The sequence below is a fragment of the Halosimplex amylolyticum genome, from assembly GCF_051414035.1.
Lineage (GTDB): Archaea > Halobacteriota > Halobacteria > Halobacteriales > Haloarculaceae > Halosimplex > Halosimplex amylolyticum.
The window spans coordinates 445,182-501,940 of record NZ_JBLKNW010000002.1 but is presented as its reverse complement, the minus strand read 5'-3'; the positions used below and the strand labels follow the sequence as shown (position 1 = coordinate 501,940).

Genomic DNA, 56,759 nt, shown 5'->3' with positions numbered 1-56,759 from the left:
GGATCCGCTCGAACGTCCTCTGTCCGGGGACCATCGAGACGGACCGCCGGAACCGGAACATGGAGGAGATCGGCGAGACGCGGGCGGACGCCGAGCACGGCGAGGAGTGGTCCCAGCGCGACCAGTGGATCGACCAGTACCCGGCTGGTCGGTTCGGCCGACCGAGAGAGGTCGCCGACGCGACCCTCTTCCTCGCGTCCGACATGGCGTCGTTCGTGAACGGAACGAACCTGGTCGTCGACGGGGGGCTCACCGCCGGGCTCGACTGGAGCTTCCAGCGGCAGATCTTCGAGAGCGAGGAGACGCCGACGCGCCCGAGCAAGCGGTGAGATCGAGGCCGCCACCGGAGACCGGACCCGAGCCGGTCAGACGTGTTCGCTGGGCCAGAGATAGAACCGGAGCGGCAGGACGGTTTCGAGGAACCGATCGCCCTCGCGGAGCCGTGCGGACCGCGCGGGCATCCCGAACAACAGCGACGCGAGCGCGGTCCGGTCGAGTTCGACGTTCGGGTCGTCTGCGGCCCCTTCGACGGACACCGACCCGGGGCCGTACTCGATCCGCACGGACTCGTCGCCGTCACTGCCCGCGACGCCGAGGCCGATCGACCCCCGTTCCGTCCGGTCGCTCTCTCGCCAGCGCGTTTCCAGCTGGGGGGCGAAGGCGGTCAGGAGCGCCGGGAGATCGCAGATGCGGAACTTCCGGTGCGGGCGGGCGGTCCAGAACCGGCTGTGGCGGGCGAAGACGGGTTCGAGCGGATGCCAGGGAGGGGCGCGCGCGGTCAGGTCGTTCAGGTCGTACAGCGCGAGGACGTGCGAGAGGAGCGCTTCGAGTCCGGCCGCGGAGCCGCCGAACTCCTCGATCGTCCGGCTGCGGCTCGCTCGCGTGAGGCAGAGGTACGCCGGGTCGTCGTCGCCGTCCCAGAGGAGGGTCTCCAGCCCGCGCTGGCCGAACACCGTCCGGCTCGCTTCCCGGTCGCGGACGACGCGATAGGGCTCGGCCTCGTGAATGTCGCGGAGCGTCTCGCCCTGCGCGCTCGCGCCGTCGTAGACCGCGACCGCGTCCGAGGCGGTCGGCTCGCCGGCGAACGAGCGCTCGCTGAACGTGTAGCGGTACTCGTTCCCGACGAGTTCGTAGCCGAAGTGTGCGTAGCGCTGCCGGTTGCCGCTGAGGTCCGACAGCGCCACTCCCTCGTCGTCCATCCGGTCGAACCAGAACGCGAGGAGCCGGCTCATGTAGCCGTTACCCCGGTACCGGCGATCGGTGGCGACGCCCCCGATCCCCCAGCACTCGATCGTACCGGGTCCGATCGAGAGGGTCTGTGGGATCGCTGCCACGTGGCTGACGATACGACCGTCCTCGACGATCACCGCGTGGCGATCGCTCCGGTCCGGGTCGTAGGCGAACGGGAGGCGTGCGGCCATCCCGCCGCGTTCGTAGGCGAAGTAGCGGTCGAGGAGCGCCATCATCTCCGGGAACTCCTCCGGCGTGACGAGCCGGGGGCCGTCCGTGCCTGTCATCGACGACCCTCCCGGAACAGCCACAGTGCACCGCGATCGTCGCCGCTGGTCGGTCCGCTGGATGTCATGGTTGCTGAGTCACCGTCGGTGTAGACGTATCGGCCAGCCGGGTTAAATATCACGTGGGTGGGGCGGGTCGCGCGACGACGCGGCCGCGGTTCGACCCGCCGCTCGCGGCACCAACCGTTAAGACGGACGGCGGCGTCGCCACCCGGTATGGAGTCGACAGAGCCCCGCGTCCTCCCCAGGCCGCGAACGCTCGACAGCCGCGACGGCAGCATCACCATCGACACGCCGCTGGCCATCGGGGCGAGCGACGACGAGGCGAACGCGGTCCGCTCCCGCCTGGAGACGCTGTTCGAGCGCGAGACGAACGAATCGGTCGTCGCCGACGACGATCCGACCGTCCGACTCGTGGTCGACGCGGACCGCTCCGCCGACGCGGTCGACGACCCCGAGGGGTACGTCCTCGACGCCGACGGCGACGCCGAGACCGTCACGATCCGCGCACCGACCGCCGACGGACTCCGTCACGGGTGCCAGACGTTTGTCACCGGGCTCGACCGCCGTGACGGCGGCTGGGCGTTCCCCGCGTGCGAGATCCGGGACTGGCCGGAGACGCGGTGGCGCGGGTTCATGCTCGACCCGGCGCGCGGCTTCCTCCCGGTCGACCGCGTGAAACGGCGGATCGACCAGGCCGCCAGGGCGAAGATGAACCGGCTGCACCTCCACCTGCTCGACGACGAGGGGTACGCGCTGGAGTCGGCGGCGTTCCCGGAACTGAACGAGGGCGCGGACGGCGAACCGCTGCCGGCGTACTCGGCCGGCGACGTCGCCGAAATCGTCGACTACGCCGCCGAGCGCGGTATCGAAGTGGTCCCCGAGATCGACCTGCCGAGCCACGCCGAGCACGTCCTCGCGCGGTTCCCCGAACTCCGCTGCACCGTCCCGAACGGGGAGGCCAGCGAGCGGACCCTGTGCATCGGCTCGGACGAGACGTTCGCGTTCGTCGAGACACTGCTCGACGAGGTAATCGAGCTGTTCCCGTTCGAGACCGTCCACGTCGGCGGCGACGAATGGGAGATGCACGGCCACTCGTGGGACGACTGTGTCGACTGTGAGGCGAGGATGGACGCCATCGACGCCGAGACGGTGACCGAGCACTTCTACGGGTTCGTCCGCCACGTCCACGGGTTCCTCGACGAGCGCGACCGCCGGACGACGCTCTGGAACGACCAGATCGACGTCTCGGAGTCCCCGGACCTGCCGCGGGACGTGCGGATCCAGTTCTGGCGGGTGGCAGCGCCCGGTCGCGGTCCGATCGAGGGCTGCAGCATGGAGCGGTTCCTCGAAGCGGGGTTCGACGTCGTCAACTCCTACGTCCACGCGGCCTACGTCAACGGCTGGATCAGCGAGGAGTACATGCAGGGGTGGGCGCCGCGGCGGCGGCCCTCAGTGCCCGACGAGCACACCGGGCAGGTCCGTGGCGGTGAACTCCTCGCCTGGGAGCCGTCCGACGACGTGGCCCGCGAGTACTTCGAGCGGGCGCTCCCGTCGGCGATCCCGCTGTTCGGCGACCGACTCTGGAATCCGGAGCCGATCGACGGCGGTGGGGCGCTCCGTCGCGCGCTGACGCGTCACGCGCTCGGTCCCTACGTGCCGGACGGGTTCGACGTCTACCGCGAACTGGGCGGGACGATCGTGCCGACGGACTGGCGGCGCGATTCGCCGTCGCCGCCAGCACACGCGAACCGGTCACTCGGTGACCGCTCGCCGGCAGACGCCGAGGCCGACTACCGGTCGGCCATCGAGACGCTCGATTCCCTCCGCGACGCCGGGGAAGCAGTGTTCCCCGAGACGGCCGACGCGTACCGCCGGTGCCTGGAGTGGCTCGTCGAGGTGGCCGACCGCGAGCGCCGCGGCGTGCTCGACCGTCCCGGAGAGTGGTAGGTCCGCCCGGCGACTGCGGCTGGGCGACACCCGTCACCACTCGATGACGACGCCCATGGCTTCGCTCCGGTCCGCCAGCAGTTCCGCGTACGTCTCCGGCGCGTCGGCGACGGCCACGCGGTGGCTCACCAGGTCGGAGACCGAGAGGGTCCCGTCGGCGAGACACGAGAAGAACAGCTCGCAGTGGCGCTTGTTCGTCCACGGGTTCGCGGGGGTCGCGACGGACGGGTGCGAACTGTTGTGGGCGCCGACGATGGTGTGGCTCGGCGCGTTGCAGCGGTCGTGGAAGTTGAACTCGGTCGTCCCGCGAGGACTCGACAGCAACACCAGGCGCCCCTGCGTCCGGAGGGCGTCGAACTCGCCGGGGATCGCGTCCGGGTTCCCGGTCACCTCGAAGGCCACGTCCGCCATGCGGTCCCCGGTCAGCCGAGCCACCGCCGCTTCGAGCGAGTCCGTCGTCGGGTCGACGCCGGTAACGGACGGCCGGTCGGGCAGGTAGCCGACCCGCGGCGCGCTCGGGTCGACGCCGACGACTGGCCGGGCGCCCGCGAGCTCGCAGACCCGGACGGCGAGCTGGCCGAGCAGTCCGAGACCGAACACGACCGTCGACTCGCCGAAGGCGACCTCGCCCCGCCGGACTCCGTTCATCACGATCTCGGCGATGGTGAAAAACGCCGCCTCCTCGTCGGAGACGCCGTCTGGAAGCGGGCGGCAGGCGTCCGCGGAGACGGTCACGTAGCGAGCGTGCGAGCCGAGGGTCGCGACTCGCTGTCCCTCGTCGATCGCTTCGACGTCGTCACCGACCTCGACGACGGTGCCGACGTTGTTGTAGCCGGGCACGAAGGGGTAGTCGTAGTGGTCCCACCGCGAGTCCGCCGGGTACTCCCCGGACAGGATCGTGAGTTCGGTTCCCGTGCTGACGAGCGTTCGCCGACTCTCGACGAGTACTTCGTCGGCGTCGGGCACGGGGACGTCGCGCCGTTCGACGGTTACCGTCTCCGGCGACTCGAAGACGACAGTATCGTTGTCTGACATTCGCGGTCGGTCCGTTTCTCCCGCGCCGGCATAAATCCCCGTCCGGATCCGCCCGGCACGGCGGGCCGGGCCGTCGACCGAGCCGTCTACCGGCTCGCCGCGAGCAAAAACGATTTGACCGCTCCCGGAGGACTCCCGGCATGCGGATCCTGTACGTCGACTGTGACTCGCTGCGACCGGACCATCTCGGGTGTTACGGCTATCACCGGGAGACGTCGCCGAACGTCGACGCCCTCGCCGCCGACGGGCGGACGTTCACGAACGTCTACACCTCGGACGCGCCCTGTCTCCCCTCGCGGACGGCGTTCTACACCGGGCGGTTCGGGTTTCACACGGGCGTCGTCAACCACGGCGGCCGCAACGCGGATCCCCGCCGGTACGGCGCCCGCCGCGGCGAGCGCTATCCCCGGCGGTTCCGGACGCTCGCGACGGTCCTCTCGGAGGCGGGCCTCGACACCGCGATGGTCAGTCCGTTCCCCGCCCGTCACGACGCCTGGCAGGTCGTCGAGGGGTTCGACGAACTGCGCGACACGGGCGGCGGCGGCGACGAACGAGCGGACGAGGTGTACCCGCACGCCCGCGACTGGCTCGCCGACAACGGCGCGGACGACGACTGGTTCCTGCACGTGAACTTCTGGGACCCGCACACCGACTACACCACGCCGCTCGACTACGGCCGCCCGTTCGCGGGCGAGCCGGGGCCCGACTGGGTGACCGACGACCTGATCGCCGAGCACTACCAGGGGAGCGGCGCCCACACCGCGCAGGACCTGCGCGGCTGGGGCGGCAAACGGGACGCGCCGCGGATGCCCGCTGACGTCTCCTCGCGCGAGGACTTCGAGACGTTGGTCGACGGCTACGACGCGGGGGTTCACTTCATGGACCACCACATCGGGAAGCTGTTCGAACTGCTGCGGGAGCAGGGCGTGTTCGAGGAGACGCTCGTGATCGTCAGCGGCGACCACGGCGAGAACCTCGGCGAACTCAACGTGTACGGCGACCACCAGACGGCCGACGACAAGACCTGCAACGTCCCGCTGATCGTCCGCGGGCCCGGTATCGAACCGGGGACCGACGACGAGTTACGTTACCAGCTCGACCTCACGCCGACCGTCGTCGACCTCGCCGGTGGCGAGGTCCCCGGGGGCTGGGACGGCCGGTCGTTCGCCGGCGCGGCCACCGACGGGGAGCCAGGAGGCCGGGACAGCCTCGTGCTCGGCCAGGCGGCCTGGACCTGCCAGCGGGGCGTCCGCTGGGGCGACTGGCTGCTGCTCAGGACCTACCACGACGCGTTCAAGAGCGACCTGGCGGACGTCATGCTGTTCGACCTCGCCGCGGACCCCCACGAGACGACGAACCTCGCGGACGACCGCCCCGAAATCGTCCGGGAGGGGCGTAGCATCCTGCAGCGCTGGATCGACGCGCGGCTGTCCGAGGCCGCGAGCGGTGAGCGCGGCGGGAATCCCGACGCCGAGAACGCCGTCACCGACCCGATGTGGGAGGTCCTCCGCGAGAAGGGGCCGTACTACACCTGGGACGCGCTCGACGGGTACGTCGACCACCTCCGCGAGACGGGGCGGGAGGTGCACGCGGAAGCCCTGCTCGACCGACACGGCTGATCCGGGGCCGAGCGGGGCGTCGCCGGTCGACGCGACGGCCGTCCTGCGACACCTCACGTGGTCTGCACCCGGCCGCTCAGAACGAGAAGAGGTCCTCGGCCAGTTCGTCGGTGAGCTCGCCGCCGTACTCGGAGACCTCGAACGCTTCGAGGTAGTCGATCTCGGTGCCGCGCTGTTCGCCGTAGCGGTCCACGAGACGGTCGCGGAACCGATCCGCCGCGTCGCGCATCTGCTGGAGCCCCGGGAGCGGGTCGGTCGCCAGCCACTCGCGGCGGTCGTCGGGATCGGACGGGACCGCGTCGAGCGACCCCTTGTTGTACGGGAGCCACTCGTACATCTGGGACTCGTGGCAGTCGAGGGCGTCGTACTTGCGTTCGAGCGCCGCGTCGCCGACCGGCACGAAGACGTCCGGGGTGAACGGGTAGGGCCGCTCGAACGTGTCCAGCAGGTACGCGAACACCGGGTTCGAACGAAGCGCTGGAGCGTCCGGGCACACGTTCGGGACGGTGACCATGTACGCCGCGTCGCGGACCAGTTGCGAGGTGTAGCGGTGGTCGGGGTGGTAGTCGTTCGGCCGGTGAGTGAGGACCACGTCGGGCGCGACCTCGCGGATCAGTTCGATGACCCGATCACGGTTCTCGAGCGTCGGCCTGAGCCGCCCGTCGGGGACGTCTAGAACCCGGTACTCGGTGAGGCCGGCCGTCTCTGCGGCCGCGGCCGCTTCGCGACGGCGGCGGCCGACGAGCGCCTCGCCGCGTTGCTCGTGGTGGCCGCCGCGGCCGTCGGTCATCGAGACGAATCGGACGTCGTGGCCGGCGTCGGCGGACTGTACGGCGAATCCGCCGGCCCGGATGTCGGCGTCGTCGGGATGGGCACCGACGACTAGCACTGTGCGGGACACGAGCGGTTCGTCGACGCCGGCGGTCGAAAGCCTTGCGGTGGCCCGGCTCCGGCGTCGCCGCGGGCGGCAAGCCGACCGCCCCGCGACCGGGTCGGTCGGCACGGCGGCGGGGTCGCCGGTCCCGTTGCGGACTCACTCCGTCACTGCGACCGGCTCGCACCGCTCGGCAGACGCCAGGGCGGCCTCGACGACGGCGACGGCCCTGAGTCCGTCGTCGGGCGTGATCGCCGGATCGGTCCCCTCGCGCACGCTCGCCAGGAAGTCGTCGATCAGGGCCGCGTTGGCGTCCGTCCCGTAGAACGCCGTCTCGACGCCCGCGTCAGGCCCGGCGTCGACGGTGTAGGTGAGCGACTGGTCGGTGTAGTCCAGCGCGACGGTGCCGTCGGTCCCGGTCAGTTCCAGGGTGGCGTCCCCCCAGGTGTGCCAGGCGTCGGGCCGGCTCCAGGAGCCGTCCAGCAGCAAGGGCGTCCCGTCGGCCAGTTCCATCGAGAGGACGTTGACGTCGTCGACGGGGACGTCGTGGAAGCGCGTGCCGAGTTCGGCGTACACCTCGACCACTGGCTCGCCCGTGAGGGCGAGGACGAGATCGACGATGTGGACCGTATGGTCCATCACGGCGCCGGCGCCCGCGGCGTCGGGGTCCGCGAACCAGCCGCCGGGCATCTGGCCGCGATTCGTCCCCGAGATCGACCGGATATCGCCGACGTCGCCGGCCTCCAGCGCGTCCTTCACCCGCCGCGCGGGCTCACAGAACCGGAGGGGCATCGCGACGCCCGCGGTGATGTCACTCTCCCGCCAGCGCTCGACCATCGCCCGTGCGTCGTCGACGGTCGTCGCGAGCGGCTTCTCGCAGAGGACGTCGACGTCAGCGGCGGCCGCGCGGTCGAACCACGCCCGGTGGTCGGCATTGGGAGCGCAGATCACCGCGGCGTCGACCGCCGCCAGGAGGGCGTCCGCGTCGTCGACGTACTCGGTGCCGTGGCGGTCGGCGAACGCACGGGCTCGGTCGGCGTCCGGATCGGCGACGCCGGCCAGGTCGACGTCGTCGCGGTCGGCGAGGACGTCGGCGTAGGCGTCGCTGTGAGGGTGGGCGGCCGACAGGACGCCGACGGCGAGCGTCACGCGATCACCTCCTCCGGGGCGACGGGTTCACCGCGGTCGGCCGACCGCTCGGCGGCGAGCGCCAGCCGGAGCGAGGCGATCGCCGCTGCGGGCCCGACGTCCGGATCGGTCCCGGACTCGACGCAAGACGCGAAGTGTTCGAGCTCGCGCCGATAGCCCGACTTCGCCAGCGGGCTCTCGACGGTCACGCCATCGTCCGTCCACTCGCAGTAGGCCGCCTCGTCGTCGCTGTCGAACTCGACGAGGCCGTCGTCGCCCGCGAGTTCGAGTTCGGACGTGAGCGGCCGCGACTCCGGCTGGGCCCACGAGGCCTCGACGTAGCCGACGGCGCCGTTCTCGAAGCGGAGCGTGGCGAACCCGTGCTCGGCCTCGGACTCCCGCCGGCGACGGGCGAACACCCGTTCGACCGGACCCCAGCACCACCGCAGGTAGTCGAGGTCGTGAATCGCGAGGTCGACGAAGACGCCCCCGCTCCTGTCACGGTCGGCGAACCAGTCGCCCGAACCCCAGTCCGGGAACGGTGAGAGCCGTCGCGCCCGCGCGACTCCGGGGTCGCCGATCGAGAGGTCACGCGCCTCCCGGTAGCTCGGGACGTACCGCACGACGTGGCCGACCATACACCGCACGCCGGCGTCGTCGACGATCCGCGAGATCTCGTTCGCTTCCTCCAGCGTGCCCGCGATAGGCTTCTCCAGGAAGACGTCGAGCCCGTTCTCCGCCACCGCACGGACCACGTCGACGTGGGTGTGCGTCGGCGTGCAGACGTCGACGGCGTCGAGGGCGGCGTCCTCGCACATCCTCGCGACGTCGGTGTACGCGTCGGCCCCGAAGTCGAACGACCGCAGGAACTCGTCGGGGCCGCTCGGCGAACACACGGCGACGACGTCGACGTCCATCTCGGCGTACTCGGCGGCGTGCATCTCCGCCATGAATCCAGTGCCAGCGATACCGATTCGCATACTGGAAAGCGAGACGCCACGACGACAATAAGGTTTCCCGGGAGGCGACCAGCGTACCACCGATCGGCCGTCCGTCCCACCGGCGGGGAGCGAGAGGGGGCACGTGAACGACCAAAAACTATTCGTCGGTCATCGGAGTACGCTCGGACGACGACGGATGATACCAGACGACAGCCCGACGATAGAGTCTCGACTCTCAGAGCACCGGGAAGCGCTGGGCGACGCGACAGCCCCGTGCGATCGCTTCGCCCCCGGGGAGAACCGCGACTGGGTCCACGGTGGCAGATGACCGAGATACTGCTCGCAGGGGAGTCCTGGCAGACCCTGACCTTCGAGATCAAGGGCCAGGACGTGCTGACGTCCGCGGCCTACGACGAGGTGGCCGACCACCTGATCGCGGCGCTCGAAGTGGCCGGCGCCTCCGTCGAGTTCCAGCCCTGTCACGTCGCCACCCGCGAGTTCCCGACGACGCGAGCGGAACTCGACCGCTACGACCTGGTGATCCTGAGCGACGTCGGCGCCGACACACTCCAGCTCACGGAGACGGTCCGCAACGGAGCGGCGGACGTCGACCGGTGCGAACTCCTGGCGTCGTACGTCGCGGACGGTGGCGCGCTCGGGATGATCGGCGGCTACATGAGCTTCTCTGGCGCCGGCGGCCAGGCGCGCTACGGTCGGACGGCGCTCGCGGACGTCCTCCCCGTCTCGATGGAACCGGCCGACGACCGCGTCGAGCGACCCGCCGGCGTCACCCCGACCAACGAGGGCGTCCCCGGGGCCTCGCTCCCCGCGGAGTGGCCCGCCGTGCTCGGCTACAACCGCGTCGCTGCCGACGACGACGCCGACGTCTGGGCGACCGTCGGCGACGATCCGCTGCTCGCCGTCGGCCCCCACGGCGACGGCCGGGCGTTCGCGTTTACGACCGACTGTGCGCCCCACTGGGCCCCGCCCGCCTTCCTCGAATGGGAGGGTCTCCCGGAGCTCTGGAGCGCGATCCTGGACGACGTGACGGGTCGGTAAGTGGGCGTCCGCTCGGCCGCGACTCAGGGTCGGAGCACGGCCTTGATGACGCCGTCGCGGCGCTCCTGGACGCTCTCGATCGCCTCGTCGTAGTCCGCGAGGTCGAACTCGTGGGTGACGATGCCGTCGATCGTCAGGTCCGCACGCTCGAACAGTTCGATCACGTCGTCACCGGCGTGGGAGGCGGTGACGCCGCCGACGACGGTGAGCTCCTTCGCGACGATGTCGTTCGGGTCGATCTCGCGGTTCCCGTCGAAGACGCCCGTGAGCGCGATCTGTCCCTGTTTGGCCGCGATCTGCAGGCAGGTGTTCACCACGTCGCCGGCGCCCGCCGCCTCGACGCACACGTCGACGCCGTCGCCGCCGGTGTACTCGTCGATCGCCTCCACCGGGTCTTCCTCGCGGACGTTGACCGTCTTCGTCGCGCCGAGGTCTCGGCCGACGGCGAGCCGTTCCTCCCGGGTACCGGTGAGGATCACGTCCTCGACGCCCCAGGCGCGCAGTAACTGCACGCCGAACAGGCCGAGCGAGCCTGGCCCGAGGACCGCCGCGGTGTCCGACACAGACGTCTCGACGCGCTTCATCGCGTGGAGCGTACACGCCGCGGAGTCGATCTGGCAGGCCTCGAGGTCGGAGATGCCGTCCGGGATCGGCGCCAGCGTGTACGCGGGGAACGCGGCGTACTCGCGGTACCCGCCGGCGACGGTAAAGCCGATCTCGCGGAGGTCCGCACACTGGTAGTACCGGCCCTCGCGACAGGCCGTGCAGGTCCCGCAGTAGATGAACCCGTGGAGAGCGACGCGGTCGCCGACGGAGAGCGAGTCGACGCCCTCGCCGAGCCCGACGACCTCCGCGCAAACCTCGTGCCCCGGGACCAGCGGGTACTCCGTCCACGGCGGCCCCTCCCCGTCGATCAGCCCGACGTCGCTGCCGCAGATCCCGACCGCCCGGACCTTCACGAGAACCTCGCCGGGGTCCGGTTCGGGGCGGTCGTGCGTCTCTTCCCAGATGTCGCCAGTGCCGTCGGTGACTATAGCTCTCACGTGTGACTCACTCCAGTGGTTCGAGTAGGCGATATCGCGCGGCTCGTATGAAACCATCGGTGCGACCGGGTCGATCGACCGGCCCGGCGCGCTGTATCCGCTCAGTTCACCTGTTCGACGACGTACCCCTCCTCCTCGATGGCCTCGACGATCGTCGTCGCGTGCTCGTTCCCGCTCGTCTCGACGAGGAAGACCAGGAACGCCTCGCCCACCGAGAGCGCGCGGTCCGCGCGGTAGTGGTGGATCGTGCGGATGTTGGCGCCGAGGTCGGCGATCAGGTCGGAGAGCGCCGCCATCTTCCCGGGGCCATCGTCGATCCGGACCTGCAACCGGATCAGCTGCTCGCGGGCCGTGAGCTCGTGTGTGAGGACCGTCTGCAGCATCGACATGTCGAGGTTGCCACCGGAGAGCACCGGCACTACCGTCTCGCCGGCGACGTCGAGCCGGCCGCTGGTGAGGGCGGCGATCGACGCCGCGCCGGCCCCCTCGACGAGCTGTTTCGCCCGTTCGAGCAGGAGGACGATCCCGCTCGCGATCTCCTCGTCCGAGACGGTGAGGACCTCGTCGACGTGCGCTTCGATGAGCGACAGGGTCAGTTCCGCGGTGTTGCCGGTCGCGATGCCGTCGGCGATGGTGTCGACCTCTTCGGCGGGCAGGGGCGCTCCCTTGTCCAGGCTGTCCGGGACCGTCGCCGCGTCGTCGGCCTGGACGCCGACGATCCGGACGTCCGGGCGCTCGTCGGCGAGGGCGGCGCCGATCCCGCCGACGAGCCCGCCGCCGCCGACCGGGACGACGATAGTGTCCACGTCGGGGACTGCCTCGACGATTTCCAGCCCGACCGTCCCCTGCCCGGCGACGATCGCCGGGTCGTCGAAGGCGTGGACGAACTCCGCCCCGTCGCGGGCGGCCAGTAGCTCCGCGTGGTCGACGGCGCCCCCGAAGTCCACGCCGTCGAGGACCACCTCGGCGCCGTAGCCGCGCGTGGCGTCGATCTTCGTCTGCGGCGCGGTCGTCGGCATGACGATCGTCGCCGGGACGCCGGTCTCGCGCGCCGCGAGCGCGACGCCCTGGGCGTGGTTTCCGGCGCTCGCCGCGACGACCTCGTCGACGTCGTCGCGGGCGGCCACGTCGAGCAGTTTGTTGTACGCACCCCGCGTCTTGAACGAGCCCGTGCGCTGGAGGTGTTCCATCTTCAGGAACACGTCCGCGCCGGTCCGAGCGCTGAGCGTTCGACTGGAGTCGATGGGCGTCCGCTGAACGATGTCGGGGTCCTCGAACCGCGACCGAGCAGTGGCGACGTCGTCGCCAGTAACCACTGGCATGTCTGAGAGAACGTTACCCAGGAGCGACTTAATGGTACGTGTTCGTCCGACCGATCCGGACTGTACGCGTTCTTCCAACCGATCCGGACTGTACGCGTTCGTCCGACCAGTCCGATCTGCTCGCCCTCGGGTAATCCATGTCACCGTCGGGAGGTCGAGCGAGACCCTGTTCCCACGACGGTGACGTCTGTCGCTGTGGCAGTGACAGGCGCTCTCGCCCGAGAACCAGCCGCTGGATCCGCACGGACGACGACTCGATCGTCCGGATTCGTTTTACATGGCCAAACTTTTATCTGGTATGTGTTCCCATATCCAGCCAGAGTATGACAGAGGCGAAAAACCCAGTCCAGGCCGTCCAGCGGTCCCTCGGGATCGTGGACATCCTGCGGGACGGTGACGGCGCGACTGTCACGGAGATCGCGGACGAGATCGGCGTCACGAAGGGGACAGCCCACTGCCACCTGGCGACGCTCGAGGAGAACGGCTACGTCATCAAGGAGGACGGGGAGTACGTGCTCGGACTGCGCTTTCTCGACCTGGCTCACTACGCGAAAGACCGGATCGACGTCTCCGACCTGGCGACGACGGAAGTCGACAAGCTCGCGGAGGAGACGGGCGAACTGGCGCTGTTCACCGTCGAGGAGGACGGCCAGGGGGTCTGCCTCCACACGGCCGATGGCGAAGAGGCGGTCCAGACCGAGATATACGTGGGCTACCGCAACGAACTGTACCACACCGCCGTCGGGAAGGCGATGCTCGCGTTCATGCCCCCGGAGAAACGCGACAGAATCATCGAAGAGACGGAGTTCGAGGCCAAGACCTCGCGGACGATCACCGACGAGGCGACACTTCGCGAGGAACTGGAGCAGATCCGGGAGGACGGCGCCGCGTACAACCACGGCGAGACGATCCAGGGCCTCGTCGGCGCCGGCGCCCCGATCCGGGACCAGGACGGGACGCTCTACGGTGCGATCAGCATCATCGGTCCCGAGCGACGTCTCGACGAGGAACGACTGAAAAACGAGATCCCCGAGATGATCCAGCAGGCCGTGAACATCATCGAGATCAACCTCACGTCGCTCTGATCACCCTGCCCGTCAGGCGAGAATCTCGTTTTGTAATTTCAAACCCCGCTTCGGTCTCTGGGCCGTCCACTCGATTCGACGGAGCTCCGCAGATGATGTCGGGATACCTCGATAGAAGCGCAGAACTGTCGGTTCTGCCCGGAAAAACCCTCGACGTCGATCGAACGGTGCGAGTTCAGATTACGCTATTATGGGCGTAATCCTGGCCGGCGCCGAACGCCGTGATCGCGTGACAGTACCCAGCAACGGCACAGAACACGCCGACGAACGCCACTTCCGAGACGGTGTTTGGAACTGTAAAACGTCGATTCGCAGCGACGGGCGACGTCGCGGCGATTCGCGTCGCTCGGCCCCGGCAAACATATACTTCGGCCGGGAGAAGCCGAGGTCGTTCGATGCTGGATATCCGACTCCTCACCGGGGGCGACGTGGAGGACGCGCTGGCGCTGTCGACGCAAGCGGGGTGGAACCAGGTCGCAGCGGACTGGAAGCGGTTCCTCGATCGGAGTCCGGACGGCTGTTTCGCGGGCACGGTGGACGGTGAACTCGTCGCGACGGCCGCGGTGGTCACCTACGGCGAATCGGTCAGCTGGATCGGCATGGTCCTCGTCGACGAAGACCATCGGGGCCGGGGCCACGGCACGCAGATCTTCGAGCACGCTCTCGAATTCGCCCGCGACCGCGATGGCGAAGTCGTCGGGCTGGACGCGACCGACGAGGGAGCCCGTATCTACCGTACCTACGGATTCGAGCGGGTCGAGTCAGTCCACCGGTGGCAGGGGAAACTTGACGCGCCAGTCGGCGAGACGGGCGACTATCCTGCCGGTGCGATGGCTCCGATCGCACCGGAGAACCGCGATTCGATCTTCGCGTTCGACCGGGCGCAGGTCGGCACCGATAGGACGGGGCTGCTCCGTACCCTCCTCGCAGAGCCCGAGACCGTCGGCGTCTGTTCGCGGGGGGCTGGCGGTGTCGACGGGTACGCGATCGCACGCCCCGGTAGGACCCACTGGCAAGTCGGGCCCGTGGTAGGGACGGACGCGAGCGCAGTCACGCCGCTGGTCCGGGGAGTCAGCGATCTCGCGGGCGTCCGGGACGTGATCGTCGACGCGCCGAACCGGAGAGCGATCGCCCGCCAACTGGAACAGGCAGGGCTCGCCAAGCGGCGGAAACTCGCGCGGATGACCGTCCCCGAAGCGAGGCCCGCGTTGCTCGACGACTCGGTAGTCGGCTTCGTCGATTTCGCGTTCGGCTAAAACGGCCGCCGCCCCGTCAGCACGACGCGACGACTTCGATCTCGACGCCGATGTCGATCGGCAGATCCGACACCTCGACCGCGCACCGCGCCGGGAACGGATCCGACATGTACTCCGCGTACACCTCGTTTACCGCGTCGTAGTCGTCCATGTCCGTGACGTAGACGTTCGCCTTCAGAACGTCGTCGAGTGACGTCCCCGCGGCCTCGAGGATCGCGCTGACGTTCTCGAGCGTCTGGGCGGTTTGATCCTGGATGTCCTCGACCTCGACTTCACGGGACTCGGGATCCGCCGGCCCCTGGCCGGAGACGTACACCGTGTCGCCGTCTTTGATCGCCTGCGAGTACGGACCGATGCTACTGGGCGCATCGCTAGTGCTGATCTCTTCCATACGAACGCCCGGACTCACACACAATATATAAGCTCTTTGCCAGCGCGACGAGTTCGGTGAGGCCGAACCCGGGCGAAACTGAGCAAACGGAACCGCCACTCTCCCGTGTTCACGGTGCCGGTCTAGAAATATATGATTGCCTACTTTTTCTCCTAGCTACCATATATAGTATATTATCGCCTGCATCCCTTTCTCCGCGCCGTCCGACTCCGCGTCGTCCGACTCCGCGTTCGAGGGCGGATCGACGACGGGCAATGCGTATCGACTGGAAGGCATCTACCGGGAGTGCCCCATAGATACAGGTCGGTGGACGATTCCGCGGAAAACGAACGTGAGATTCCGTTCGATGCGGTCAGTTCGCCGCGTGTTCGTTCGCGAGGAAGGAGATACGGACGGACAGCTGCAGTACCTCGCCCTCGCAACCCACCGCCTCACCGGACGTTGCGACCGAACCGGGCAGGATATCGTGGATTGCGAACGGTGATCCGGTCGACGACAAGCAGTTCTGCCCGTACGCCTGCGCCGATTTCAGGTCGAACCGGCCGCCACAGATCCGGGCCAATCGATGCCGAACGACGGCGATCTCGGGCCCGGACTTCGGTGGGCGCAAGAGCGGCGCGTCGTCGGAGACGCTGCGTTTCTCGTGGACGAAGCGCCGCAACGTCAAACGGGATCGGAACGCCACTGAGCCAGATGTCGACGCGTGACTCGTGAACGCCATCGGCAATTATACCAGTACCCTATCTATTACTGGAATTTTATGCTATTCCGGACGAAGCAGCAAATCGAACTTCGTCAGTCGTCGCGGTCCCGGTTCCCCAGCGGCATCTCGTCGGATTCCGTTCGAGGTTCTCGAAGGTGCCCGGGAAGGCTCGCACGCTTCAGAGCGGGTCGTGACCATCAGTGGCGAAACCCTGACGCCCATTCGGCCTTCCCGCCGTGTCGAGCGAGCGGCGCTCCGTACGTGCAGCAGCCACGACGTGGATCGCTTCGGGACGCTATCGGCGGATCAGGAGTGTGTTCTGACGAAGTGGAGAGCGAAGTAAGGTGCGACCGCAGGGAGCGGTGCCGCCGTCGGTCGCCTACACCCGCAGGCGGACCGCGTTCTCCCGAATGTTCGAGACGTACCGGTCGTTCAGCGTGTGTTCCTCCTGGTTCGTCCCTGTGTCCCAGCCCATGTGGTCGACGACGTCGTTGTTGTTCCCGACCGTGACGCGGACGACCAGCGAGCCGTCGTCGATGGCGGTCACTTCGCCGATCTCCTCGCCCTCCTGGGAGACGACGCGCTTGCCGACCTGTTCGTCGGAGTACTCGGCCATACCGATTCCAGGGTCCGACGCGTCGTATGGGTTCTGTCGGGGTTGTTGCCCACCGGTAGCGGGTCGCCTTCGGGCGGTCGCCGGCCGTCGGATTGGGCGCCCGACCGGGCCGGTCAGATCTCGTTGGCGGCGGCGAGGACGGCGTCGTGGACCCCGCCGTTGGAGGCGACGAGGCCGACGGAGTCGTGACGCCAGCGGTCGCCGTCGAGGTCGGTCACGCGCCCGCCGGCCCGTCGGACGAGGTGGACGCCGCCCACCGTGTCCCAGGGGTGGGCGTCGACGTTCGTGAACACGCCGTCGAGTTCGCCGGCGGCGAGTCGCGCGAGCGCGGTCTGGACCGAGCCCGGGCGCCGGAAGTCGCCGAACCGGGTGACTGCGGCCCGGGCGGCGGCGGCGAACTCGTCGCGGCGGTCAAACGGCCACCAGACGGTCGGGGCGACCATGCACCGCTGGGGGTCGGTCCGGTCGCTGACGGTGACGGGTTCGCCGTTGCGCTCGACCCGCCCGTCGGCCGCGACGACGGTGTCGCCGAGCATCGGGCAGGCGGTCGCCGCGGCCACCGGTTCGCCGCCGTCGACGGCGCAGACGCTCGTCGCCCACGTCCGCCCGCCGCGGACGAAGTTGTGGCTCCCGTCGATCGGGTCGACGATCCACGCGGGGCCCGCGTCGGGCACCGCCTTCGCCGCGTCGTCCTCCTCGGCGACGACCGGCTCGTCGGGGTAGTGCTCGCGGATCGTCGCGAGCGTCTCCTCCTGGGCCTCTCTGTCCGCGCGGGTCACGTAGTCCGTCTCGTTTTCCTTCGTCTCGACGGCGACGTCGCTGCGGAACAGCGACTCGGCGACCGACCCGCCGGCGCGGGCCGCGCGCTCGGCGACGGCCGCCCGTTCCCGCGGGTCCGTCATCGCTCGCCCCCGCGCTCGCGGGCGGCGATGGTCTCGCGGACACCGCGATAGTCGCTCTCGCCGCGGAAACAGCGGCTCTCGACGTCGCCGACCGCGACGGCGTCGGGCGCCTCGCGGTCGCAGCGCGAGCCGAACGCCGCGCGGAGCCTGTCGGCCGCCTCGCGGTCGTCGCCGGCCGTCGCGAGGGCGACCGCCTCGTCGACGGCCGTTTGCGCACCCGGGGGGAGCGAGTGCTCGCCGAGCAGTTCGTCGACCGCTTCGTCGACGGCGTCGGCGTCCACCGGGAGTCCGAGCGCGGCCTTCGTGCGGTCGAGCGCCGAGTCGTCGCCGCGAGCGCGCGTCCGGAACACCACCCGGAGCTCGTCGAGCGCCCGCCAGGTCGCCTCCGGCAGGTCGAACTCGTCGGAGCGGATCTTCGCTGGGCAGCGCGTGGCGAACGAACAGCCCTCGGGCGGGTCGCGCGGGCTCGGCGGCGTCCCGCGCAGGGTCACCCGCTCGCCGTCCCACGGCGACCCGCTCCCGGGGATCGCCGACAGCAGCGACAGCGTGTACGGATGCGAGGGGTCGCGGAACACGGACTCGGTCGGCCCGATCTCGACAACGTTGCCGAGATACATCACGGCGACGCGGTCGGCGATGTGCCGGACGACGGACAGATCGTGGGCGATGAACAGGTAGGTGAGGCCGAACTCGGCCTGCAACTGTTCGAGGAGGTTGATGATCCGCGCCTGGACGCTCACGTCCAGCGCGCTCACGGGCTCGTCGAGGACGAGGAAGTCCGGTTCGAGCGCGAGCGCCCGGGCGATGCCGACGCGCTGGCGCTGGCCCCCGGAGAACTGGTGGGGGTAGCGCCTGACGTGTTCCTCGTTCAGGCCGACCCGCGTGATCAGGTCCTCGGCGCGGTCGCGGCGCAACTCGGCGACCGACTTCTCGACGGTCACCGAGACGGTCGGCCGACCGCCCCGGTCGACCGAGACGGTCACGTCCGACGGGTCGAGCGGGAGCCGTTCGCGGACGGTCAGGTCCGGGCCGCTTCCACCGAGCGCGACCGTGATGTCGACGCTCTCGGGGGACGCCACCGAGTCGCCGGCCGTCCGGTCATCTACCGGCCCGTTCCCCGAGACGGTCGCCTCGTCGACGCCCGTGACCGCGACGGTCAGCGTCGGCCAGTCGTGCGCTTCGAGCGGTTCGCGGACGATCTGGCCGACCGTCTGGCGGTCGTTGAGGCTCTCCTGGGGGTCCTGGAACACCATGCCGACGCGCTGTTGCCACTCGCGGGCCTCGCTGCCGTCGAGGTCGGTCAAGTCTCGACCCTCGGCGGTGATGGTGCCGCTCGTCGGCTCCTCCAGCCCGAGGAGCGTCCGCCCGAGCGTCGTCTTGCCGCAGCCGGACTCGCCGACCAGGCCGATGGTCTCGCCCTCGAACACGTCGAAGGAGACCCCGTCGACGGCCTTGACCGGCGGCGACCGCGAGAAGATCGAGCGCTCGTCGTAGTAGGTCCGCAGGTCCCGAACCGACAGCAGGGGTTCGCCGCGGCTGTCGGGGTCGCTCGTCCGGTGGCCGGTCGCCGCGCCGGTCGCGGGGTCGGTCATACCTCACCACCTCCGCCGCCCGCGTCGTCGACGTCCCCACCGACACCGCCTCCGACCCCGGCGCTCCCCGACGAGTCGCCGATCCGCGTACCGCTTTGGCCGGTGGACCCCTGACGGGTGTTCGCGTTGGTTCGCCCGTCAGGGCCGACGCCGTCGTCGTCCGGACGGTCCCGCCGGACCGGGTCGCCGTCGAGATCCGTCTCGTCAGGGTAGCGGTCGTCGTGGAGCAGACAGGCCGCGGTCCGGTCGACGCCGGCCTCGCCCACGTCCTCGTGTTCGGGGTGGACCTCCCAGCAGGCGCCGAATGCGGCCGGACAGCGGGGCGCGAACCGGCAGTCGCTCGCCGGGCCGGTCGGCGTCGGTACTTCGCCCTCGATGGTCGGCAACTGCTCGTCGGGCGGCGTCCGCCCGGGGATCGACCGCAGGAGGGCCTCCGTGTAGGGGTGCTGGGGGTCGTCGAACAGCGCCTCCGTCGGCGCGCGCTCGACCACCTCGCCGGCGTAGATGACGTTCACGCGGTCGCTGGCGTCCTCGATGACGCCCATGTCGTGGGTGATGAGCAGGATAGCGAGCTCCTCCTCGCGCTGGAGGTCGGCGAGCAGGTCGAGGATCTGCGCCTGGATGGTCACGTCGAGTGCCGTCGTCGGCTCGTCGCAGACCAGGAGATCCGGGTCGCAGGCGAGCGCCATCGCGATGACGGCGCGCTGTTGCATCCCGCCGGAGAGCTGGTGGGGGTACTCGTCCACCCGGCTGGCGGCGTCTGGGATGCCCACGTCCTCCAGCAGTTCGATCGCGCGCTCGCGGGCCGCGCTCCCGCGCAGGTTCTGGTGGATCTTCAGCGCCTCGCGGACCTGGTTGCCGACGGTGTAGACGGGATTGAGGGCGCTCCCCGGGTCCTGGAAGACGATGGCGACGTCGCCGCGGTGGTCCTCCCAGTTGTCGTCGGTGAGGTCCTCGCCGCGGAAGCGGATCGACCCCTCCTCGATGGCCCCGGGGCTGTCGATCAGCCCGAGGATCGACCGGGCGGTGACGGACTTGCCCGACCCGGACTCGCCGACGAGACCGACCGTCTCGCCCGCGTCGATCTCGAAGGAGACGCCGTCGACGGCGTGGATCTCCTCGCGCTCGGTGTGGAAGACGGTGCGGAGGTCCTCGACGGCCAGCAGGGGCTCGGCGTCGCTCACGCGCCACCACCTCGCCCGGCCGCGTCGCCGCCCTCGGCGTCCGACTGCGGGTCGATGGCGTCGCGGATGCCGTCGCCCAGCGCGTTGAACCCGGTGACGACGACGGTGATCAGCAGTCCGGGGATGAGCGAGATGTGCCACGAGCCCGTCGTCACGTAGTCCTGCCCGAGGTTGATCGCCCGCCCCCACTCGGGGGTCGGCGGCGAGACGCCGAGCCCGAGGAACGAGAGACCGGCGATGGCGATGATCGCGCCACCGAGCGTCATCGACCCGTAGATGAGCAGGTAGCCGGTGATGTACGGCAGCATGTGCCTGCGCATGATGACGCGGGGTTTCTGGCCGAAGCTCCGCGCGGCGTCGACCCACTGGCGTTCGGACACCTGCAGGGCGGGTCCGCGCACCGACCGCCACATGTAGGTCCAGCCGGTGCCCGCGAGGATGAGCGCCAGGACGAACGCGCCGCTGTAGATCCCGCCGACCCAGGTGTCCGCCAGCACCGTCGTGAGCATGATGAGCAGCAGCAACTGCGGCATCGCCATCACCGCGTCGGAGACGAGCACCAATCCGAGGTCCACCCGACCCTTGTAGTAGGCCGCGGTCAGCGCGAGCGACCCGGCGAGCAGGACGCTCAGGCCGACCGAGAGCACGCCGATCACCAGCGAGATGCGCGATCCCGCGGCGATGAAGGTGAACAGGTCGCGGCCGGTCGGGAGCGTCCCGAACGGGTGATAGCGGTCGTAGTCGTCGTAGCTGAACGGCAGGACGCGCGACTGGGTCCCGGTCGACTGGGAGTCGAGGTTCGCGTCGCCGACCAGCGCCGTCTCGACGCTGCCGGTCTCGGCGTTCCAGTAGGTTATCTCGTGGGAGTAGGAGTTTCGCATGTTCTTGTCGACGGTCGTCGGCCCGAGCGCGGGCGCGAACACCGCCATCACGACGAACATGAAGACGACGGCGAGTCCGAACAGGCCCCACGTGTGCGAGCGGAAACGGTCGACCATGTCGTCGCGCGGCGTCCACGCGATGTCGCGGATCTCCCGGCGGTAGAGGCGGTAGCCGAGCACCGCCCACCCCGCCCACGCGAACGCGTAGACGTAGACGAGGATCACGCGGATGGTCCACGCGAAGGCGGGTTCCAGGCCGAGGAACGTCCCCACGTAGCGCTGGCCGTTCCAGTAGCCCTCGTTGGGGATGGTCTCCCGTGAGAGCAGCGTCGGGACCGACTCGGCGACCGAGCGGGCGCCCTCCAGCGCGTCGACGACCGGTGCCGCCGCGGAGGCGACGCCGGCGAGTTCCACCGCCGTGGCCAGGAAGTCCGCGAGGATTCCGACGACGAAGGCGGCGAGCGCGCCGGCTTCGAGCGCGAGCAGGACGGCGCCCGCGGCCAGCCAGACGAGCAGCGGCGAACCGGTCGGGAGGACCGTCGATTCGCGCGCGGCGGTCGCGTCGGCGTCGTGTGCGCCCGCCATCTCAGGCGCCCTCCAGCCCGACGCGCGGGTCGATCACCGTGTACAGCAGGTCTTGCAGCAGGTTGATACCGACGATCATGAGGATGAAGATGTACATCAGTGTGCCCACCAGCGGCAGGTCGCCCTGGATGGCCGCCTGGAAGAACAGCCAGCCGATGCCGTGGATGCCGAAGACCGTCTCGACGAGCACGGACCCGCCAATGAGCAGGAACGCCTCGCTCGTGATGATCGGCACCAGCGGCACGAGCGCGTTCCGGAAGATGTGCTTCCAGACGAGCGCCCGGTCGGAGACGCCCTTGGCCTTCGCCATGTCGACGAAGTCCTCGTTGCGCACTTCCAGCACCGCGGTCCGCCCGATCCGCATCTCGTTGCCCATCGAGGCCGACCCCAGCACGAGCGCGGCGGGCAGGACCTTCTTCGTCGCCGCGAGGAAGCCGTCGACGGTGCCGATGCGGGACATGTCGGGGCTGCCGGAGATGGCGTCGATCGGGACGAGCAGTTCCTCCCAGCCGATGCCGAAGATGGCCTGCGCGCTCCCCAGCAGCGCCAGCAGCATGATCGCGAGCCAGAAGTTCGGCATGGCGCGCCAGACGATCCCGCCGAACGAGGCGAAGTAATCGGAGACCGTGTTCGAACGCAGGCCGGCGAAAAAGCCCAGCGGCACGCCGATCAGCACCGCGATGAGCACCGACCAGAAGCCGAGCCACAGCGTCCGGGGCAGGAAGTCGAGGATGAGCGCGTTGACGCTGGAGCCCTGGTAGAGCAGGAACGTCTGGCCCAGGTCGAACGTGTAGAGGTCGATCAGGTAGTCGGCGTAGTGTTCCAGCGGCGGCTGGTTGAGGCCGAGGCGCTCCTGGGCGGCGGTGTAGGCGTCGGTGTTGCGCGTCTGGCCCTCGCTGAGCAGCCGCGCGGCCGGGTCGATGGGACCCATGAAGATGACGAACCACGTCATCGACGTGCCGAGCCAGACCACCGGGATCGACAGCAGGAGCCGCTTCCCGAGGTACTTCAGCCGGCTCACGGACGGACCCCTCCGTCCGCCGGCGGTCGCTGCCGCTCGCCGTGGCGCCTGCACCCGCAACGAGCCCACGCGCAGTCGTTCGCGTACATCGTGATCAGATGAGGCGGCGTCCTCGGCCGACCAGCCGTCACCGGCACGGCCGAGGGCGCCAGAGACCGCATCGCTACCGGTCGAGCGTGACGTCGTCGAACGTCTGGTTCTCCATCACGCCGTACATCTCGACGTCGACCTCGTCGTGCCAGAAGCGCTGGCTGGTGGGATGGAGGAAGGGGAGTTCCTGCACCGAGGCCCAGTTCATCTCCTCGACGGTCTGGAACGCTTCGGCGTGGTCCTCCTCGGTCGTCCCCTCCGCGGCGTAGTTCTCTTCCCACGCGTCGATGGCCGTCTGGCGGTACTCCTCGGTGAAGTAGCCGCCCTCGGCACCCCAGCGGGTGAACTGCGTGCTCGGGCTGTCGCCCCAGAGGAACCGGAGGAAGTTCTGCGGCCCGGGGTACTCCATCCCGTCGCCGAGCCCGAACACCTGCATGTCGCCGGAGATGGCCTGGCTGATGATCGTCCCGAACTCCGCCTCGGTGATCTCCATGTCGATGTACGCCGACTGCAGCTTCGGCTGGAGACGCGAGAACACCTGCCGGTAGAGGTCGCTCCCGGAGATCGTCGTCGCGGTCACCTCGAAGCGGTTGTTCTCGCCGTAGCCGGCCTCCTCCATGACCGAACGGGCCTCGTCGAGCATCCGCTCGCCGTAGCCGTACGGGTAGCCGTCGGCCGCGAACTCCGTGTTGGCGTTGGCGCCGCTCTCGGCGTGGGCGTCGTAGGACTCCTCGCCGGACTGGCCGTCCTCGAAGGTCGGGTACGGCGCCGGCGGCGTGATGTGGTAGGCGGGCTTGCCCGTGCCCTTGGCGACGCTCTCGGCGATCTCGTGCTGGTTCATCGCGTACGCGAACGCCCGCCGCACCGCCAGCGGCACTTCGAGCGTGTTGAAGACGATGTACTCCGTCGTCAGCGCCGGGATCTCGCCGTAGTTGACGGTCCCGCCGTTCTGGAACTCGTAGGTACCGATCTCGCGGTTGCCCTGCCGCTCCTCGATGGAGACGTTGTCCGGGTTGAACGAGGAGGTCGGCATCCCTTCGAGGATGTCGGCGTTGCCGTTGCGGAAGCGGCTGAGCCGCGTGTTACCGTCGCCGACGACCGTGAAGGTGACCCCGTCGAGTTCGGGACCCTCGCCGTAGTAGTCGTCGAAGGCGGTGAGTTTGATGTCGCTGCCCTTCGTCCAGGAGTCGACTTCGAAGGGGCCGACGCCGGCGAAGGTGGGCCCGTCGCCCTCCGTGCTGAAGAACTCGTTGTAGCTGTACTCGCCGTCGTAGCCCTCGATGTCGCCGACCGCGCCCTCCGGGAGGATCGCGAACGTGCCGCCCGCGATCTGGAAGAGCGTGTACTGGAACGGCGAGGCGAGGGTCATCTCGAACGTGTAGTCGTCGACGGCCTCGACCGCCAGCGAGTCCGGGACGACATCGCTGAGCGTCTCCTCGTCCGTCGGTTCGCTCAGACTCGCGTCCTTCTCGTGGTCGATGGTCATCGTCTCGCCGATGATGTCGTCCCGGTTGCGGGAGTTCTCGGACTCGGCGAGCCGCCGGTACGTGTACACCACGTCGTCGGCCGTGAGCTCCGTCCCGTCGTGGAACTTCACGCCCTCGCGGAGCGTGAACGTGTAGGTCAGGCCGTCGTCGGAGAGCTCGTAGCCCTCCGCGATGGCCGGTTCCGGCGGGTACTGCCCGTTCGGGAACTCCATCAGCGACTTGTTGTACTGGTTGTACCCCGCGCCCGAACCCTTCGCGTTGATCGGGTCGAGCGTCTGGATCGACCCGGTCGCCATCATCTGGAGCGTTCCACCGGCGCTCCCGTCGCTTCCCGTGCCGTCGCTCGAACCGTCTCCTCCGTCTCCACTGCCGTCTCCGTCGCCGCCGTCGCTCCCGTCGCTCCCGTCGCTGCCGTCGCTGCCGTCGCCGCCGTCGGCCGGCGTCGAGGTGTCGTTGCCCGAACAGCCCGCGAGCACTGTCGCCGCGCCCACTCCCGCGGCGGTGAGGAAGCGCCGTCGGCTCTGTTTCTCTGGCATCGGTGGAACCGTTCGATGGAACGCAAATATAGGTTTTGAATCAGATTATAGATAGTTATACAGGAGTAATTTAGGTATATAGTGGGATACTCGGGAAAGAAGTGGGCATCCGGAACTGACATGTGGCGGTAGAGTGAGGGTGAGATATGGTCGCCGAGACGGACGACGAGCCCTCGCCGTGGCGTCGAACGTTACGGGAAGCCAACGAGATGGCCGACGACCTCCGGGCGGACGGCTGGGAGGCGGTGACCGTCCGCGCGGGCCACCTCGCGCCGGTCACGCCCGAGCGCGGCGACACCGACCGCTTCGGACTGGTGTACGTCGCGCCCGACGGCGTCGCCGAGTCGCTATCCGACGCCGTCGCCGACGCCGAGTTCGACCGCTCGACGGCGTTCCGCCGACGCGTCGGGACCGACCTGTTCCTCCTGACGCGCGTGGACGACCCCGACGCGCGGGTCGCCGTGCTACTCGTCGGTGCGCTCGATCTGAGCCGACCGGAAGCGAGCGACCTCGCCAGCGTCGCCCGCGAGCGCGGGCACCTCTACTCCCACGTCGAACTGCTCGACGGGACCCACCTCGCAACCGTCCGCCACGACCACCCCGAGGACTTCCTGCCGGAGGGACGATGAGCCCCGACGACTCCCGCGACGGCCCCGCAGGCGTCGCGGAAGGGCCGGGCTCGGTCCTCGCCCACCTCGACCGACCGGCCGGCGAGCGCGCGCGGATCGCCGTCGTCGCCGACCCGCACGTCGCGACTCGCGCCGAGGGTACGTCGAAGCTGTTCGAACGCACGCTGGAACACTTCGAAGCCGCCATCGCGGACATCGGCGCGCGCGACGTCGACGCGGTCCTGTCGCCGGGCGACCTCACCAAGGACGGCGAGCCGTGGAACTACGAGGCCGTCGACGAGGCGCTGGCCGACCTCGACGCACCGTTTTTCGCCGTCCCCGGCAACCACGACGTGCCCAAGGAGCGCGACGAACACGAGACGCCGGAACTCGATCGGTTTACCGAGCGGTACACGCCCGACGACCCGCTCTCGCGCGGCCCGGACGGCCTGTCCTTCCGGACGCGCGTGGGCGGGCTGGACGTGTTCGGCCTGAACAGCGCCGGAACGGCCGAGCGACTGTTCGACTCCCACGAGGGCCACGTCGAAGCGAACCAGCGCGAGTGGCTGGCCGACGAACTCGAGACCGCCGAGACGCCCGTCGTGCTCGTCCACCACAACCTCCCCGCGATCACCGGACAGCTGGACGCCCACCGCGAGGCCGTCGAGCCCGAGTTCGCCGACATCCCCGCGATGGCCGACCCCGAGCCGTTCGTCGAGACGCTCGCCGACGGCGACGTCGAACTCGTGCTGGCCGGCCACTACCACATCCCGGCGGCCGGCGTCTCGGAGGGGGTCCGCGAGGTGACGGTGCCGACGACCTGCTCGTTCCCGCAGTCGTACCTGCTTCTGGACGTGACGCCTGAGGGCACGACGGTCCGACTGGTCCCGGTCGCCGACGACACGGGACTGGAGTCGGCCCACGCTCGGCGGGTCGGCGACTCGCCGACCGCTCGGGGGCTGACCTCCGTCGCCGCCGCCCGACTGGCCAGGTTCCCGCTGGTCGACGAGCGCTGAGGACCTGGACACTCTCGCGCCCGCGTGTCCGGTCCCGGTTCCGGATCCCGGCCAGCGGACTATATAGTGATATGTACCGGAATGTGCAATCCATCCACATCGGCGACCGACAGTAGCGGATCGGGAGGGGGCGTACCCGCCAATACCCCTATTATAAACCCGTTTAGTTAGCTCCCATCTTCGTTCAGGTGATGACGCACGATTCGGAGCGTCCGGCAGACGGGGTAACGCGGCGAAAGTTCCTGCTGACGTCCGGTGCGGTCGGGGCGGCGGGACTGGCCGGATGTACGGGCGGCGACGAGGCGACCGACACGCCCGAACCCGCAGACGACTCCACCGAAGACGGAGGGTCGTCGGGTGACGGTGGCGACGGGAGCGACGGGAGCGACAGCTCGTCGGGTGACGGCTCCGCCTCGACCGGGAGGAGCACGTCCCTGCTGACCGCCGAGGGGTCCTCGACGGTGTACCCCATCTCGAACACCGGCGCCTCCTACTGGGTGTCCAACGCGCCGCCGAGCGACGGCGAGTACTGGGGGTCCAACGAGGAGAGCACCGTCCCCGGCTGGGAGGACCTGGGCGAGCCAGACATGAAGATCGCGGACTACTTCGCGAGCCTCTACGGCTTCGAACCGACCGACCAGCGCTCGAAGCCGCCGTTCGTCGTGAACGTCGGCCTGAGCCACTCCGGGACCGGCTGTAAGGCGGTCGTGGACGAACTAGTCGACATCGGCAACTCCTCCGGCCCGATCACGGCCGAGCTCGACTGGAGCGACGAGAAGGCCAGCGAGGAAGTCGTCGACCACGTCGTCGGCCGCGACGGCCAGCCCGTCGTCGTCAGCAAACAGATCTACGACAACGGCGTCGACACGCTCACCGGCGAGCAGATCCGCGGCATCTACCAGGGAGAGATCACCAACTGGAGCGAAGTCGGCGGCCCCGACAAGGAGATCTTCGTCGTCGGTCGCGCCGAGGGCTCGGGGACGGACACCTCGTTCCGACTCAACATGCTCGGCGACGCCGAGGCGGAGATGGACGTCGACACCCGGAAGGGCCAGAACCAGCAGGTCAGGACGGTCATCGGGCAGAACGACAACGCCATCGGCTACATGGCGCTCGCGTTCACGAACGACAGCGTCGTCCCGATCGCCATCGACTTCGACGGCACCGTATACAAGCCCGACAAGGATGCCGAACACACGATCTTCGACTCCGAGTACCCGCTCAACCGCGACCTCCACATGTACACGAAGATCTCGGAGGACACGCCGGATGGGACGGACATGCGCGAGGCCGCGTTCATCAACATGTTCCTGACGACGTTCGGGCAGAAGGTGTTCGTCGAGGGCGTCAACTACATTCCGCTGCCGACGAAGGACATCAAGGCCGAGAAGGACAAGCTGCCGGACCAGGTCTGAGGCGGTCCCGATTCCCTCGTATCGCTCGCTGACTACGTCTAACAGTTATCTTTCAGTACATGACAAACAAACCGATATCGGTGGCACGGTGGCAAGCGACCGTCGGGAGACGGGTCGCACGAGCGCGGCGCTTCTTCGAGGAGACGGAACCGGAAGCGGTCGTCGTGATAGGCCTCGTCCTGGGGTCGATACTGCTCGGATTCGTGGGCTTCCTGCTCACGGCCTCCTGGACTGCGGTGCCGCTGGCTGTGGCCCTCCTCGCGTCGACGTACGGCTGGTTCAGACATCAGGGGTTGCTCGTCCGGGCCCTCACGTTCGGAATGACGACCGTGACTATCGTCACGCTCGGGCTCATCGTCGTGTTCATCTTCGTCGAGTCGATCCCGGCGTTCCGCTACGAGTCGGTGACCGTGTTCGGCGTCACCGTTCCCGGCCTCCGCATGTTCACGCAGACGCGCTGGGACGCCGTCACGGACCCCGTCCAGTTCTCGCTCCTGCCGATGATCCACGGCACGGTCCTCGTGACCGTCATCGCGACCGCCGTCGCGGGCCCGCTCGGCGTCGCGGCCGCGCTCTTCATTAGCGAGATCGCACCCCCGACAGTCAGGGAACTCGTGAAGCCGGCCGTCGAGATCCTGGCCGGGATCCCGTCGATCGTCTACGGATTCATCGGGTTTACCATCGTGAACCCGTGGGCGGGCGACGCGTTCGCCCTCAACGGCGGAGCGACGTACCTCTTCGTCGGCGCGATGGTCGGCCTCATGGCGCTGCCGACGGTCGTCTCCGTCGCCGAAGACGCGCTCACGAGTGTGCCCGACTCGATGAAGAACGGGTCGCTCGCGCTCGGCGCGACGGACTGGCAGTCGATGACGTCGATCACCATCCCCGCGGCGTTCTCCGGCGTGTCGGCCGCCGTGCTCCTCGGCGTGGGTCGCGCCATCGGCGAGACGATGGCAGCGACGGTCATGCTCCGGAACGTCCCCCGCATCAGCGAACCGCTGTACAACGTGTTCTACGGGTACGAGACGTTGACCTCGGTCATCGCGTCGGACTACGGCAGCGCGAACGGCATCCACGAGCACGCCCTCTTCGCGGCCGGGGTCATCCTGTTCATCACGGTCATGTTCCTGAGTCTCGGCTCCCAGTACATCCAGGTACGCATGGACCGGAAGCTCGGGGGTGAGAGCTAATGGCGGCGGAACCGGGGAACGTCCTCGTCAGGGACTCGACGACGGGATACGAGCGGCTGGCCGCCGCGACGGTCGGTCTCTCGGGCGTCCTCTTCGCCATGGGGCTCGCCGCCCTGCTCGAGATCGTCCGCATAACCGACCCCGTCGCCGGGCTCCCGATGGTAGCGGTCCTCGGCGGCCTGGTCACCCTCACCGGAGTGGCGGTGGTCGGGTTCGGTTTCGCCTCCCGACGGGACCTCATCGCTACGTCACCACAGGAGAGCGCCGGTATCGTCGCGGCGGTCGCGTTCACCGGTATCTGGTTCTGCGGTGGCGGGCTCGTCGCCTCCCAAACTCTCGGCCTGTCGTGGCCGCTCTGGCTCGTCCCCGCGGTCGCGGCCGGCGCCGTCGCGTTCGCCGGGACGGCGCTCCCGCGGGAGGACATCGGATCGACCGCCCCGGCGGGCGCCGTCGCGGTGCTCGTCGGCGTGTCGCTGCTCACGGGGTTCATCGGGTCGGGCTGGTCGTGGCCGCTCGATGGGTTCAACGCGACGCTGTTCGCGGACGTCGTCGTTCCGTTCCTCGTCATGGCGTCCGCGCTCGTGACCGGCTGGGCGGCGGCGAAGACGTACGGCGGCTACGGCGCCCGTGGGCGCCACGTCGGCGCCTACGTCCTCATCTACCTCGTCGTCCTGGCTATCCTCGCGGTGCTCGTCGGACTCATCCTGTTCGTCGTGCTGAAGGGGGCCCCCGGTCTCTTCCGCGGCTTCGGCCTGCTCACCGACGGCGCCCTCGTCAGGTGGCCGTTTCTGACGAACGGGGCCGGCCTGCTCGCCGAGGTGAAGGGGATCTTCCCGGCCATCGTCGGCACCGTCTGGCTCGTCGTCGGCGCGGTTCTCGTCGCCGTCCCGACGGGCGTCGGAGCGGCCGTCTTCCTCGCCGAGTACGCCGAGGAGGGCCGGTTCACGCAGGTCGTCGAGGTGGCGACTAACGGCCTCTGGAGCACGCCGAGCATCGTGTTCGGCCTCTTCGGGGCGGCCTTCCTCATTCCCCGGTTCGGGAATCAGAAGTCGATCATCGCCGGCCAGCTGACGCTCGGGTTCATGCTCCTGCCGCTCGTGCTCATCACGAGCCGCGAGGCGCTGCTGGCCGTGCCCGACGAGTACCGCGACGCGAGTGCCGCGCTCGGCGTCTCCAAGTGGCAGACGATACGCAGCGTCGTCCTCCCGGCCGCGATCCCGGGCGTCACCACGGGCGTCATTCTCGGCGTCGGACGGATCGCGGGCGAAACGGCGCCCATCCTGCTCACGACCGGCGGCGGCGTCCTGCCCGGGAAGGGGAGGGCCGCAGCAGTGCTGGGGAGCTTCCAACTGAGCGCGTCCCCGCCGTTCGTCTCGAACCCGGCCCTGCTCGACGCCAGCAGCGCGCTCCCCTACCAGCTCTTCGCGCTGATCACCGCCGGACTCGGCGGCGTGCCCAACCCCGAACAGTTCGCCTGGGGCGTCGCGTTGACACTCCTGCTCGTCGTACTCTCGTTCTACGCCATCGGCATCGCGACGCGCTACTACTTCCGCAGCAAACTCCACCAATGAGTCAACCGAACACCATCACACCGAACGAGGGGAACAGCACCGACGACCGCGGCCTCACCACGACGGCCGGCGAGAGCCGGGAAGAGGTCCGCGCTGAGTGGACCGACTACTCCTTCGGCGGCGACCCCAAGCTGTCCGTCGAGAACCTGAACGTCCACTACGGGAACGACCACGCGCTGAAGGGCGTCTCGATGGACATCCCGAACGAGAGCGTGACGGCGCTCATCGGCCCCTCCGGCTGTGGCAAGTCCACGTTCCTCCGGTGTCTCAACCGGATGAACGACCGGATCAACGTCGCCCGTATCGAGGGCTCGGTCGAACTCGACGGCGAGAACGTCTATCAGGACAACACAGACCTCGTGGAGCTGCGCAAGCGCGTCGGCATGGTGTTCCAGGCGCCCAACCCCTTCCCGAAGTCCATCCGGGAGAACATCGCCTACGGCCCGCGCAAGCACGGCGACGTCCGGACCGGACTGCTCGCGCAGTTGACCGGCCGCGACGACACCGAAGAAGAGGACGCGCTCGTCGAGCGCTCGCTCAAGCAGGCGGCGCTCTGGGACGAGGTGAGCGAGCGCCTCGACGACAACGCGCTCGGTCTCTCGGGCGGCCAGCAACAGCGGCTGTGTATCGCCCGCTGTCTCGCGGTCGACCCCGACGTGATCCTCATGGACGAGCCAGCCTCCGCGCTCGACCCCGTCGCCACCTCGAAGATCGAGGACCTCATCGAAGAGCTCGCCGAGGACTACACGGTCGTCGTCGTCACCCACAACATGCAACAGGCGGCGCGCATCTCCGACCAGACGGCCGTCTTCCTCACCGGCGGCGAACTCGTCGAGTACGACGACACCGGGAAGATCTTCGAGGACCCCGAGAGCCAGCGCGTCGAGGACTACGTCAGCGGCAAGTTCGGGTGATCCCGTGACCCGCGACGGCTATCAGACGGCACTCGATGACCTGCGCGGCGACGTGCTCGACCTGGGCGCGGCCGTGGTCGCCCAGCTCGAAGACGCGCTGGTGGCCCTCGAAAGCGGCGACCAGACGATCGCCCGCGACGTGATCGACGACGACGACGAGATCAACGACCGGTACCTCGCCCTGGAGAGCGACTGCATCGACCTGCTGGCCCTCCAGCAACCGGTCGCCTCCGACCTGCGCTTCGTCGCCGCCTCGTTCAAGATCCTCACCGACCTGGAGCGGGTCGGCGACCTCGCGACGAACCTCGCGCGATACGCGCTGTCGGCCGACGGCCGGACCGACGAGGTGGACGTGCAGGCGATCGGTGCCGACGCGTGTGACCAGCTCGACGGCGCCCTCGCGGCCTACGATACCCAGGACGCGGCCGCCTGCCACGCGGTGGCCGAGCGCGACGACGACCTCGACGCGCTCTGTCAGCGCGCGAGCGAGCGCGTCGTCCGCGACCTCCTCGAACGGGAGGCCGGCGACGACTCCTGGGCGGCCGAGCGCGTCCTCGACGACGTCTCGCGGGTGTTGCTGACGCTCCGCGACCTGGAACGCGTCGGCGACCACGCCGTCAACGTGGCCGCGCGGACGCTGTACATGCTCGAAAACGACCCGGAGTTGCTCTACTGATGCTCGAACACGACCCACGGGTGCTCGACTGATGAAGACGCGCAAACTCCAGCAGGTCGGCGGCGGAACGTACACCGTGTCGATCCCCAAAGACTGGGCGAACGAACACCGCCTCGAAGCGGGGATGGAGCTGTACCTCTCGACGCACATCGACGACTCCATCGTCCTGCGCACCGCCGAGAAGGACGTCGACGAACTCGGTAGCGCCACCGTCGTCGTCGACGGCGAGGAGCCCGCGCTCGTCCGCCGCGCCCTCCGGGCCGCCCACGCCGTCGGGTTCGAGACGGTCACGCTGGAGCCCGCCGACGCATTCACGGACGAACAGCGCCGGGTCGCCCGCGAGGTCGTTCGCACCCTCGTCGGAAGCGACCTGCTGGTCGAGTCCGCCGACGAGATCACCGTCCAGCACCTGCTAGACGCCGCGAACGTCTCCGTCCGGCAGTCGGTGGTCCAGCTGCAGTACACGGCGCTGTCGATCCACCGGACGGCGACCGACGCGCTCGTCGACGCCGACGCCGAGGCCCACGAGCGGTTGCAGGCGCGCGCGGACGAAGCCGACCGGCTCTCCCGGATGGTCGCCCGACACGTCTCGCGCTCGCTCGTCTCGCTCGAAGAGGTCGACCGCCTCGGCCTGACCCGCCCGACGCTGTTCGACTACTACGTGACCGCCCGCCGGCTGGAGGAGGTCAGCCGACACGGCGTCGGCGTCGCTCGCGCCGCCGAGCGCCTCCCCGAGCCCCTCCCGGGTCCGGTCGCCGAGAACGTCCGCGACGCCGCCGCGGCCGCCCGCGGCGTCGTCGACGACGCCACGACCGCGGTCCTCGACGAGGGAGACGACGTGCGCGAGACCGGTGCGGCGGCGCGCTACGACGACGCCGTCACCGACATCGAGGCCGTCGAGGAGGCGCTGTTCGACGAGGCGACCGCCCCCTTCGACAGGTCGACCGCCGCGACCGTCGCGCTCGCCCGTGCACTCGACCACCTCGCCCGCACGGCTGACGCCGGCGCCGCCGTCGCCGACGTCGCCACTCGCGCCGCGATCCGCTCGAAAAACGTCTGAGCCGCGATCTGGCCGCCCGTCCCTCGAAGTCGCTCCGTCCTGCTACTCCGCCGAATCGGCCTCAGCTCGCCGCGTCTCCAGCGCTCGCTCCACCGCACGCCACTCGACCGGCGGCGCGAGGTCGTCGAGGTCCCGCTCGAACCCGTCGATCCGGTCGCCGAACCGGTCGCGCCAGTCGGGCGTCGCGAGGTCGTCGAGGCGGTCGTCGAGGGCCACCCCGCGAGCCTCGATATCGGCGAGGCGCGCGTCGAGGTCGGCCAGCCCGCCGTCGGGCGCTGTATCGCTCGCGGCTTCGTCCTCGCGGTCAGCCCACGTTCGCAGGTCGCCCAGTTCGGCCCGCAGGTCGTCGACGGTGAGCCCGATCACCCCGACGCGGAGGGTCGCGTCGAACCAGGCGCGGGCGACGCCGGCGCCGGAGCCGTCTGCGTCGCCGTTCGCATCGCCGTCCGCTGGGCCACCGCCAGGTCCCTCGATTCCGGCGGCGAGGTCGTCGACGGCCTCCGCGAGCGCGTCGAGCGACGAGGCGAGGGCGTCGACGTCTTCGGCGAGGGTCGAGACGCGTGCGTCGTGGCTGTCGAGCCAGCGCTCGAACTCCTCGAGGTCGAACTGGAGGTCGTCGGCGTCCCGCTGGACCGCCCGCGAACGGGCCTCGATCTGACGGATGCCGTCGGCGACGGCGAAACGGGCGTCGGGGTCCTCGCGGTCCTCGACCACGGACTGGACGGCCTCGCCGAGGGCCGCGGCGCGCTCCTCGACGGCCGTCACCTCGGCCTCGAAGCGGTCGAGGCGGGCGGCGACCGTCGGGAGGTCCGCGACTGGTTCGGCGGCCTCGCGGGCGTCGTCGAGTGCGATCCGCGCGAGTTCGGTCCGCGTCTCGGCGGTGGCGACGAGTTTCGAGGTGGCCTTCAGCGCCTCCTCGACGGCCGCCCCGCTGACGACGCCGTCCTCGACGACGTACTCCAGGGCGGTCCGGACCGTCCCCGGGTCGCGCTCGCCCTCGCGGGCGAGGACGCGTTCGACCGCCTCGTCGAGCGCCAGGCCGTCGAGCGAGGCGCCGTCCGTCGCGTCGCTCCCCTCGATCGTCTCGTCGGTCCCGCCGATAGCCTCGGTCCCGTCGGCGTCGTGCGTGGTGTCGGTCATGGGAAAGTAGAGACGCACCGGGAGTCGGCCCGGCCGCGTCGGTCGTCCGTCGCTACGCCGCCGGCGGGCAAGACAGTGACTAAGTCCATTATATCGACGTGCGGATCGCTCCGTAGCACTATATAGAACGGTCGGTAACTACGTCGATCGCGATGGTCGGGCGACCGTGCTACCAGGGGCGGCTCGCAGAGTGACGGCGGCGGCCGGACGGGCGGACGACACCGGCGACCGAGCGGCCGTGCGCTCGGCCCGCCACCACATATTTGTCTATTCGACGCCAATTATTGCCGATGGCAGTACCCACAGCGAACGCGACTCGAGCCGGCGACGCGTCGGGGGGCGACGGATGAGCGAGGGCGACGAGTCCGGCGACGAGCCCGTCCCCGGCTGGTGGGTCTTCGTCTTTCTCGTGCTCGCGCTCGCGACGCTCGCCGGCGTCGTGATCGCGCTCGGTAGTTTCTGACGCGGCCGGAACGAGGAGGGGACCGACCGGCGTCGAATCGGAACGGAATCGACCTCCGTCCGGGATCGACCTACATCGAGTCCGGGGCGGCGACGCCCAGGAGGCCCAGGGCGTTGCCGACCGTCTCGCGAGCGGCGGCGACGAGCGCGAGGCGGGCGCGCCGGGTCGCCTCGTCGTCGGCGGAGAGGACGGGACACTCGCGGTAGAAGGCGTTGAACTGCTCGGCGAAGGTGCGGGTGTACGTGGCGACGCGGTGCGGTTCCAGCTCCTCGGCGGCCTCCTCGACGACCGCCGGGAAGCGCGCGATGGTGCGGAGGAGGTCGCGCTCGGCGTCCGTGTCGAGGAGCGCGGGGTCGATCGAGTCGGCCGCTTCGAGCCCCTCGCCGGCGGCCTCGTCGAGGATGCCACAGGCACGCGCGTGGACGTACTGCACGTACGGGGCCGACTGCGCCTCGAAGTCCAGCGCGCGCTCGAACTCGAAGGTGATGGCCTTGGTCGGCTGTTTCGAGACGATGTCGTAGCGGACGGCGCCGGTCCCGACCTGTTCGGCGATACGCTCGACGTCCTCGTCGTCGAGGTCGTCGTCGCGGATGCGGTCGTCGAGGCGGTCTTCGACCTCCGCGCGGGCGCGGTCGATGGCCTCGTCGAGCAGGTCGTCGAGGTCGATGCCGGTGCCCTCGCGGGTGCTCATCCCCTCGCCGCCGGGGAGGTTCACCCACGAGTAGAACACCTGGTCGAGCTGGTCGGTGTCGTGGTCCAGCAGTTCGAGCGTCCGGCGGAGCTGCTCGAAGGTGAGCTGGTGGTCCTCGCCGATGACGGTGACCGCGCGGTCGTAGTTGGCGAACTTCCACTCGTGGTGGGCGACGTCACGGGTCGTGTACAGCGTCGTCCCGTCCGAGCGCAGGAAGACGAGGTTCTTCTCCAGGCCGAACTCCGAGAGGTCGAGCTGCCAGGCGTCTTCCTCGTAGACGGCCTCGTCGAGGGCCTTCAGGCGCTCGACCACGTCGTCGGTCGAGCCGTCGCGCATGAAGCGGCTCTCCTTGACGAACTCGTCGAAGGCGGCGGGCAGGCGGTCGAGCGTCTCGGTCATCCCCGAGAGGACCTGGTCGACGACGCGCTCGACGCGCTCGTAGACCTCCTCGTCGTCGTCCTCCAGCCCCTGCATGATCGCCTCGATCTCGGCCTCGGCCTCCTCGACCTCCTGGGGGTCGCCGTCTTCGAGGAACTCGTTGCCCTTGCGGTAGTAGCGGACGAGCTCGTAGTCGGCCTTCGCGCGCTCGGGCGCGGGCAGGTCGTCCTCGTCGAAGGTCTCGTAGGCCCAGGTGAACACGGCGACCTGGCGGCCGGCGTCGTTGACGTAGTAGTGGGTGTCCACGTCGTAGCCCGCGAAGTCCAGCACGCGCGCGACGGCGTCGCCGACGATGGGGTTGCGCGCGCGACCGACGTGGACCGGCCCCGTCGGGTTCGCGCTGGTGTGTTCGACGACGACGGACGTGTCGCGGTCGGGCAGGCGGCCGTACTCGTCGGACTGGCCGCGCTCGACGGTCTCGGCGAGGTACCGGTCGGTGGGGTAGAAGTTGAGGTACGGGCCCTGCGTGTCGACGCGTCCGAGGTAGTCGTAGCCCGCGGGGTCGATCTCGGCCGCGACGTCGGCGGCGACCTTCGGCGGCGGCGCGCCCACCTCGTTCGCCAGCCGGAAGGCGACGCTGGAAGCGACGGCCGCGTCGACGTCCTCGGGCGGGCGCTCGATGCCCAGGTCCGCGGTCGGCAGGTCGAGGGCGGTCAGCGCCGCTGCGAGGGCGTCCTCGACCTCCGCGCGCAAGGAGAGATACATACCACCCGGTTTTCGAGCGGCGGATATATGAATGACGAATGCCGGCGGGGCGCGGCGGCCGCCGCCGAGCCCGACCGGTCGTGGTGGACCGCTACTGACCGTTCGTCACTGCGGGCCGGGCCCCTCCTCGTAGGGCTGGACGACGACGAAGCCCTCCGAGCCCTCGAAGGAGAGCTGGTACGTCTCGCCGGAGGACTGCCCGATGGCGTCGCCGAGGCTCCGGTCGGTGTTGATGCTCGGCGAGAGGTTGCTGCTCCAGGCGACGGTCGCGTCGGGGTCGGTCCGCACCGGCGGTTCCAGCACCAGCGGGTCGCCGTGAGTGGTGATCGCCACCGTCCCCGGCCCCGAGAGGAAGACGTTCGTGAGTCCGGCGGCCGACGCGCCGCCGATGCTCCCGATCGTCCCGATCTCGTAGTCGACGCGGTCCTCGAAGGCCAGGACGTCCTCGCCGTTGACCGAGATGGCCTCGTCGGGACCCAGCCGGAGCAACTGGATCCTCTTCTCGCGGTCGGCGACGTAGACGTGTCCCTGCCCCTCGACCTCCATCACGGGCGTCCCCTCGCTGGTCGCCGCCTCCTTGATGAAGCCGGTGAGGCCGCCCTCGGCGGAGGACTTGCCGGTGAACGAGAGGTCGCCGTCGTAGGCGACCATCGCGCCGGCCTTGGTGAGCACGGTGCCGTCCACGTCGATGTCGAGTAGCTTGCTGTTCTCCAGTTCGAAGCGCTCGCCGCCCTCGTCGGGGGCGTTCGCGCTGACGAATTCGTCGAGTTCCATGGACCAATCCAGAGCCGCGGGTGCGACTCTACGCCCGGTTTCGGACGGCCCCCTCAAATAGGTATCCGATACGTCTGTCAGCCGAACAGCCCGAACCGGCCGCCGGAGTCGTCGTCGTCTTCCTCCTCGCCGTCGACGAACCAGTCGGCCTCGACGGCGGTCTCGACCTCGTCGATCTCGACGCCCTCGAAGAAGATGCCGATCAGGCGCTCCGTGAGCTGACGGTACGCCTCGGCCGCCGCGCTCTCGGGGGCGTTGAGGACGAGCGGCTCCTCGGCGGTCGCCTCGATGTCGTCGGGGATGACCGCGAACAGCTTCGAGTTGAAGCGGTCGGCGATGGCCTCCACGTCCGTCTCGGTGGTCGTCCGGTTGAGGACCGTCCCGATGACCTCGCCGTCGACGCGGTCGGCGAGTTCGGCGGTCTTGATCGCGTCGCCGACCGCGACGTCGTCGGGCGTCGTGATGAGGACGACGCCGTCGGCGAGGCCGAGCGGGACCGTCGTCTCGTGGCTCAGCCCGGCGCCGGTGTCGATGAGGACGACGTCGTAGGCGTTACGTAGCGTCTTGATGACCTTGCTGAGCTTCGCCGGGTCGGCGTCGGCGAACGCTTCGAGACTCTGCTCGCCGGGGACGATCGTGATCCCGCCCTGCACGTCCGTCAGGGCCTCGCTGACCGCGCGCCCGCCCGCGAGGATCTGGTGAATGCTCGTCTCCGGGTCGACGCCGAGCATCGCGCCGAGGTTCGCCATCCCCAGGTCTGCGTCGACGACGACGACGTCGTACCCGTCCTGTTCCATGGCCGCCGCGACGTTGACCGCCGTCGTGGTCTTGCCGACCCCTCCTTTACCGCCGGCAACAGTACACACGTAGCCCGCCATTGTGTACGTCCAAGTGACGGGTCACACATAAACCCGCCGTCCGTTCTGACGCGCGTCCGACGCTCGGCCGCGGAGACGGGCGGTGTCGGCGGCGAAGACGACCGAACCCGTTCGTCGCAGCCGACGAGCCGTTCGGCCATTCCGACCGTGCGCCGCGTCGGTTGTCCGGCGACGTGCCCGACCCGCGTGCGGTCTCCCGCTCGGACAGGTCAACACTTACTTAGCCCCGACAGCCCGACACAGACACAATGAGCGAGCAAGAAGGACAGTCGGACAAACAGAAATACGAGTTCCGCAAGGTCATCGAGGAGCTCAAGGGGTACGACGGGTCGGGAACGCAGCTCGTCTCCATCTACATCCCCGAGGACCGGCAGGTCAGCAGCGTCGTCGCCCACGTCACCCAGGAGCACAGCGAGGCGGCGAACATCAAGTCCAAGGACACCCGCACGGCCGTCCAGGACGCGCTCACCTCGATCAAAGACCGCCTGCGCTACTACGACACCTACCCGCCCGACAACGGGATGGTCATCTTCTCCGGCGCCATCGACACCGGCGGCGGCCGCTCGGAGATGATCACCCGGACGCTGGAGAGCCCGCCCCAGCCCATCGAGTCGTTCCGCTACCACTGCGATTCGGATTTCCTCACCGAGCCGCTGGAGGAGATGCTCGCGGACAAGGGCCTGTTCGGGCTCATCGTCCTCGACCGCCGGGAGGCCAACGTCGGCTGGCTCCGGGGCAAGCGCGTCGAACCGGTCAAGTCCGCCTCGTCGCTCGTCCCCGGCAAACAGCGCAAAGGGGGCCAGTCAGCCCAGCGATTCGCCCGCCTGCGCCTCGAAGCCATCGACAACTTCTACCAGGAGGTCGCCGGGATGGCGAACGACCTGTTCGTCGACCAGCGCCACGAGATGGACGGTATCCTCGTCGGCGGTCCCTCGCCGACGAAAGACGAGTTCCTCGACGGCGACTACCTCCACCACGAGCTCGGCGACATGGTCCTGGGGAAGTTCGACGTCTCCTACACCGACGAGTCAGGACTGTACGACCTCGTCGACGCCGCCCAGGACGTGCTCGACGAGCACGAGATGCTCCAGGACAAGAAGTACATGGAGCAGTTCTTCGACGAACTCCACGACGGCGACCTCGCGACCTACGGGTTCGGTCCCACTCGCGAGAACCTCAACATGGGCGCCGTCGAGACGCTGCTGCTGAGCGAGGACCTCCGCCAGGACGTGGCCATCTACGACTGTCCCAACGGCCACACCGAACGCGAACTGCTCGGACACTCCGAGAGCCTCGACGACGAGCGGTCGTGCGACCGCTGCGGCGAACCCATGGAGGCCGAACGCGACGACGCCATCGACCACCTCATGGAACTCGCCGACCAGCGCGGCACCGAGACGTACTTCGTCTCCAGCGACTTCGAGAAGGGCGAGCAGCTCCTCTCGGCGTTCGGCGGCATCGCCGGCATTCTGCGGTACTCGACCGGCGTCTGAGCTGACCCGACGGCTCGCTTTTCGCGCTGTAGTGCGCCGGAACGCTGACCGCATAGCCGCGCGGCCGTTCGTCGGAGTGGACGCACAGAATCGCGCCGGGATCGTACCGAGATTACGGCGATGGACGGGATAGCAGGCAGTAAGCGTCGGCTACGAAACGAGAGAGATGTCGCCGGCGTACCCGGGAGGCGGGGGAGAGTGCCTCCGTCGGGCCACCACCGGCGACGCGAATTGGGTGCTGGTGGTTAGGGGGGGATTGGGGGGAGACGACGACGGGTCCTAAGTGTCGTCGCGGCGGCACCTGGCATCGATGCCGCATTCATCTGTATTGGCCCCGGGTGTAAATGCACTGTACCTAACAGAGTAGGGACGGCGTACTCGGCGCGGATTTCCGGGACCGATTCGCCAGAGGGCGCGGGGTCACAGGAGCTGTTCGAGCTGGCGGCGGCGCGTCCGCAGGTCGGCCGCGGGGTCGACGTCCGGGTCGTCGGCCAGGCGGTCGAGCGCGAGGAGCGGGTCGGTCCCCGCGCGCTCGACGCGCTCAAGGAGCGCTGAGATCTCCGTACGATTCGTCGCCAGCGACGGGACCAGCCCCACCAGGAGGACGAACGGGAGCGCGGCGTCCGGGTTCGATGGGATCGCGTCGCTGATGACGGTGAAGTCGGGACGCTCGTCGGGCGGGTCGTCGACTGGCCGGAGGGCGAGACAGCCGGTACACACCTCCGCGCCGGCCGCGTCGGCGGGCAGGTACTCGCGGTACTCCGGCGGGACGGCGAAGGCGAGCGTCGGCGCGCCGCAGTCGGGACAGTCCATACCGTCGCTGGCGCCGCTGTCGACTAAACGATGCCGGCCGGAGAGCGGGAGAGCGCAGAACGGTACGGAGTCGCAGAACGGGACGAAATCGCAGAACGGGACGGAGTCGCAGAACGTTACAGAGTCGCAGAACGGGGGAGAAGAGAGGCGCGTTAGTCGTCGGCCGCGACGGTCTCGGCGTCTTCCGCCTCTTCGGCTTCGGCCTCGGCGCGTTCCTCGTCCTCCTCGCGCTCTTTCTTGTCCTTGATCTTCTTCATGCGGAAGATCTCCTCGCGCTCCTGCTCTTCGAGCTTCTGCTCGATGTACTCCTCGTTGGCGCGGAGTTCGGGGAGGAGCTTGAACTCCAGCGCGTTGACGCGGCGCTTGGTCGTCTCGATCTCGTCGAGCATCTTCTTCATCGCGGTCTCGACCTCGGCGGCGAGGATGATCTGGTCGAGCAGTTCCTCGTAGGCCGAGGCGGCCTCGTCGATGCGGGCGCTCGTCCCGAGGACGCCGTAGCCGCGTTCGTCGAGGCTCTTGGAGACCTTCGTGGAGTCGATCTGGGGGATGTAGACGCCCATGACGCTCTTGGACTCCGTGGTGAGCTCGGGGTGTTCCTTGAGGGCGGCGGCGGCGCCGCGGACGGCCACGTCGCCGTCGAGCGCGCGGGCCATGTTGATCGCGTTCTGGGCCTCCTCGTACTTGTCGTCGAGGTCGGATCGGACGTCCTGGGCCTCGTCCAGGATGTCCATGAACTCCATGATGAGGCCGTCGCGTTTCTGCTCCAGCGTGTCGTGCCCGCGCTCGGAGAGCTCGATGCGCTCCTCGATCTGCATGAGCTCCTTCCGGGTGGGTTTGACGTCCTCGGCCATTTGATAGCGGTTTGTCGACGTAGGCAGTTAACCGTTTTCAGTCGTAGCGAGGTCGAACGGAGTGAGACCTCGGAAATGCGACCGGGGAACGAAGTGACCCGCGAGCAGAGCGGCGCGAACGGAGTGAGCGCCGCCGAACGAGCGAACGGCGAACGAAGTGAGCCGTGAGCAGCGAGGTGCGAGCGAAGCGAGCACCTCGAAAAACGCGAGCGGGCTCGCTACCAGTACCCGGCCAGCCGGTCCATCCACGTCACGACGACCACGTGGGGCAGCGTCAGCACCGCGATAGCGACGAGATAGACGGCGACGGCGCCCTCCAGCGTGGGTTCGGGCGCGGGCGCCAGCCACCAGAGGGCGGCGCAGCCGGCGAGCGCGACCAGCGTCGGCACGGCCGCCTCGTGAGCGAACCGGGCGAGCGGCCCGGCGAGACGGCCCCGGGAGAGCGCGTCGCGGGACTCGCCGTCCAGCGCGAGCACGCGCGCGACGTGGCGCGGGGCGTGCCAGCAACAGAAGTACAGGCCGATCGCGAACACCGGCGGGACGACGAGGAAGTACGTCCACAGCAGCGCGGTCTCGCCGGCGTCGACCGCCCACGTCCGGCGGTTCGACGGCGTGCGGTACCCGACGGCGAGCGTCCCCACGGTCAGCGCGGCGAGGACGACGCCGAGCGCGAACCGCGCGTCGGCGCCGAACGGCCAGGCCGGTACCGACCCACCGAACGGCGCGACGAACGAGTCGAGGACCGCCCGGTACCGGCCGGGGAACGCGAGCAGGGGGACGCCCATCGGAAGCGCGCCGCGGACGGCGACGGTCAGCGCCCGTCGCCAGCGGGCGTCGAGGTGGTCGGCACCCAGTACTTCGCGAAGCGGGTAGAGTTCGCCCTGGCCCCAGTGAAACCACGTCAGCACGAGGAACGCGCCGACCGCAACGAGCGGCGCGAGGAACCAGCCGACGGCGTAGACCCCGCCGAACGCGAGGTAGACGACGCCGACGACCGCCAGCCACCGGCGGACGCGACGCGCCTGGCGGGTGCGTCGCCAGGGCCTGCGGAGGTCGCTGGAGTCGACCGCCGGACCGAGGGCCGCCCGCGGGAGCGCCGCCCAGTCGACGGCGCCGTGGGGCAGCCCGAAGGCGACGACGCTGACGACCAGCGGGACGTAGCGCCACTCGCGGGGGACCGACAGGCCGAGCGCGAACGCGACCGTCGCGGCGGCGACGGGAATCCAGGGGAGCCAGGCGACCAGAACCCGGAGCGGGCGGCGGGCGCTCGCCGGGAGCCCGGCGCCCTCCCGGCGGGCTATCGCCATCGGTGGACCACCCAGCGGAAGAGGACGACTCCCTGGACGACGAAGCAGTTCGTCACGACGAAGAAGACCATCTCCTCGATCGGCAGCCCGGCGACGGCCAGGCCAGTGGTGTACGTCTCCGAGATGGCCCAGACGCCGGCCTCGATGGCGAGGCGGTCGACGACCCAGAGGTACGCCGAGGGGACGAACACCGCGACGGCGACGCGACCGCGACGGCGCCAGAGGTAGCGCCAGCCGACGGCCCACTGGAGCGCCAGCACCGGGCCCGCCCACGTGAGAATCGCCCCCAGGTACGTCGTCGACTGGGCGGTCAACAGTGCGACGCCGACGAGCCCGACGGCGATACCGGTCGCGGCACCCCCGACCCGGTCGCGTCGGCTGTGCTCGACGCCCGAGACGACTGGGCCGACGACGTGGACAGTCCACAGCGTGGTCAGCGCGGGCTGGAGGACGAAAAACAGGACCTCCTCGTAGGGGACGCCCCACAGTCGCCCGGCGACCGCGTCGGCGCCGTACGTCCAGACGCCCGCGTCGATGAGCAGACGGTCCCAGGGCAGCGTGTACGCGACCGCGAGCGCGGTGACGAGCGCCAGCCCGCCGCCGCTGACCCGCCAGTCGACGCTGTCGCGGCGGTGGTGGACCGTCGCCGTCAGCGCGGCCAGCGCGGGCAGCACGTAGACGGCGTGAAACTGGACGTAGGTCAGCGAACTCATCGGATCACTCTCGTGGGACCGCGCCTGTAGTTGATTCGGGCCGATTCTCGACCGTGATACTCCCCGGTCGCGAGGGCGGGCCGCGGTGACCGGACGGGCCCGCCGTCAGTCGTCGACGGTCGCGGCCGCGCCGGTGCCGGACGCTGCGGCCACGTCGTCGAGGACCCGGCGGCTCGTCAGCAGCAGGAAGCCGAAGCCGACCTTCGCGACCAGGTCGAGCACCATGAACCCCGCCGTCTCGACGAAGAGGACGCTCCCGCCGACCGACGGGAGCAGTCTCACCCCTTCGGTCCCGACCAGCCACCACACCGGATAGACCAGCCAGACCACGACGATCAGGTTGCGCAGCTGGGCGAACTTCGCACCGACGTCGCTTCCGAGCTGCTGGGCCTGCTCGCTGAGCGTCCCGAACAGGAAATACAGCAACACGAGCAAAAAGCCCGTGCTGATACCCCACCAGATCAGCCGGCGGGCGCCGTCGTCGAGCCCCGCCACGACGTAGTTGCCGCCGACCAGCGTCGCCACCGCCCCGGTGGCGATCATCAGCGCGTCGAGACTGACGAGCGTCGCCAGCTGATTGCGGTTCGCCCGCGCCAGCAGTCCCAGGTCGATCAACAACAGCGGCGTCGTGAACAGCCAGTCCGTGTAGCGCGCCCAGTAGATGGGGATCTCCTCGCCGGCGACGTCGACCGTCGTCAACCCGAACCCGGTCGCCATCGCGAGGTAGTTCACGAAGGCGATCGCGGTGATCAGTATCGTCACGATGTAGAACTCCTGGCGCTTCTGGTCCTGTTCGCCCCAGCCGCGGGCGATGAAGTACAGCATGCCCAGGAACATCCCGAGCGTCCCGATCCACAGCCAGATCTGTTCGCTCCCTGGTGATGGCATGACTCTAGTAGAAACTGCGGTTTTTGCCGGAAAAGAAAACCGCCTAACTAGTTGGACGATCGAGGTAGATCGGCGGCGGGGTCGAACAGATGCGCCCGTTCCACACCGAGGAGACGGGATTTCCGGTCGGCCGTGACGGCCCGCCGTCGGCGGGCCGGCCCTCCGACGGGGAGAAGTCGGATATAAAAACGCGCGAGGGGGACAGCCTCAGCCGTACAGTTCCTCGAACACCTTCCGCTGGGCGGCGCGGAGGTGCTGGTGGAAGGTCGAGCGGCCGATGTCCATGGCGTCTGCCAGGTCCTCGCCGTTGGTGTCGCGCGGCCACTCGAAGAACCCGCCGACGATGGCGGTCCGGAGCGCCGTGGACTGGCGGTCGGTCAGCCGGTCGTCGATGCGCGCGCGGACGTCCGTGCGGGTGCCCGCGGGTCGCTCGTGTTCGCGGTAGGCGGTCAGGTCGGCGCCGGGCACGCCGGCCTCGACGGCGTCGACGACGGTCCGCGGCTGGGCCTCGGGGGGGATCTCGGCGGTCAGTTCGCCCGTTCCGCCCGAGGCCGACGCCGCCGTGAGGCGGCCGCCGCGGTCGAGCAGCAACTGGACGAGCGGCGCTTCGGTGACGGTGAACTCGAGGATAGCGCGGCCGTCGCCGCTCGTCACCGGCGTGCACCCGCGGACGTCCGCACGGGCAGCGGCCGCCTCGACCACCGCGTCTGGATCGGCGTCGGTCTCGAAGAAGAGCGTCGTCGGTCCCGCTTCGCGCGTGATGGTCCCCGAGTGGACGAATTCGGCGTCGAGTGCCGCCGAGAGGCCGACGAAGAACGGCTCGTCGCCCGCCAGCGAGAACGTCAGTTCGCTCACGTCGTCGGACCCGAGCAGCCGCCGGGAGGTCAGGACGTGGAGCGCCATGGCGGTCGACTGGGCCACCGCGGCGAGGACGCGCTCCTCGGGCTCCGAGAGCGACGCGCCGGCCCGGAGGACGACCACGAGGACGCCGTAGTTCACGTCGCCGTACCGGAGCGGGAGTGCGGCCAGTCCGCCCGCGCCGTCGGCGAGCGCGCCGGCGTAGACGTCGGGCACCGCGTCGGCGCCGACGACCTGCACCTCCCCCGTCCGCACGGCGCGGGCGACGGGGTCGTCGGCGTCGGCCGCGAGTTCCAGCGCCGGAGGGTCCGCGACGCCGGCCCACGTGCCCGGCGCGATGGTGTCGGTGGCGGGGTCCTCCTCGCCGATCCACGCCAGCGCGTACTCGTCGGTCTCGACCAGCCGCTCGGTCACCGCGGCTTCGGCGGCCGCGCGGGTCTCCGCGCCGAGCAGTTCGCTGGTCACGTCGGTCACCAGCCCGTCCAGCCTGTCGAGCAGCGCCTCGACCGTCTCGCGCTCGGCCCTGGCCGTCTCGGCCTGGCGCCTGGCCTCGCGCTCGGCCTCGACGCGGTCGGTCACGTCCATCTGGAAGCCGACGTAGTGGGCCGGGTCGCCGTCGTCGTCGCCGACCGGCGCGATGTCCACCCGGTTCCAGAACTCCTCGCCGTCGCGCGTGTAGTTGCGGAGTTCGACGGAGACGGGTTCGCCCTCGTCGATCGCGCTCGCCATCTCGGCGACCGGTTCCGCGGCGGAGTCGGGCCCCTGCAGGAGGTTGCAGTTGCGACCGAGTACCTCCGCCTCGTCGTAGCCGGTGAGCTCCTCGAAGGCCTCGTTGACGTAGATGAGCGGCGTGTCCCGGCGCTTCCCGTCGGCGATGGTGATCCCGACCGGCGCCTCGTCCATCGCCCGGTCCTTGAGGGCCTCGGTCACGTCGGCGAAGCGCCGGTCCGCGTCCGCCAGCGCGGCCTCGACGGCGTCGACCAGCACGGCCCGCTGCTTCTCGGGCGGGTCCCGCGGCACGTAGTCGGTCACGCCGGCCGAGATGGCCGCGCTCGCGAGGTGCTCATCGCCGACCGCGGTGAAGATCACGAAGGGGAGGTCCTCGGTCCGCTCGCGGACGTCGGCCAGCAGGTCCAGGCCTGAGCTATCGGGCAGTCGCCGCTCGCTGACGACGGCGGCCGGCGGGTTTGTCTCGACGGCGTCCAGCACCGCCGCCGCGTCCCGCACCCGTTCGACGGCGAACCCGGCGTCGCTCAGCGCGTCGACGACCGGTTCGGCGCAGTCGTCGTCGGCGTCGGCGTAGAGGACCCGCGCCTCCCCAGAGGAGCGAGTCATGGACCGACGTACTAGTGGTTGTGCAATGAACGTTGTCCTTGTGGGCACGCCTCAGCGTCTGTTCATCAATATAAGTCCGAATCGGAACAAAATTGAAACTGAAATATCGGTTATGAGGACACACAGTGTTGTTTGAATAGAGATTGAATTTTGTTCATTCTTCTCCATCCATCATCCGTTTGCGCAATTGCTTGTGGTCAGATCGACAGGGGATATTTGTTCCTACCAAGAAGGTAAAACATATCATTGACAACCTCAATGTATTATACATGGATACATCTGCCGCCAGCGGGTTCTCAAAAACAAGCGTAGGGATAATTGTGATACTATTAATTGGATTCACAGCCCTCTATATCCATCCAGAAGAGATCACAGTAGCAGTTTTTCTTTCAGTGGTTGCTCTCTACACAATCGGTGCGCAACTATATCATAAATAGCAGAAAATACTACAAAAAGTGCATTAATCAATACGCCTGCTCAGACGTTATAGTTTCCTCGCAGAAGGATCCACCGTTGGTAATCCGACCTCTTCTGGGTCTTCACCCTGATCATAGGAGGGGACAGTCACAGTCCAAGACCCGGAATTGTGGTTACCATTTGACAGCCAGTTAGCGCCTGGGTCGTCTAAGTTCGTCGGTTTCACTTTGTCTCGAACGGTAAATTCAACAGAATTCCCATGTTTGACGGGAACGTCAATAGCCAAGTGGTGAGTAAACACATCTGCAGACGGGACTTCAGTAAAGATGCCACCAGGACCCCACTTGTGCTTCGTTTTCCCGTTGTACCGATACATGGATTCGGTAGCTTTTACTTCTTCTCCATAGTCACCGAGCCCTGAATAGAGGCCTGCTAGTCCGAGGACAAAACTAGTCCCAGTAAGAGTGGCTGCTGTTCCTACACCAAGTGTGGGCACACCGGCGGCAAGTCCTGTGGCTATCGATCCGCCGCCGAGAAGTACGGCTGCGTCACCATCGGACTCACTAATATCAGCAGAATTCAGATCAGCCTTACTAGTTGTCCATTTATCTTCTCTACTGGGAACCTCTTCGATGGGAATCGTTTCGTCGTCTTCCGGACCGCTGAAGGTGTTTGCAATCCTTGGAAGCGTAGTTCCGATATCTCGAACATCAATATCATTAGATTCAACTTCGAATGTATGATTTGATTTCGCTGCTTCCAAGCCGACGAACTCTTCTGGATCACGTTCATCTACACAAGCTCCCAACGTGTGTAGATGGAACGTGAACATGTTGTCGTTGTCAGATTGATAAACGTCGTTGAGGAACAGATGACGATTGATTAGAATCCCTTGTTCCACTTCTTCACCTTGAACCGTCTCATCTGTATTCCGCCAGTGATTCCAATTTCGCGACGTCCAGTGAGGATCAAACGATCGCTGCGTTATTCGCGAGGCTGTTGAAACGTCAACTGCCCCAGGCGATGCGAGACCAACTGCCGACGCAGTAGCGAGCGCAGTCCCGGTACCGACACCTTTCAGCAGTTCTCGCCGGCTCCAGTCACTCTTCGCCGTCGTTGTTTGCCTTGAACTTGGTTCTACGTTTTCGGATTTTCCATCACTCATTGTTTCACCGCAGCAAGAAATTATTGTCAATTTTAAAGGCCATTATGTAAACTAAATGTTGTAACTCATATACCATAAAACTAATAACAGGACTGTTTCAATTTAGATGCCGAGTTTTCAGGGACGCAGATCAACGATGGATGAAACAATCGAATCAATCTGTGAGACCGCTATCTCTCCGGAAGTCGGTCACCGTCAGCCAGAGAAAGTCCGTTTATCGAAACCACGCATCTCTTTCAGATCGTCGGTGTATACTTCGATGTGGTAGAGTCTGTCCGCAAAGACGTCTTCGTCCGCCATTTACGTCACCCTGCGAGTGAGACAGTCGATAACTGTTCGCCACTTGTGTGCGCGCTCGTCCACCGTCTCCTCGCATTCCCGTTCGAGTCGTTCGCGGTTCCATTCGATGAGCGTCCCATCGCCGACGAGTACGGCCCGGTCACTGAGTGCGGCGTGCAAGAATTGCGTTGGGAGCGACTCGGCCTCGCTGACATCAACGAATCCTCTGGCGTACTACCGAAGCGTGGTTTCGATCCAGTTTGACATACAGAACCGCTCGGTGTCGTCGAACATATTTGAGGATTGAAACAAGAGGTTCAGATCCGAATCCGCCGCCGCCCAGCGGGCGTGGGACCCGAACACGACTTTCGTGGTCAAAGTAGCCGGGAATCCCCTCGAAACCAACGGCGTTAGTATCGATGTCGTCCGCGAAACTCATACCAGAGTGTACCGTCGCTGTAAGCAACACGTCCTATCGACGGTGCCACGCCGAACCGATACTCGTCGACAACCTGCACAGCGAACGGAAATGAAAAGTCGCGGCGTCAGTCCGCGGCGACTTCGGCTTCGACGTCCTCGCGGTAGTACTCCTCGATGTACTCCTCGTCGATGCGGTTGAGCTCGTTTTTCGGGAGCTTCGAGAGGAGGTCCCAGCCGATGTCGAGCGTCTCGTCGATGTCGCGGTCGGTGTTGTAGCCCTGCTGGACGAACTGCTCCTCGAACTCCTCGGCGAAGTCGAGGTACTGGTTGTCCCGCTCGGAAAGCGCCTCGCGACCGACGATGTTCACGAGGTCGCGCAGGTCCTCACCTTCCGCGTACGCGGCGTAGAGCTGGTCGGAGACGCCGCCGTGGTCCCCGCGGGTCAGCCCCTCGCCGATACCGTCGTCCATCAGCCGGGACAGCGACGGTAGCGGGTCGATCGGCGGCTGGATGCCCTGGCTGTTGAGGTCGCGGTCGACGAGGATCTGCCCCTCCGTGATGTACCCGGTCAGGTCCGGGATCGGGTGGGTGATGTCGTCGGACGGCATCGTGAGGATGGGGATCTGCGTGATCGACCCCTCCTCGCCCTTGATGCGGCCGGCCCGCTCGTAGAGCTGGGCGAGGTCGGTGTACATGTACCCCGGGTAGCCACGGCGGCCCGGGACCTCTTCGCGCGCCGCACCGATCTCGCGCAGCGCCTCACAGTAGTTGGTCATGTCCGTCAGGATGACCAGCACGTGGTATCCCTTGTCGAAGGCGAGGTACTCGGCGGTGGTCAGGGCCAGTCGCGGCGTGACCGTCCGCTCGACGGCTGGGTCGTCCGCGAGGTTCATGAAGACGACAGAACGCTCGAGCGCGCCCGTGCGCTCGAAGTCGTCCATGAACTCGTTGGCCTCTTCTGCCGTGATCCCCATCGCGCCGAAGATCACTGCGAACTCGGTGTCCTCGCCCTCGCCCTCTTCCTCCGGGACGGAGGCCTGGCGGGCGATCTGCAGCGCGAGGTCGTTGTGGGGCAGCCCCGAACCCGAGAAGATCGGGAGCTTCTGTCCGCGGACCAGCGTGTTCATGCCGTCGATGGCGGAGACGCCGGTCTGGATGAAGTCCTCGGGGTACTCGCGGGAGTAGGGGTTGATCGCTGCGCCGACGATGTCGCGGCGTTCGTCGGGAACGATGTCCGGGCCGCCGTCGATCGGGTTGCCGGACCCGTCGAGGACCCGTCCGAGGAGGTCCTCGGTGACGGGCATCTTCATGGTCTCGCCGAGGAAGCGGACCGAGGAGTTCATGTCGATCCCCTCGGTGCCCTCGAAGACCTGGATCGCGACGTGGTCGCTGGAGGTGTCCAGCACCTGACCGCGGCGCGTCTGGCCGTCGCCGGTCTCGATCTCGACGATCTCGTCGTAGCCGATCGGCTCGTCAGTCTCGACGTGGACCAGCGGACCGCTGATTTCCGTGATTGTCTGGTATTCTTTCATTGTTAGTACAGGGAGCGCAGTTGCTCGGCGATGTCCGCTTCGAGGTCGTCGACGAAGTCGTCGACCTCGTCGTCGGGCGTCGTGCCGATACGGTTGAGTCGCGGCGCGGCGTCGATGGCCGTGATCTCGTCGATCGGGACGCCCGCCTCGAGCGCGTCGGTCGCCTCGTCGTTGAACGTCCGGATCGCGCCGAGGATGCGGTAGGTCTTCTCCGGCGGACAGTAGCGGTCGACGTCGTGCAGCGCGTTCTGCTGCAGCCACGCCTCCTTGATGAACCGGGCGACCTCCAGCGTCAGCTGCTGGTCCTCCGGCAGCGCGTCCTTGCCGACGAGCTGGACGACTTCCTGCAGTTCGCCGTCCTCGTCGAGGACGTCGATCGCCCACTGGCGCTGTTCGGGCCAGTCGTCGGCGACGTTCTCGACGAACCACGGGTCGAGCTGGTCGCGATACAGCGAATAGGAGTCGTTCCAGTCGATCGCCGGGAAGTGTCGCTTCTCGGCGAGGTCCGAGTCGAGCGCCCAGAACGTCTTGACGATGCGCAGCGTGTTCTGGGTGACCGGCTCGGAGAAGTCGCCGCCGGGCGGCGAGACCGCGCCGATGGCCGAGATCGATCCTTCAGTCCCGTTGATGTTGTCGAAGTAGCCGGCCCGCTCGTAGAACTGCGAGAGGCGGGCGGCCAGGTACGCCGGGTAGCCTTCCTCACCGGGCATCTCCTCGAGTCGCGAGGAGATCTCGCGCATGGCCTCGGCCCACCGCGAGGTGGAGTCGGCCATCAGCGCGACGTCGTAGCCCATGTCGCGGTAGTGCTCCGCGATGGTGATCCCCGTGTACACGCAGGATTCGCGCGCGGCGACGGGCATGTTCGACGTGTTCGCGATGAGGCACGTGCGTGCCATCAGCGCGTTCCCGGTCTGCGGGTCGGGCAGGTCCGGGAAGTCGTCGATGACTTCCGTCATCTCGTTGCCGCGCTCGCCACAGCCGATGTAGACGACGATGTCGGCGTCGGCGAACTTGGCGAGGCTCTGCTGGGTGACGGTCTTCCCGGACCCGAACGGTCCCGGGATGGCGGCCGTCCCGCCCTTCGCGAGCGGGAACAGGCCGTCGAGGATGCGCTGACCCGACGTGAGCGGCTCCGTCGGCGTCTGCTTGTCCTCGGTCGGTCGGGCCGACCGGACAGGCCACTCCTGGCGCATCTGGATCTCCTCGCCGTTGTCGAGTTCGGCGACCGTCTCTTCGACGTTGAAGTTGCCGGACTCGATGGCGACGACTTCGCCGCCCTCGTAGTCGGGCGGCACCATCACCTTGTGGTCGATACTGGGCGTCTCGGGCACGGAGCCGACGATGTCGCCGGCCTCGACCTCGTCGCCTTCCTCGACCTCGGGGGTGAACTCCCAGGTCTTCTCCAGGTCGATACCGGGGGCGTCGACGCCGCGGTCGAGGAACGCCGACCCCATCTTCTCCTCGAGGACGTCCAGCGGGCGCTGGACGCCGTCGTAGATGGAGTCGAGCATCCCCGGACCGAGGTCGACCGACAGCGGCGAGCCCGTCCCTTCGACGGGTTCGCCCGGCGACACTGCCGAGGTCTCCTCGTAGACCTGGATGGTGGTGATCGCTCCCTCGATCTCGATGACCTCGCCCATCAGTCCCTCTTCGCCGACGTAGACGACGTCGTTCATCTTCGCGTCGAGGTTCTTGGCCGTGACGACCGGCCCCGATACGCTTTCGATGACGCCGTCCTCGCGAACGGTCGTGTCTGTTGCTTGGCTCATATTAGTCTTCTTCCATCAGGTCGATGCCGATGGCGCGTTTGATCTGCTCGCGCAGTCCGCTGGAGCCGGCGGGGCCACCGAGGGTGACCAGCACCGGTTCCACGCTCGTCTCGACGTCGGACCGGACGCCGCGGGAGAGCCGCTCCAGATCGTCGTCGTGCATCACGAGGATGCCCACGTCGTCGTCGTCCAGCATCTCCCGGACCGCCTCGTCGAACTGTTCGTCTGGGTCGTCGTCGCGGACGTCGGCGAACCGCCGGACGCCCGCCAGTCGGAAGCCCGTCGTGAAGTCCGGACTGCCGACGACGCCGATCTCCTGGCTCATATTGTCACCAGCTCCGCTTCGATCTGGTCTGGGCTCAGACCCGCTTCGCGGCCGCGGGCGATCGCCCTGACGTTGTCGACCTCGCGCTCCTTCGCGAGGACGAACGAGAGCACCGGACACACGGATAGGGGATAGCGATTTGAAAGGGTGTCGGCGTACTCGAGCAGCGCCGCGTCCAGCGCGTGTTCGAACTCGATGAGGCTCTCCGCCCCGGCGAGCACGTCCAGCGCGCTGTCGAGCTCCTCACCGTAGACGCTGGTGCGGACTCGCTCGACGAGCTGGTCCTCGTTGGCGACGAGCTGGCGCAGTTCGTCGGCGTCGAACAGCCGACCCCCGTCGATGAAGTAGTCCGCGGGGTCCATGTCGGCGCCGCTGCGAGCGATCCGCAGCGCGTTCCGGAGGTTCCGGAAGTCGATCTCCGCCTCGAGAAACTCGATGTACAGCCCCGTCGGGCGGTCGGGTTCCGCGGGCAGCCCGCCGATGAGCCGCTCGTAGAACGTCCGGTCGACCGCGTTTTCGAGCGGGACGAGCAGCCCGGTGTCCTCGTAGTCCTCGAACGCCGCCTCGAGGGCCTCGCCGAAGATCGTCCGGTCGAGCGCCGCGATGACGTCCTCGACGGAGCCGGCCTCGACGAGTTCGTCGAGCAGGTCCTCGGAGAACTCACCGGCGTCGATGAGGTCGGCCTCGATGTCCTCCCGCGGCGCGTCCGAGTACAGGCCGCGGAGGACGGTCTTGACGTTCCAGGCGTCGAACTTCCGCAGGTAGCGGGCGACGTAGTCGTACAGTCGGCCGGTCGACCAGCGCAGCAGGTCGTCGAAGTGTCCCGCGAGATTCTCGTTGAGCGCGTACTCGACGAGGTCCGAGCCCGAGTAGCGGGAGCCGAGGCGGTTCATCTCCTCCTCGTACTCCGACTCCTCCATGAACCGGGCGATCTCGCCGGTGCCCATCCGGACTAGCTTCCGGTAGTCGTCCTCGTCGAACAGCGACGCACGGCGCGACCGGACGCGGGCCGTGACGTACTCGTAGTTGCTGTCCTCGTAGTCGTCGGTCGTGCTCATTTGTCTCCGAACAGACGGTCGCTGATCTCCCGGAGGTTGTCTTCCCAGACGTCGTCGAGCACCGAGTCGAAGGTGTTGTTGACCCGGACCCGCGAGGACTCGCTCTCGACGACGACGCCGCCGAGGCAATCGTACTCGCCGGCGTAGTCGAGGTCGTAGTCGGCGAGCACGTCCTCCAGCAGGTCCTCGTCGTCCGGGCGGCCGTAGACGACGGCGTCGGTGGTGTCACCGATCTCCGTCGTCGCCGCGTCGAGGAGCGTCCGCGTCAGCTCCTCGCGCGTCTCGCCCTCGAGCCCGGCGAGTTCGTCCTCGACGGCGTCCCGGACGTCCGCCAGCACGTCGCGGCGGGCCTCCAGACGGTCCTGTTTGGCCTCCAGCTTGGCGCTGGAGAGCTTCTGCTCGCGCTCCTGCTCGATCGTGGCCTCGACCTCCCGCTGGCGCTCCTGGCGGATGGACTCGGCGTCGGCCTGGGCCTCCGAGATGAGTTCGTCTGCCTGTGCCTCGGCGTCGGCGCGAACTTCCTCCGCACGCGCGCGGGCCTCGTCTCGAATGTCCTCTACGACTGTATCGAGGCTCATGAGTAGTAGTAAAGTGCCGCGCGGTTAGTTCGCCACGAAGATCGTGACGAACGCGATAATGATCAGCGTCTCCGGCAGTGCTGTGAAGATCAGCGCCGGAACGAACATGTCGTCGTCCTCGGCGACGGCCCCGACGGCCGCGGCGCCGATCGAACGCTGTGCGATACCGGTGCCGAGCGCACCGAGTCCGACGGCGAGCGCGGCGGCCGCGGTGGGTTCGAGTGCGGGGCTACTCTCCTGCAGTGCGATTGCGATAGGGGCGATGGAATCGATCATTGTTGTGTAGGGTTTGTCGCGACGGTTCCGTTCCGTACACGCTCGAATTGCTCTATCGTGGGCATAAAGCTTCCCAAATCGACCGAATGGCAACCCGTGACAGGCGTTCTGCGAGGGATCCCGCGACAGCGGCGCCAGCGGGCCTCACTGGTGATTCAGGTGCGGCAGAGACGTGTCAGTGGTCGACGGCGTAGAACGCGGAGAGAACAGAGCGCCGAACCGGAGCCCCGATTCGGCAGTCGCGATCAGTCTTCGGTCGTGTAGTTCCGCTCGGTCCCGAACGGCGAGTAGGTCGCACCGTTGCCGTCGTAGAACTTCTCGAAGAACTCGAAGAACTCCAGACGGATGGACTGGATCCCCGAGGAGGTGACCCCGAGGATCAGGACGATGAGGTTCCCGAATATCAGGACGAGGACGCCTAAGACCGCCATCGCCGGACCCATGTGGACCATCCCGGGGAAGAGGATCTCGGTGACCTCGTGACCGTGGGACATGTCCCCGACGTGCGGCATGTGCGTCAGCGCGAAGTGCCACGCGTCGCCGTGTTCGCCCTCGGTCGCGTACGCCCCCCAGAACAGGAGGTTGACCGCGAACGCCATCCCGGCCTTCGCGAGCAGGACCGCGGCGATACGCAGGTACGACAGGGTGTGCGCCAGCACGACGTGGATCTCGATGAGTTCGTGGACCGGACCGATGGCCAGCAGGACCATCCCGAGCAAGACCATCCCGAGGCCGACCCAGCCGACGACCGCGGGGAACCCGGAGAAGCCGAGTTCGAACGCGGCCTGGTGGCCCTCGTCGAAGGTCTCGAACAGCAGGTCCGGCTTGGCGCCGTCGAACAGGCGGCTGAAGATGAAGATCCACAGGCCGTTCAGCGCCAGCAGCCACGACCCCGTCTCGATGACGGCTTCCTTGGTCCCGTGGAGCGTCCTGTTCTCGATGAACTCCAGGACGTAAGCCGTGTTGAGGTGCAGCAGGCCGAACAGCGCGGTCACGAGGAACCAGGTGTTGGCCCAGTAGCTCGTGGCCGGCGAGAGGCCCTTCTCGATGGGCGCGTGTTCGAGTCCCACGACGCCCTCCCAGAACACGGAGGCGACCAGATGCAGACCGAATATCTCGCCGTAGAGGAACCCGAACAGCGCGGTCATCAGGCCGGCCGCGGCCGTGATGACGCCGAAGTTCTTGAACGCGTCCGACTCGTAGTTGCTGAACATGTAGTAGCCGATCCCGGTGTAGATCAGCCCGTACCCGACGTCACCGATGATGAACCCGAACATCAGCGGGAACGTCAGGAAGAGGATGACCGTCGGGTCGAACTCCGAGTAGTTCGGCCGGCCGACGGCCTTCGTCAGGAGTTCGAACGGCTGGGTGATGCCGGGGTTGTCCTGGATGACCGGCGGGTCGTCGTCGGCCATCGTGACAGTGCCCCCGTCAGCACGGGCCTCCTGCGGTTCGCTCTCGTCGTCGTCGAACTTCTCCTCGGCGGCTCGTTCCTCTTCGACGCCGCCGGTGCCCGCGCCGACCTCCTCCGGTTCGGTGCCGTCGTGGTCGACCTCCTCGGTGGTCGCGGCGTGGCCGTGGCGGTCGTACTCGGCGACTTCGAGCTCCTCGACCTCGACGTGCTCGCCGACGGCGTCGGCGAGCGCCATCTCGAACTCCTCGACGCGCTCGGTCGGGATCCAGCCCTCTGAAACGAACGCGTTCTGCGTCGTCGCGAACGAGAGCGGTGCCTCGGCCTTCTGGGCGCGGATCGAGAGCTTCTCCTCGGCGGCCAGCAGGAAGCCGGCCACGTCGTAGCGCAGCTCCTCGATCTGGTTCTCGACGGTCGCGAGTTCGGATTCGAGCTGCTGTTTGCGGTGTTCGAGCTCCGCGAGGACGTCCTGCGGGTCGCCCTCCTCGTGGGGCACGTCGACGGCCGTGAAGTCGGCCTCGACGAGCGCCTGCTGGAGCGTGTCCTCGTCGGTGTGCGCGAAGGCCGCGACGACGTCGTCTTCGTCGAAGACCTGCGTGGCGGCGTCGAGGTCGGCCAGCGCGCGCTCGACGCTGTCGTCGTCGCCCTCGCCGACCGCGACGGACAGCGAGTCGTAGCCCCACAGGAGGTCGAGGTCGATGCCCAGCGTCGCGAACGGGTCCATCGCACCGATCTCCTCGTCGACCTCGCGGAGTTCGCTCTCGAGCTCTGTGCGTCGGTCGTCGAGGTCGTTGGCCTCGGTCCGGACCTCCTCGAGTTCGGTCTCGAGAGTCTCGTCGGTGACGATCCGGCTCGGGCCGGCGTCCTCGGGCTCGACGCCGAGGATGCTCTTGAGCGAGCGGACGGTGACGAGCT

At 68.2% G+C, this 56,759-nt stretch carries 50 protein-coding genes (2 of these 50 cut by a window edge); 16 read left to right on the top strand and 34 right to left on the bottom strand.

Translation table 11 applies throughout. From position 1 onward, the window contains the following. Window positions 1–329, top strand: partial view of an SDR family NAD(P)-dependent oxidoreductase gene (locus ACMGFE_RS13015; RefSeq protein WP_436925628.1) — the 3' end only. The gene continues 535 nt to the left of window position 1, outside the view; only the last 329 of its 864 coding nucleotides appear in the window; the start codon falls outside the window, past its left edge; the stop codon is at window positions 327–329. A 36-nt stretch (window positions 330–365) separates the two neighbouring features. On the opposite strand, the gene ACMGFE_RS13010 is transcribed toward ACMGFE_RS13015, so the two are convergent. Beyond that, on the bottom strand, window positions 366–1,517 hold the full coding sequence (locus ACMGFE_RS13010; RefSeq protein ID WP_436925627.1) for a GNAT family N-acetyltransferase: 1,152 nt from the start codon (window positions 1,515–1,517) through the stop codon (window positions 366–368). Between the two features lie 216 nt (window positions 1,518–1,733). Between ACMGFE_RS13010 and ACMGFE_RS13005 the strand changes: the two genes are divergently transcribed. Beyond that, a complete protein-coding gene (locus ACMGFE_RS13005; protein ID WP_436925626.1) occupies window positions 1,734–3,467 on the top strand; it encodes a family 20 glycosylhydrolase in 1,734 nt (577 codons plus the stop codon). A gap of 33 nt (window positions 3,468–3,500) precedes the next feature. On the opposite strand, the gene ACMGFE_RS13000 is transcribed toward ACMGFE_RS13005, so the two are convergent. Beyond that, the gene (locus ACMGFE_RS13000) at window positions 3,501–4,502 is read right to left on the bottom strand and encodes a zinc-dependent alcohol dehydrogenase (RefSeq protein WP_436925625.1); all 1,002 of its coding nucleotides are present in this window, start codon (window positions 4,500–4,502) and stop codon (window positions 3,501–3,503) included. A gap of 140 nt (window positions 4,503–4,642) precedes the next feature. Here ACMGFE_RS13000 and ACMGFE_RS12995 point away from each other — a divergent pair, with 140 nt between their 5' ends. Then, a complete protein-coding gene (locus tag ACMGFE_RS12995) occupies window positions 4,643–6,121 on the top strand; it encodes a sulfatase (protein ID WP_436925624.1) in 1,479 nt (492 codons plus the stop codon). Window positions 6,122–6,197: 76 nt separating this feature from the next. Here the strand turns inward: ACMGFE_RS12995 and ACMGFE_RS12990 are convergent, their stop codons facing one another. From ACMGFE_RS12990 to ACMGFE_RS12980, 3 genes are all read right to left on the bottom strand, one after another. Beyond that, window positions 6,198–7,022, bottom strand: coding sequence for a PIG-L deacetylase family protein (locus ACMGFE_RS12990; RefSeq protein WP_436925623.1), 825 nt, complete (start codon window positions 7,020–7,022; stop codon window positions 6,198–6,200). A 132-nt stretch (window positions 7,023–7,154) separates the two neighbouring features. Continuing rightward, window positions 7,155–8,144, bottom strand: coding sequence for a Gfo/Idh/MocA family protein (locus ACMGFE_RS12985; protein ID WP_436925622.1), 990 nt, complete (start codon window positions 8,142–8,144; stop codon window positions 7,155–7,157). Then, window positions 8,141–9,103 carry a Gfo/Idh/MocA family protein gene (locus ACMGFE_RS12980; RefSeq protein WP_436925621.1) on the bottom strand — a complete coding sequence of 321 codons (963 nt, stop codon included), beginning with the start codon at window positions 9,101–9,103 and terminating at the stop codon, window positions 8,141–8,143. The genes ACMGFE_RS12985 and ACMGFE_RS12980 overlap by 4 nt, the downstream gene beginning before the upstream one ends. A 285-nt stretch (window positions 9,104–9,388) precedes the next feature. Here ACMGFE_RS12980 and ACMGFE_RS12975 point away from each other — a divergent pair, with 285 nt between their 5' ends. After that, entirely contained in the window at window positions 9,389–10,123 is a 735-nt protein-coding gene (locus ACMGFE_RS12975; protein WP_436925620.1) for a glutamine amidotransferase, read from the top strand. A 23-nt stretch (window positions 10,124–10,146) separates the two neighbouring features. Here the strand turns inward: ACMGFE_RS12975 and ACMGFE_RS12970 are convergent, their stop codons facing one another. Together ACMGFE_RS12970 and ilvA are read right to left on the bottom strand one after the other, a co-directional pair. Beyond that, window positions 10,147–11,166 carry a zinc-dependent alcohol dehydrogenase gene (locus ACMGFE_RS12970; RefSeq protein ID WP_436925619.1) on the bottom strand — a complete coding sequence of 340 codons (1,020 nt, stop codon included), beginning with the start codon at window positions 11,164–11,166 and terminating at the stop codon, window positions 10,147–10,149. A gap of 101 nt (window positions 11,167–11,267) precedes the next feature. Further along, window positions 11,268–12,488 carry a threonine ammonia-lyase gene (ilvA, locus tag ACMGFE_RS12965; RefSeq protein ID WP_436925618.1) on the bottom strand — a complete coding sequence of 407 codons (1,221 nt, stop codon included), beginning with the start codon at window positions 12,486–12,488 and terminating at the stop codon, window positions 11,268–11,270. A gap of 323 nt (window positions 12,489–12,811) precedes the next feature. On the opposite strand from ilvA, the gene ACMGFE_RS12960 reads away from it, so the two are divergent. Together ACMGFE_RS12960 and ACMGFE_RS12955 are read left to right on the top strand one after the other, a co-directional pair. After that, window positions 12,812–13,573 (top strand): IclR family transcriptional regulator, encoded by a 762-nt coding sequence (locus ACMGFE_RS12960; protein ID WP_436925617.1) that lies wholly within the window; start codon window positions 12,812–12,814, stop codon window positions 13,571–13,573. 395 nt (window positions 13,574–13,968) lie between these two features. After that, complete coding sequence (locus ACMGFE_RS12955) at window positions 13,969–14,829, top strand: GNAT family N-acetyltransferase (RefSeq protein WP_436925616.1); 861 nt, start codon at window positions 13,969–13,971, stop codon at window positions 14,827–14,829. Window positions 14,830–14,845: 16 nt separating this feature from the next. Here the strand turns inward: ACMGFE_RS12955 and ACMGFE_RS12950 are convergent, their stop codons facing one another. The 9 genes from ACMGFE_RS12950 to ACMGFE_RS12910 all read right to left on the bottom strand — a co-directional run bounded on the left by ACMGFE_RS12950 (window position 14,846) and on the right by ACMGFE_RS12910 (window position 24,817). After that, window positions 14,846–15,220 (bottom strand): RidA family protein, encoded by a 375-nt coding sequence (locus ACMGFE_RS12950; RefSeq protein ID WP_436925615.1) that lies wholly within the window; start codon window positions 15,218–15,220, stop codon window positions 14,846–14,848. A gap of 352 nt (window positions 15,221–15,572) precedes the next feature. Beyond that, window positions 15,573–15,941 carry a hypothetical protein gene (locus ACMGFE_RS12945; RefSeq protein WP_436925614.1) on the bottom strand — a complete coding sequence of 123 codons (369 nt, stop codon included), beginning with the start codon at window positions 15,939–15,941 and terminating at the stop codon, window positions 15,573–15,575. Window positions 15,942–16,302: 361 nt separating this feature from the next. After that, the gene (locus tag ACMGFE_RS12940; protein ID WP_436925613.1) at window positions 16,303–16,539 is read right to left on the bottom strand and encodes a DUF8593 domain-containing protein; all 237 of its coding nucleotides are present in this window, start codon (window positions 16,537–16,539) and stop codon (window positions 16,303–16,305) included. Window positions 16,540–16,652: 113 nt separating this feature from the next. After that, a complete protein-coding gene (locus ACMGFE_RS12935) occupies window positions 16,653–17,441 on the bottom strand; it encodes an inositol monophosphatase family protein (RefSeq protein WP_436925612.1) in 789 nt (262 codons plus the stop codon). Further along, window positions 17,438–19,033 carry an ABC transporter ATP-binding protein gene (locus ACMGFE_RS12930; protein ID WP_436925611.1) on the bottom strand — a complete coding sequence of 532 codons (1,596 nt, stop codon included), beginning with the start codon at window positions 19,031–19,033 and terminating at the stop codon, window positions 17,438–17,440. The genes ACMGFE_RS12935 and ACMGFE_RS12930 overlap by 4 nt, the downstream gene beginning before the upstream one ends. Beyond that, on the bottom strand, window positions 19,030–20,217 hold the full coding sequence (locus ACMGFE_RS12925; RefSeq protein WP_436925610.1) for an ABC transporter ATP-binding protein: 1,188 nt from the start codon (window positions 20,215–20,217) through the stop codon (window positions 19,030–19,032). The genes ACMGFE_RS12930 and ACMGFE_RS12925 overlap by 4 nt, the downstream gene beginning before the upstream one ends. After that, window positions 20,214–21,683, bottom strand: coding sequence for an ABC transporter permease (locus ACMGFE_RS12920; protein ID WP_436925609.1), 1,470 nt, complete (start codon window positions 21,681–21,683; stop codon window positions 20,214–20,216). The genes ACMGFE_RS12925 and ACMGFE_RS12920 overlap by 4 nt, the downstream gene beginning before the upstream one ends. Window position 21,684: 1 nt before the next feature. Then, entirely contained in the window at window positions 21,685–22,704 is a 1,020-nt protein-coding gene (locus tag ACMGFE_RS12915; RefSeq protein WP_436925608.1) for an ABC transporter permease, read from the bottom strand. 163 nt (window positions 22,705–22,867) lie between these two features. Further along, window positions 22,868–24,817 carry an ABC transporter substrate-binding protein gene (locus ACMGFE_RS12910; protein WP_436925607.1) on the bottom strand — a complete coding sequence of 650 codons (1,950 nt, stop codon included), beginning with the start codon at window positions 24,815–24,817 and terminating at the stop codon, window positions 22,868–22,870. A gap of 146 nt (window positions 24,818–24,963) precedes the next feature. Here ACMGFE_RS12910 and ACMGFE_RS12905 point away from each other — a divergent pair, with 146 nt between their 5' ends. The 8 genes from ACMGFE_RS12905 (at window position 24,964) to ACMGFE_RS12870 (ending at window position 33,267) form a co-directional block, all read left to right on the top strand. Beyond that, window positions 24,964–25,446, top strand: a complete 483-nt coding sequence (locus ACMGFE_RS12905; protein WP_436925606.1) for a DUF7529 family protein — start codon at window positions 24,964–24,966, stop codon at window positions 25,444–25,446. Continuing rightward, window positions 25,443–26,441, top strand: coding sequence for a metallophosphoesterase family protein (locus tag ACMGFE_RS12900; protein ID WP_436925605.1), 999 nt, complete (start codon window positions 25,443–25,445; stop codon window positions 26,439–26,441). The genes ACMGFE_RS12905 and ACMGFE_RS12900 overlap by 4 nt, the downstream gene beginning before the upstream one ends. A 191-nt stretch (window positions 26,442–26,632) precedes the next feature. Next, window positions 26,633–27,856, top strand: a complete 1,224-nt coding sequence (locus tag ACMGFE_RS12895) for a phosphate ABC transporter substrate-binding protein (protein ID WP_436925604.1) — start codon at window positions 26,633–26,635, stop codon at window positions 27,854–27,856. Between the two features lie 80 nt (window positions 27,857–27,936). After that, window positions 27,937–29,046 carry a phosphate ABC transporter permease subunit PstC gene (gene pstC, locus ACMGFE_RS12890; RefSeq protein ID WP_436925603.1) on the top strand — a complete coding sequence of 370 codons (1,110 nt, stop codon included), beginning with the start codon at window positions 27,937–27,939 and terminating at the stop codon, window positions 29,044–29,046. After that, a complete protein-coding gene (gene pstA, locus ACMGFE_RS12885) occupies window positions 29,046–30,617 on the top strand; it encodes a phosphate ABC transporter permease PstA (RefSeq protein ID WP_436925602.1) in 1,572 nt (523 codons plus the stop codon). The genes pstC and pstA overlap by 1 nt, the downstream gene beginning before the upstream one ends. Then, window positions 30,614–31,531 (top strand): phosphate ABC transporter ATP-binding protein PstB, encoded by a 918-nt coding sequence (gene pstB, locus ACMGFE_RS12880; RefSeq protein ID WP_436925601.1) that lies wholly within the window; start codon window positions 30,614–30,616, stop codon window positions 31,529–31,531. The genes pstA and pstB overlap by 4 nt, the downstream gene beginning before the upstream one ends. A 4-nt stretch (window positions 31,532–31,535) precedes the next feature. Beyond that, window positions 31,536–32,207: a phosphate signaling complex protein PhoU gene (gene phoU / locus ACMGFE_RS12875; protein ID WP_436925600.1), complete on the top strand. Its 672-nt coding sequence runs from the start codon at window positions 31,536–31,538 to the stop codon at window positions 32,205–32,207. 31 nt (window positions 32,208–32,238) lie between these two features. Next, the gene (locus ACMGFE_RS12870) at window positions 32,239–33,267 is read left to right on the top strand and encodes an AbrB/MazE/SpoVT family DNA-binding domain-containing protein (RefSeq protein WP_436925599.1); all 1,029 of its coding nucleotides are present in this window, start codon (window positions 32,239–32,241) and stop codon (window positions 33,265–33,267) included. Window positions 33,268–33,309: 42 nt separating this feature from the next. On the opposite strand, the gene ACMGFE_RS12865 is transcribed toward ACMGFE_RS12870, so the two are convergent. The 4 genes from ACMGFE_RS12865 to ACMGFE_RS12850 all read right to left on the bottom strand — a co-directional run bounded on the left by ACMGFE_RS12865 (window position 33,310) and on the right by ACMGFE_RS12850 (window position 38,356). Next, on the bottom strand, window positions 33,310–34,407 hold the full coding sequence (locus ACMGFE_RS12865) for a halo transducer protein (protein WP_436925598.1): 1,098 nt from the start codon (window positions 34,405–34,407) through the stop codon (window positions 33,310–33,312). Between the two features lie 533 nt (window positions 34,408–34,940). Continuing rightward, entirely contained in the window at window positions 34,941–36,704 is a 1,764-nt protein-coding gene (argS, locus tag ACMGFE_RS12860) for an arginine--tRNA ligase (RefSeq protein ID WP_436925597.1), read from the bottom strand. 105 nt (window positions 36,705–36,809) lie between these two features. After that, window positions 36,810–37,478: an AIM24 family protein gene (locus tag ACMGFE_RS12855; RefSeq protein ID WP_436925596.1), complete on the bottom strand. Its 669-nt coding sequence runs from the start codon at window positions 37,476–37,478 to the stop codon at window positions 36,810–36,812. A gap of 77 nt (window positions 37,479–37,555) precedes the next feature. Then, window positions 37,556–38,356: a MinD/ParA family ATP-binding protein gene (locus tag ACMGFE_RS12850; protein ID WP_436925595.1), complete on the bottom strand. Its 801-nt coding sequence runs from the start codon at window positions 38,354–38,356 to the stop codon at window positions 37,556–37,558. 248 nt (window positions 38,357–38,604) lie between these two features. Here ACMGFE_RS12850 and prf1 point away from each other — a divergent pair, with 248 nt between their 5' ends. Beyond that, complete coding sequence (prf1, locus tag ACMGFE_RS12845; protein WP_436925594.1) at window positions 38,605–39,849, top strand: peptide chain release factor aRF-1; 1,245 nt, start codon at window positions 38,605–38,607, stop codon at window positions 39,847–39,849. Window positions 39,850–40,269: 420 nt separating this feature from the next. On the opposite strand, the gene ACMGFE_RS12840 is transcribed toward prf1, so the two are convergent. The 6 genes from ACMGFE_RS12840 to ACMGFE_RS12815 all read right to left on the bottom strand — a co-directional run bounded on the left by ACMGFE_RS12840 (window position 40,270) and on the right by ACMGFE_RS12815 (window position 46,614). Then, the gene (locus tag ACMGFE_RS12840; protein WP_436925593.1) at window positions 40,270–40,662 is read right to left on the bottom strand and encodes a DUF6276 family protein; all 393 of its coding nucleotides are present in this window, start codon (window positions 40,660–40,662) and stop codon (window positions 40,270–40,272) included. A 152-nt stretch (window positions 40,663–40,814) separates the two neighbouring features. Further along, window positions 40,815–41,513, bottom strand: coding sequence for a V-type ATP synthase subunit D (locus tag ACMGFE_RS12835; protein ID WP_436925592.1), 699 nt, complete (start codon window positions 41,511–41,513; stop codon window positions 40,815–40,817). Window positions 41,514–41,731: 218 nt separating this feature from the next. Beyond that, on the bottom strand, window positions 41,732–42,820 hold the full coding sequence (locus tag ACMGFE_RS12830) for a Brp/Blh family beta-carotene 15,15'-dioxygenase (RefSeq protein ID WP_436925591.1): 1,089 nt from the start codon (window positions 42,818–42,820) through the stop codon (window positions 41,732–41,734). Further along, a complete protein-coding gene (locus ACMGFE_RS12825; protein ID WP_436925590.1) occupies window positions 42,811–43,533 on the bottom strand; it encodes a lycopene cyclase domain-containing protein in 723 nt (240 codons plus the stop codon). The genes ACMGFE_RS12830 and ACMGFE_RS12825 overlap by 10 nt, the downstream gene beginning before the upstream one ends. Window positions 43,534–43,638: 105 nt before the next feature. Further along, window positions 43,639–44,421 carry a bacteriorhodopsin gene (locus ACMGFE_RS12820; protein WP_436925589.1) on the bottom strand — a complete coding sequence of 261 codons (783 nt, stop codon included), beginning with the start codon at window positions 44,419–44,421 and terminating at the stop codon, window positions 43,639–43,641. A gap of 207 nt (window positions 44,422–44,628) precedes the next feature. Further along, window positions 44,629–46,614 (bottom strand): bacterio-opsin activator domain-containing protein, encoded by a 1,986-nt coding sequence (locus ACMGFE_RS12815; RefSeq protein WP_436925588.1) that lies wholly within the window; start codon window positions 46,612–46,614, stop codon window positions 44,629–44,631. A gap of 269 nt (window positions 46,615–46,883) precedes the next feature. On the opposite strand from ACMGFE_RS12815, the gene ACMGFE_RS12810 reads away from it, so the two are divergent. Next, on the top strand, window positions 46,884–47,051 hold the full coding sequence (locus ACMGFE_RS12810) for a hypothetical protein (protein ID WP_436925587.1): 168 nt from the start codon (window positions 46,884–46,886) through the stop codon (window positions 47,049–47,051). A gap of 47 nt (window positions 47,052–47,098) precedes the next feature. On the opposite strand, the gene ACMGFE_RS12805 is transcribed toward ACMGFE_RS12810, so the two are convergent. The 8 genes from ACMGFE_RS12805 to ACMGFE_RS12770 form a co-directional block, all read right to left on the bottom strand. Then, window positions 47,099–48,196 carry a hypothetical protein gene (locus tag ACMGFE_RS12805; protein ID WP_436925586.1) on the bottom strand — a complete coding sequence of 366 codons (1,098 nt, stop codon included), beginning with the start codon at window positions 48,194–48,196 and terminating at the stop codon, window positions 47,099–47,101. A gap of 824 nt (window positions 48,197–49,020) precedes the next feature. Continuing rightward, on the bottom strand, window positions 49,021–50,427 hold the full coding sequence (locus tag ACMGFE_RS12800) for an ATP synthase subunit B (RefSeq protein ID WP_436925585.1): 1,407 nt from the start codon (window positions 50,425–50,427) through the stop codon (window positions 49,021–49,023). Between the two features lie 2 nt (window positions 50,428–50,429). Then, entirely contained in the window at window positions 50,430–52,196 is a 1,767-nt protein-coding gene (locus ACMGFE_RS12795) for an ATP synthase subunit A (protein WP_436925584.1), read from the bottom strand. A gap of 1 nt (window position 52,197) precedes the next feature. Continuing rightward, a complete protein-coding gene (locus tag ACMGFE_RS12790) occupies window positions 52,198–52,521 on the bottom strand; it encodes a V-type ATP synthase subunit F (RefSeq protein WP_415379272.1) in 324 nt (107 codons plus the stop codon). Next, a complete protein-coding gene (locus tag ACMGFE_RS12785) occupies window positions 52,518–53,579 on the bottom strand; it encodes a V-type ATP synthase subunit C (RefSeq protein WP_436925583.1) in 1,062 nt (353 codons plus the stop codon). The genes ACMGFE_RS12790 and ACMGFE_RS12785 overlap by 4 nt, the downstream gene beginning before the upstream one ends. After that, a complete protein-coding gene (locus ACMGFE_RS12780) occupies window positions 53,576–54,157 on the bottom strand; it encodes a V-type ATP synthase subunit E (RefSeq protein ID WP_436925582.1) in 582 nt (193 codons plus the stop codon). The genes ACMGFE_RS12785 and ACMGFE_RS12780 overlap by 4 nt, the downstream gene beginning before the upstream one ends. Before the next feature lie 24 nt (window positions 54,158–54,181). Beyond that, on the bottom strand, window positions 54,182–54,433 hold the full coding sequence (locus ACMGFE_RS12775) for an ATP synthase subunit C-like protein (RefSeq protein WP_436925581.1): 252 nt from the start codon (window positions 54,431–54,433) through the stop codon (window positions 54,182–54,184). A gap of 245 nt (window positions 54,434–54,678) precedes the next feature. Further along, window positions 54,679–56,759, bottom strand: the 3' portion of a protein-coding gene (locus tag ACMGFE_RS12770; RefSeq protein WP_436925580.1) for a V-type ATP synthase subunit I. It continues 157 nt past the right edge of the window; the window shows 2,081 of its 2,238 coding nt (coding positions 158–2,238); the start codon falls outside the window, past its right edge; it ends in the stop codon at window positions 54,679–54,681.

Bases quoted from the DNA above. Each gene is read 5' to 3' on its own strand.
- ACMGFE_RS13010 (WP_436925627.1), bottom strand. From the start codon at position 1,517: ATGACAGGCACGGACGGCCCCCGGCTCGTCACGCCGGAGGAGTTCCCG.
- ACMGFE_RS13005 (WP_436925626.1), top strand. From the start codon at position 1,734: ATGGAGTCGACAGAGCCCCGCGTCCTCCCCAGGCCGCGAACGCTCGAC.
- ACMGFE_RS13000 (WP_436925625.1), bottom strand. From the start codon at position 4,502: ATGTCAGACAACGATACTGTCGTCTTCGAGTCGCCGGAGACGGTAACC.
- ACMGFE_RS12995 (WP_436925624.1), top strand. From the start codon at position 4,643: ATGCGGATCCTGTACGTCGACTGTGACTCGCTGCGACCGGACCATCTC.
- ACMGFE_RS12980 (WP_436925621.1), bottom strand. From the start codon at position 9,103: ATGCGAATCGGTATCGCTGGCACTGGATTCATGGCGGAGATGCACGCC.
- ACMGFE_RS12975 (WP_436925620.1), top strand. From the start codon at position 9,389: ATGACCGAGATACTGCTCGCAGGGGAGTCCTGGCAGACCCTGACCTTC.
- ilvA (WP_436925618.1), bottom strand. From the start codon at position 12,488: ATGCCAGTGGTTACTGGCGACGACGTCGCCACTGCTCGGTCGCGGTTC.
- ACMGFE_RS12960 (WP_436925617.1), top strand. From the start codon at position 12,812: ATGACAGAGGCGAAAAACCCAGTCCAGGCCGTCCAGCGGTCCCTCGGG.
- ACMGFE_RS12955 (WP_436925616.1), top strand. From the start codon at position 13,969: ATGCTGGATATCCGACTCCTCACCGGGGGCGACGTGGAGGACGCGCTG.
- ACMGFE_RS12950 (WP_436925615.1), bottom strand. From the start codon at position 15,220: ATGGAAGAGATCAGCACTAGCGATGCGCCCAGTAGCATCGGTCCGTAC.
- ACMGFE_RS12945 (WP_436925614.1), bottom strand. From the start codon at position 15,941: ATGGCGTTCACGAGTCACGCGTCGACATCTGGCTCAGTGGCGTTCCGA.
- ACMGFE_RS12940 (WP_436925613.1), bottom strand. From the start codon at position 16,539: ATGGCCGAGTACTCCGACGAACAGGTCGGCAAGCGCGTCGTCTCCCAG.
- ACMGFE_RS12935 (WP_436925612.1), bottom strand. From the start codon at position 17,441: ATGACGGACCCGCGGGAACGGGCGGCCGTCGCCGAGCGCGCGGCCCGC.
- ACMGFE_RS12930 (WP_436925611.1), bottom strand. From the start codon at position 19,033: ATGACCGACCCCGCGACCGGCGCGGCGACCGGCCACCGGACGAGCGAC.
- ACMGFE_RS12920 (WP_436925609.1), bottom strand. From the start codon at position 21,683: ATGGCGGGCGCACACGACGCCGACGCGACCGCCGCGCGCGAATCGACG.
- ACMGFE_RS12910 (WP_436925607.1), bottom strand. From the start codon at position 24,817: ATGCCAGAGAAACAGAGCCGACGGCGCTTCCTCACCGCCGCGGGAGTG.
- ACMGFE_RS12905 (WP_436925606.1), top strand. From the start codon at position 24,964: ATGGTCGCCGAGACGGACGACGAGCCCTCGCCGTGGCGTCGAACGTTA.
- ACMGFE_RS12900 (WP_436925605.1), top strand. From the start codon at position 25,443: ATGAGCCCCGACGACTCCCGCGACGGCCCCGCAGGCGTCGCGGAAGGG.
- ACMGFE_RS12895 (WP_436925604.1), top strand. From the start codon at position 26,633: ATGACGCACGATTCGGAGCGTCCGGCAGACGGGGTAACGCGGCGAAAG.
- pstA (WP_436925602.1), top strand. From the start codon at position 29,046: ATGGCGGCGGAACCGGGGAACGTCCTCGTCAGGGACTCGACGACGGGA.
- pstB (WP_436925601.1), top strand. From the start codon at position 30,614: ATGAGTCAACCGAACACCATCACACCGAACGAGGGGAACAGCACCGAC.
- ACMGFE_RS12870 (WP_436925599.1), top strand. From the start codon at position 32,239: ATGAAGACGCGCAAACTCCAGCAGGTCGGCGGCGGAACGTACACCGTG.
- ACMGFE_RS12865 (WP_436925598.1), bottom strand. From the start codon at position 34,407: ATGACCGACACCACGCACGACGCCGACGGGACCGAGGCTATCGGCGGG.
- argS (WP_436925597.1), bottom strand. From the start codon at position 36,704: ATGTATCTCTCCTTGCGCGCGGAGGTCGAGGACGCCCTCGCAGCGGCG.
- ACMGFE_RS12855 (WP_436925596.1), bottom strand. From the start codon at position 37,478: ATGGAACTCGACGAATTCGTCAGCGCGAACGCCCCCGACGAGGGCGGC.
- ACMGFE_RS12850 (WP_436925595.1), bottom strand. From the start codon at position 38,356: ATGGCGGGCTACGTGTGTACTGTTGCCGGCGGTAAAGGAGGGGTCGGC.
- prf1 (WP_436925594.1), top strand. From the start codon at position 38,605: ATGAGCGAGCAAGAAGGACAGTCGGACAAACAGAAATACGAGTTCCGC.
- ACMGFE_RS12840 (WP_436925593.1), bottom strand. From the start codon at position 40,662: ATGGACTGTCCCGACTGCGGCGCGCCGACGCTCGCCTTCGCCGTCCCG.
- ACMGFE_RS12835 (WP_436925592.1), bottom strand. From the start codon at position 41,513: ATGGCCGAGGACGTCAAACCCACCCGGAAGGAGCTCATGCAGATCGAG.
- ACMGFE_RS12830 (WP_436925591.1), bottom strand. From the start codon at position 42,820: ATGGCGATAGCCCGCCGGGAGGGCGCCGGGCTCCCGGCGAGCGCCCGC.
- ACMGFE_RS12825 (WP_436925590.1), bottom strand. From the start codon at position 43,533: ATGAGTTCGCTGACCTACGTCCAGTTTCACGCCGTCTACGTGCTGCCC.
- ACMGFE_RS12820 (WP_436925589.1), bottom strand. From the start codon at position 44,421: ATGCCATCACCAGGGAGCGAACAGATCTGGCTGTGGATCGGGACGCTC.
- ACMGFE_RS12815 (WP_436925588.1), bottom strand. From the start codon at position 46,614: ATGACTCGCTCCTCTGGGGAGGCGCGGGTCCTCTACGCCGACGCCGAC.
- ACMGFE_RS12810 (WP_436925587.1), top strand. From the start codon at position 46,884: ATGGATACATCTGCCGCCAGCGGGTTCTCAAAAACAAGCGTAGGGATA.
- ACMGFE_RS12805 (WP_436925586.1), bottom strand. From the start codon at position 48,196: ATGAGTGATGGAAAATCCGAAAACGTAGAACCAAGTTCAAGGCAAACA.
- ACMGFE_RS12800 (WP_436925585.1), bottom strand. From the start codon at position 50,427: ATGAAAGAATACCAGACAATCACGGAAATCAGCGGTCCGCTGGTCCAC.
- ACMGFE_RS12795 (WP_436925584.1), bottom strand. From the start codon at position 52,196: ATGAGCCAAGCAACAGACACGACCGTTCGCGAGGACGGCGTCATCGAA.
- ACMGFE_RS12790 (WP_415379272.1), bottom strand. From the start codon at position 52,521: ATGAGCCAGGAGATCGGCGTCGTCGGCAGTCCGGACTTCACGACGGGC.
- ACMGFE_RS12785 (WP_436925583.1), bottom strand. From the start codon at position 53,579: ATGAGCACGACCGACGACTACGAGGACAGCAACTACGAGTACGTCACG.
- ACMGFE_RS12780 (WP_436925582.1), bottom strand. From the start codon at position 54,157: ATGAGCCTCGATACAGTCGTAGAGGACATTCGAGACGAGGCCCGCGCG.
- ACMGFE_RS12775 (WP_436925581.1), bottom strand. From the start codon at position 54,433: ATGATCGATTCCATCGCCCCTATCGCAATCGCACTGCAGGAGAGTAGC.